The sequence below is a fragment of the Rhizobium sp. WYCCWR10014 genome (assembly GCF_001657485.1).
Lineage (GTDB): Bacteria > Pseudomonadota > Alphaproteobacteria > Rhizobiales > Rhizobiaceae > Rhizobium.
Genome location: NZ_LXFU01000038.1, coordinates 1 through 57671 on the forward strand (window position 1 = coordinate 1; position 57671 = coordinate 57671).

Sequence of the window (57671 nt, forward strand, 5' to 3'; positions counted from 1 at the left end):
AACAGAAAGCTTAAAAGCCAGGCTGTGATTGGACATGCAAAACCCCCGAAGGTGGATGTCCAACTTTCGGGGGTCAGTTCATGGTCGCGGGCTTTTTTTCACGAAACAAACGACCATGAAACGTGTAGCACTCGCCATTGCGGCCGTCGCTGTCGGGCTTATTACAGAAAGCGCATCTGCCCAGACAACTGAGGATCCGGCGGATCAACGCCTGCAAGAACACGGGCCTCCTCGCTCTTCGGGATGGCCGTGAAGACCGTCATTCTTGTTGAGGCCTACATCGCCCGGAAGGAAAAGACCGGAAAGCCGGACAGGTTCGTATGCTTGCTCGGCGGCAAGGGGAAGGTCCTGCCGACGTTCTTCACCGCCCAGCAGCGCGTCAGCGAGCCCACTCTATATGGAGGGAAGCCAGAAAGATCCGGAAGGGTGCGTGTCCTCGTTCGCGGCATATGGTGCGGGCGATGTGGCGACGTGCTTGACCGGGAGCACCAATTCACGTCGAAAAGCCACAATCGCCGTCTCTAGTACTTCTTCGCGGAAAACGCGACGTTCTCGTCGTTCGCGAAATTCCTCGTGAAGCGGCTCGAGCCAACTTCATGGGAAATCAATGATACTTCCGCAAGGTACAGTCGTCGCCGTGACCGACGGTGAGAAACTAGACCTCTATCGCAACACCGGGACTGGCTCCGAACTCAGCCTAACCGCGCTGCCTGACGTTGCCATAGAGGACGAAGCCAAAGGCTCGGGGGGTCGCCACGGAAGCACCTCGGCGAACCCGGATGAAAGCCAGATGGCGGAAGACGGATTTTCCGCTGGTGTCGCTCAATACCTCAACAAGCAGGTGCTGGAGGGCGGGATTGTCAATCTCGTCGTCATTTCGGCGCCGCGTTCACTGGGCGAACTGCGAAAGCATTATCACAAGTTCCTTTCCGCCAAAGTGCTTCTGGAAATCCCCAAGGATCTGACGGGCCACTCTGTTCAGGATGTCGAGAAAGCCGTGCAGTCCGCTTGAAACCGTTTGTCGTCGGCACATTCGCTACACAATACCGGACTTCAGAAAGAATTGAATGATCGGTAGAGGCAGGGTGAATGGATTTGAATATCGTCATTCTGACCATCCTCGGTGTTGTCGTCCTTCTTACGGCCCGGTTGCCGGTGATGATGAGAAGGCTCCCATTGTCGCCCAATCGCGTGCCTGGCCGTCGGCACTTTGATGGGTGCTGGGTTGACCTGCCGCGCAATGCTTGGCGCGGCAGGGGCATTGAATTGCTGGAGCGCGTCTGATTGAAAGCCGACCACATCGACCGCTATCCGCACGCCAATCATTCACGGTGTGCAGGAAATATTCTCCCTGTCTCGACCAGCAGCGCTGCTAGCGGCCACCTTCCTCACGGGGATGAGCGATTAGCCTCGATATGTGCCGTGTTATCCGCTTAAGCGGCGATTTGCGATTTCCCAATACTCTCCCGAACATCCTTGGCCGGAGATGAACCGAACAACCGACCATATTCGCGTGTGAACTGCGAGATGCTCTCGTAGCCGACCGCATAGGCGGCATTGCTGATCGCTGCGCCCTCGGAGATCATCATCCGCCGGGCCTCGATCAGGCGGAGCTGCTTCTGGAATTGCAAAGGCGCAAGAGAGGTCACCGTGCGGAAGTGCTGGTGGAACGACGAGATGCTCATCCCGGCGACTTCAGCCAGACGTTCCACCGGGAGCGTCTCAGCGTATTCGGCTCTGATGACAGCCACGGCCCGTGCGATACGGTTGGCATGGCTGTCGGCAAAGCCAAGCGCACGAATGCCCGCTCCGTGACGGCCGCTCAGCAGCCAGTAGTGCATTTCCCGCACCAACTGGTCTTGGAGGATCGGGATCGACTGCGGTCGATCAAGGAGACGCATAAGCCGAAGTGCCGCGTCAGCGACTTCCGCCTCGGTCGGATCGACGCGAACGGGAAGGCCCGTCTCGGTCTGCGCAACACCGATCTCCAGAACCAGCGATTGCGTAACCGCTGGATCGATGTCGAGCACCAGCGAATAATAGGGCACGCCGGCATTCGCGCGGGTGATCTGACTGACGTTCGGAACATCGGCCGCAATGAGAAGGGAGTCGCCAGCGCCGAAATCGAAGGTCGTGCTGCCCATGGTCACGCGCTTGCTGCCCTGCAGGACAAGCGCCACGAGCGGCTTCGAGATCGCATACTGCATTTCGCTCGGAGCCGTCGCGCGCATGGCAAACAAGCCCGGAATCGGTGTCTGCGCGACGCCGAACCTGTCGGCGTTTGCATCAGCATAGCGGCGGACGCATTCAAGAAGGGTGCTGCTCATAGCGTGTCATCCGATGCTCGGGATCGATGTGCATAATAAAACGCGAACCGGGTTCCCATGCAAGCCGGTCTGGATAATTAGGCAAGACTACAGGAGTTTCCGGCAACACGGCACCGACGTGATGAGAGATGAATTGGTCAGTCAGGTGGAGCCGATGTGGCGTCCGCTGTTTAACCGAGGAGACCGTCATGACCAATATTGCAAATAGCCGTATCCTGATCCTGGCCACCGATGGCTTTGAGGATGCCGAACTCTACAGCCCTCGTTCGGCACTGCTCGATGCTGGCGCCACGGTCACGCTTGCATCTCCAAACCGTGAGCCGATCCGGGGCTGCATCTACAATGCGGAAACCGGCAACTCTGATCTTTCTGAGGAGACGATAACGCCTGACCGGGTGATCGCCGATGTCGAGGCGGATCAGTTCGACGCACTCGTGCTGCCGGGCGGTGTGGTCAATCCCGACAAACTGCGGCTCGATCCGAAAGCCATTTCCTTGGTCAGGGACTTCGTCGCCGCAGGCAAGCCTGTCGCATCCATCTGCCATGGCCCCTGGCTGCTGGTGGAAGCCGATGTCCTGCGCGGCCGCCGAACCACGGCTTGGTACTCGATCCGCACCGACCTGAAGAATGCGGGCGCTACCGTAGTCGACGAGGAGGTCGTTGTGGACGGCAACATCATCACCAGCCGCATGCCCTCCGATATCCCTGCCTTCAACCGGGCGATTGTCGCTGCCCTTCAGAACTGAGCGCAGGGGCACGTCATCCGGGCCGGTAGTTACAAAAGGAGATCGCCATGAGCAGCAAATTCCAGCTCCTGATCAACGGCAAGAGCCGCGAAGGTTCAGAAGGTGTCGCAGTTGACGTCATCAATCCGGCGACGGGCGAGAGCATCGGCAAGGTGGCTTATGGGGCGCCGGCCGATATTGCAGAGGCAATAGAAACTGCCCGCGGCGGGCTCCAATCCTGGCAGGCAGTGCCGCCATGGGAGCGCGGACGTATCCTGAAAGATGCCGCCCGGATCATCCGGCGCGATGCCGGCCGTATCGCCGAGATGCTGACGCTGGAACAAGGCAAGATCCTCGCTCAGGCGCGCGACGAGGTTTATCGCGCAGCCGACTTTATCGAATGGGGCGGGGAACAGGCCCGCCGGATCGCCGGTAGGATTGTTCCGGGCCGACAGGCGGGCCAGCGCATCGAGGTTCAGCCGCATCCGATCGGGGTTGTCGCGGCACTCACGCCCTGGAATTTTCCGATGGCGCTTGCTGCGAAGAAGTTTGCCGGTGCGCTCGCCGCCGGATGCGCCATCATCTGCAAGCCGTCCCAGGAGACACCGGGCTGCGTGTTGGCTCTGGGCGAGGCTCTGCTGGACGCCGGCGTCCACCCGGCAGCCCTCGCCGTTGTGTTCGGCGACGCCAATCAGCTGTCAACACGGCTGATTGAGTCGCCCGTCATCTCCAAGATCACCTTCACAGGCTCGATCCCGATCGGCAAACGCCTTGCCGCAGCGGCAGGCCGGCATATGAAGCCGGTGACAATGGAGCTCGGTGGTCATGCGCCTGTTGTTGTCTGCAGCGATGTGGATCCGGAGGCGACGGCGGAACTGCTGGCCCGCGCCAAGTTCACCAATACAGGCCAGATCTGCCTCTGCCCCTCCCGCTTTTTTGTCGAGGAAAGCATTGCCGAAAGATTCACTGCCCGCTTTGCGGAAGTCGCGGCAAATCTGAAAGTAGGAGACGGCATGGATCCCGCCACCGAGGTTGGTCCTCTCGCCAACGAGCGCCGTTTGGAGGCTATCGCTCGCCTGGTTGACGACGCTCGGGACCGGGGTGCGCGAATCCTTGCCGGCGGCGATCGTATCGGAAATCGTGGCTACTTCTACGCACCCACGGTTCTGACGAACGTCTCTGACGAGGCGGCCCTCCTTCAGGAAGAGCCCTTCGGCCCGGTTGCGCCAATCCTGCCGTTCAGGGACGAGGCGGCAATGCTTGAAGCTGCGAACGGCCTTGAGTTTGGCCTGTCTGCCTACGTGTTCACCCATGACGGCAAGCGTCAGCGCCGTCTGGTGGATGCGCTTCAATACGGCGCGGTGTCGGTAAACAGCAGTCTTACGCACTTGCCCGAGGCTCCGCTTGGGGGCTGGAAGGACAGCGGTATTGGCACCGAGGGCGGTATCGAGATCCTCGAGCCCTACACGATCACCAAGCACGTGAACACCGTCTAGCGCGGACCATCGGAAACGAGGGTCGATACCGATTCCTCCGAAAGGAGCCGAACCATGGCTCTCGTCGACCATCCCGCTTCTCCTACGGCACCAACCGGAGACCGCCATGAGCAGTCTTTCCCTCATCGACTCCCCTGTGTTCGGCGGCAGCTTTGTCGATGCAGACATGCGTGCGCTGTTCGATAGCGACGCCTTCGTCAGCCGCTGCGTCGAAACCGAAGTTGCCCTTGCAAAGGCACAGGCCCGCCTCGGCATAGTCCCGAAAGCTGCGGCTCAGACGATCGCTGTTGCGGCTCGGACGATCCGTTTCGACCAGTCCCGCCTCATGCGCGAGACCGAGCTTGTCGGCTATCCGATCTTGCCGATCGTCGAACAACTCGCCGACGCTTGCGGCGAGGCGGGGCGCTACCTCCACTGGGGCGCGACGACCCAGGATATCATGGACACGGCAACCGTCCTCCATATCCGCGCGGCGCTTGTCCTGATCGAGCGGCGGCTTGTGGACACCATGGATGCATTACGCAGCCTTGCAGCTGAGCATCGGGATACGCCTATGGCCGGACGCACCCATTTGCAACATGCACTGCCGATCACATTCGGCTACAAGGCAGCCGTCTGGCTAAGCGCGCTTGAACGGCATCACGAACGTCTGGCGCAGTTGCGCCCGCGCGTCCTCGTCGTGCAGTTCTCCGGCGCGTCGGGAACGCTTGCCTCGCTTGGCGACGAGGGCCTTGCGGTCCAGGCAGAGCTGGCAAAAATCCTTGGTCTCGCAGCGCCAACGATAACCTGGCATTCGTCGCGTGACGGCATGGCGGAGGCAGTGCAGCTGTTGGCGCTTGTCTGCGGCAGCCTTGCCAAGATCGCCTTCGACGTCTCGGTCATGATGACCACGGAGCTGGGCGAGGTGTCGGAGCCCTATACGCGTCATCGCGGCGCCTCCAGTACCATGCCGCAGAAGCGAAATCCGATCTCCTGCGAGTTGATCATTGCCGCTGCCAAGATGGTCAGACAGCATGCGGGCCTGATGCTCGACGCGATGGTTCATGACTTCGAGCGCGCCACCGGGGCATGGCACGTCGAATGGGCGGCGATCCCGGAAAGCTTCGGGCTGACCTCCGGTGCGCTCGTCCAGGCCAGCTTCATGCTTTCGGGACTTGTCGTCCATCCGGACAGGATGCTGAAAAACCTTGGGATATCCAGAGGTCTGATCGTTGCCGAGGCGGTCATGATGGCGCTCGCTCCTTTCACCGGTCGCCAGACGGCCCATGATCTCGTTTATGCCGCCTGCCGCCACGCGGTGGAAACGGACAGGTCGCTCTTCGATGTGCTGGTGGAGGTACAGGACGTGGTGGTCCCGCTTGGACGCGAGCGTCTCCGGTCACTCACCGATCCCGCCAATTACCTGGGTTCTGCATCGCGGATGGTCGATCAGATCCTCAAGACCCGATCCCGAGGCGTCTTGGAGAATTAGGCAAGCCTTGCCGAGGATCCGGCAACAGCACGATCACGACAAATGCCATAAAGTCTTTGTCACCAACCCATCCCCCAGATCACAGGAGATCAGACATGAACACAGTTTCCATCGTCACCGGCGGCAGCCGCGGGCTCGGCCGCAACACCGCAATCAGCATTGCCCGTCACGGCGGCGATGTCATCCTGACCTACCGAAACGGCGCTGAACAGGCAAAGTCAGTCGTGGCCGAGATCGAGGCTCTTGGTCGCAAGGCGGTGGCCCTGCAGCTCGACGTGACGGATGTTTCCTCGTTCGAGGCATTTGCCGGTGCTGTCGGGCAGGCCTTGTCGGCAACGTGGAACCAAAATACGTTCGACCATCTGGTGAACAATGCGGGCCAGGGCGAAATGGCGAGCTTCGCTGAAACAACCGAAGCGCAGTTCGATGCACTCTTCAACACCCATGTGAAGGGTGTGTTCTTCCTGACGCAGACTCTCCTGCCGCTGCTTAGCGACGGCGGTCGCATCGTCAATTTCTCATCGGGCCTGACGCGCGTCTCGGCTGCTGGCTTCTCGGCATACTCCGCCGCCAAGGGCGCCGTCGAGATCCTGACCCTCTATATGGCGAAGGAGCTGGCAGGGCGCGGCATTACCGCCAATACGGTGGCGCCGGGCGCCATCGAGACCGACTTCCTCGGCGGTGCGGTGCGCGACATGCCGGACCTCAACCAGCATTTCGCCGCAATGACCGCTCTGGGGCGGGTCGGTGTTCCCGACGATATCGGGCCGATGGTCGCCAGCCTTCTCGGTCCAGATAACCGCTGGATCACCGCGCAGCGCATCGAAGTCTCCGGCGGGCAGGTGATCTGACCGCGATAGGGCAGGTCGTCGTTTAAACAGCGCCCTCCTCGTGTATTGATCGGGCCTATCCTAGCGAAGGCAGATCACGGACAAGCGGCGCCCGATCACTCGACCCAAACTTGGACGGGCGCTCACAGATTTGGACACTCGGCGAGCAGTCAGAGCACCTTTTGCGTTAGCGCGTTCGGCGAGACAGAAGCTTTTCTGAAATCAGTTTCAGGCCGAATACAGTGAGGGCGGTATCGACCGCTCTTTCAATACAATGGCCGGCGCGATCGTATGCGGCACGAGCCGGCGGGGTAGAGAAGAGCAGGATAACGAGTCCATGCCAATCGATCTCAAGTAGGAAGCCACCCAGCAGCACCGCAAGTTTTGTCCAGAGCGGTGCTTCTACGGGCATGGTGACGGCGTAAAGACTCAAGAAGAAAGTGATGACTTTCGGCTTCGTTCCACCAACCGCTTAGCCTTGGCCTCCAGCCAGGTCTTCACCCTCGTCTCGCTCCTGCCAGAGGTCATCCACATCAGTGGCGGGTCGACAATCCTTGCTATTGGCCCTGCTTGGGGTTCGCCTTTGAGCGGCCAGCTTTGTACGAAGCGATGTTCGTCCTTCCGAGTGGTCTGCGGTTTGCAAAGTCCGATACACCTCAGTCCTTGCGCGATACCTTCGGGGCCATGATGGCGGTCGTCGAGCCGTTTTGCGCCAACGCTGAAGTCGCGACCGAAGCGTTCTGGGCTAGCCTTCATGGCTTGGCGGAACTTGAGCGCTATGGTCGGATCAGGGCGGCGTTCCGCAAAGAGCGATTGACTCATATCATTGATATGATTGCGCGTAGGAGTTGATATTCGAATACGAGAGACGTTTCAGCACACGCATCCCGACTTAAGGTCATTTGCGGGGTTTGCTGCGCTTGACCATTGCTCCGCTCTGCTTTGATCCTTAGCTTCTATATCGAAGATCACCACTGAACCTGAACCTTCTGGCCACGGTCCGCCTTGATCGTCTCCTGATCCCGCAGATGATCGCACGGGGTAGCGGCGCGGTGGTGCACGTCACTTCCATTCAGTCCGTCCTTCCCCTGCCAGAGGCGACCACCGCCTACGCCTCCGCCAAGGCCGCGCTTAAGACTCACAGCAAGACCATCTCCAAGGAGCTTGGGCCGAAAGGCGTACGGGTCAATGTCGTTTCCCCCGGCTGGATCATGACAGAGTCATCCCAGGACTTGCTGAAGCGTCTGCAGCAGGCCGCCAATGGCGGTACGATCGAGGAGGCGCGGCAAGTCGTTCTTGACAGCCTGGGCGGTATCCCGATTGGGCGTCCAGCCGAGCCACATGAGGTTGCCGACCTCTTCGCCTACCTGGCCTCGGATCGCGCTGCCGCGATACACGGCGCCGAGTTCGTCATCGACGGCGGCACTGTTCCGACGGTCTGATATCACGGCACCATTTTGATCAGGCGGGCGCTTGCCACCCGCCGATCTGGGAATAAATGGCATTGCGAAGATGGCGGACGTCGCTGTTCAGGGTGGCCAATGCCTGCGGCGTCTGGGTCGAGGCTGCAAGCAAGGTATCGCTGAGACAGCCTGCCTTGTGCTGCAGGGCACGTCCTTTGTCAGTCAACCCGATAACTACCTGCCGCTCGTTGCTCAGGTTTCTGGTCCTGCGCAGCAGGCCAGATGTCTCGAGCCGCTTTAGCAACGGCGTCAGCGTGCTGGATTCCAAGGCAAGGGCGTTGGCGATGGCGCCGACCGTTTGTCCGTCGCTACTCCATAACACGTTGAGCACGAGATACTGCGGGTAGGTCAGACCCAACTCGTCGAGAAGAGGCTTGTAGGCGCGCTGGATAGCGATGCCGGCCGTATAGATTGCGTAGCACAACTGGTCGTGCAGGGGAGGTGGATCGTTATGGCGTTCGGTCATTCTGAGCTCCTGTCGAACTTCATATAGCCTATGCAATAACAAAATTAAATATCGCGATAAGAATTATCTTGACGTAAAATCGGAACTTTGACATTTTATAAATATCGCGATAACAGTTATCGCAATTTCACGAGAGGCGGCCATGACAGGCAAGACCACGACCACAGTTTCTGCCATTGCAGCTGCCGCAGCATTGTCTGCCTCAATTGCGACAAGTGCCGCTGATCTCATTCCTCAGAACCAGTCCGTCAGAAACGTCGTACTCGTTCATGGCGCTTTCGCAGACGGCTCAGGCTGGAAGGGTGTATACGACATCCTCACGAGGCGCGGCTATCGCGTCACCATTGTCCAAAATCCTCTGACTTCTCTTGCCGACGACGTTGCCGCCACCAAACGTGCGCTGGAGCGGCAGGACGGTCCTGTCATTCTGGTCGGGCATTCGTGGGGCGGCACTGTCATCACGGAAGCTGGTGTGGATGCAAAGGTCGCAGGGCTTGTTTATGTCTCCGCTCTCTCCCCCGATGCAGGCGAGACGACAGCTCAGCAATACGAAGGATTTGCTCCCGCATCCGAATTCGTCATCGAGACCACCAAGGATGGTTTTGGTTATGTCAGCCCGGAAAAGTTCAAGGCCGGTTTCGCTCACGATGTCAGTGACACCGATGTTGCGTTCATGAGGGACGCGCAGGTGCCGATCAACATGTCGGCGTTCGGCACGAAACTTGAAAACGCTGCCTGGCGCACCAAGCCGAGCTGGGCAGTCATCGCGACTGAAGACAAGGCATTCGACCAGGCAATGCTGATCCACATGGCAGAGCGCATCAAAGCGAAGGTCACCAAAGTGTCGGCAAGCCACGCCCTGTTCATGACGCAGCCAAAAGTCGTCGCAGACACGATCGATGAGGCCGCGAGGGCCGTATCGGCGAAGAATTAGTGGCAAAGGCTGGACTTATTGAGACCGACCAGCCTCAGCAGCCTGGGGACGCGGTGCAGGCCCAGTCCGACGGCGCCGCAATATTTGCAGGCTTGTCACGATGATGAAAACGTCGCTGCAAAATCACCGCAGACGCCGCGGTCGCGTTCCAGCCGTGAGACCGAACGCCGGCTTCTTATGGAAGAGCCTTGCGAACGGTTATGCGATTGAGCTGCTTTACCCATCGCGACCGGCGCGCGTCATCCGGAGAAATTACCTGAAGGGGGCCGTCCGAAACCGTCAGCGGTTCACCGTCCAGCTCGTCGGCAACAATGAATCGTCCGGTGTCAAACTCCGGCAGCGAAAAGACTGCGCCAAAGCCATCCGCTCCCAACGCCACAATGAATTTGTCGATATCCTTGCCTCTCAACTGAGCCTTTATTGGAACGTTAGCTAACGCCAGAATCCTCCCGAGTTCCACGCCGGAATATTTATAGATTGTCCCATCCTGACCCTTCACTTCGAGGTCGACATGCGGAAGGTTCTTGAACTGGGCGTCGGTGATTTCCATGGGAGGCTTAACTTCACCGTCGAGTACCAGTGTGCCGGCCATTCCTGTTGTGGAGGTGAAACACCACAGTATTCCCGCAATCAAACGAAGTTGCATTCCTGTCATGTCACCCTCTACTCACTCGCTGCGAACCACGTCAGCCTCACCCAGCATTGCGACTGCCACGACGCGAACATCGCTCGAGCCATCGCACATTCGGTCGGCGAGATACGCGGTTTAAAATTGGCTTCGGGCACACCGGCATCGATGGGTACCGTCACGCGGCAAGTGCTGTCTCAGCCAAATTGACCCAATAGGCTATCCCGTAAGGAATGGCATCGTCATTGAAATCATAGGCGGGATTATGGAGGCCTGCTGTCTCCCCGTTCCCAATAATGATGATGGATCCTGGTCGCGCCTCAAGCATAAAGGCAAAGTCTTCTGCCGCCATACGTGGCTCGAGATCGCTATTTACGGCCTCCGCACCGACGATCGATCGCGCAACGGTTGCCGCAAGATCAGTTTGCGCATCGTGATTGAACGTGACCGGGTAGCCCCGACTGTGGGAGACATCCACGCTCGCACCATAAGCTACCGCGATCGAACCAATAAGATCGCCCAATCGCCGCTCCGTAAAGTCGCGTAAGTCAGGCCGCAGCGTTCGTATGGTCCCGGCCAGCCTGACTGTGCTTGGAATGACGTTATGCGTATCTCCGCCGTGGATGGAGGCAACAGTGATAACCACGGCCTGCAAGGGGTCCGTTTCACGGGACACAACAGACTGAAGTGCGATGACAATATGCGAGGCCGCGACGACGGGATCCACTGAAAGATGGGGCTGCCCGGCATGGCTCCCGCGCCCTTTCACGGTTATCTCGAAGGTGTCGGCCGAGGCCAGGATAGCGCCTTTCCTGATCGCGAATTGCCCGATCGGTATATGTGGCTCATTATGCATGCCGTAGACTTGCTCGATCTTGAACTTGTCCATCAATCCGTCATTGATCATTGCAAGCGCGCCCGCTCCTCCCTCCTCGGCTGGCTGGAAGATAACTGCCACAGTGCCCTTGAAGTTACGAGTTTCCGAAAGGTATCGCGCCGCACCCAGCAGCATCGCCATGTGGCCATCATGTCCACACGAGTGAGCTCTTCCGGCGATCTTCGAAGCCCAGGCTTTGCCGCTGGTTTCGAGAATAGGAAGCGCATCCATATCCGCACGCAACCCTATCACAGGCCCGCCGCCCAGCTTGCCGCCGATGAGCCCGACCACCCCCGATTTACCGATGCCGGTCTCGACCGTATCGCATCCGAAGGCTGTAAGCTTCTCTGCAATGAAGCTCGCAGTCTCGTTAACATCATAAAGAAGCTCCGGATTCTGGTGAAGATGGCGTCTCCACTGTACGATATCGGATTGCATAAAGGTCTTCAGAACGATCGGCATTTGATGATCCAATGATTATAAGGTTGGGCTGAGGAGGTCACGGGTGGCCTTCCCACCGTTCGCCAGCGACGTTGAGGTGGGGCAAAGGTTGCTTCGGAATGAGGTTGACGTCGCGACGCAACGAGTTCAGCTATCTCGCTTCTCCGCTCGGTTGTTCAAACCGCCAATCCAAAAGCATTGCGTCATAGTGGTAGCGTTTGCGTCGACGCGGCACGGTCCTGCTCGCGATATTTCTGTCTCCTTTAAAACGGCGCACCTCCCTGGAGCGTTCGTCTGCGGGATCAGTCCATGAAGCACACCTGTCGCCGCCTGCTGGGCTGTTCGATATGCGGATACGGTGCCTCAACGATGTCAAAACAATACGTTTTCCGTTGCTGATGTAATCCGTCTGGAAGTTTGGTTGACTGATCGGGGAAGTTAGCAGCGCGCCGCGGTCGTATTGGCGCCGCTGAGGCTCTTGCCAACAAGGAGAGGATGTCAGCGCCTTGAGCCGCTGGTGCGGTTGGGCAATTTCGGGCGGTCCGATGGCGCCGGTCGCTAACGGCCGGCGATATCAAAGGTAGACTGGAGTGGAGCCTGCGACTGGTTTCGATGCGGCCGAACCTCTTCCTCATTGTTAGGCCGTTGGTATGGTCGGTGGATTACAGTGCACGACGGGCGGATTACATCGCTCAAGGAACCGTTTTGTCACCGACGCGGCGGACCGGAGGGGCTGATCCGATGTTGTTTCCGCCGCGTTCGATCGCGACGGGGGCGAACCTTCTAAGCATTTCTGCCGGCCGAGAAATCAGCGCATCATCGTCTTGCTAATTCTCATTTCAAAGCTGTTACAATAATCGCCGGAAACGGCACTCTGGTCGGCTTTACCTCCATTCGCCATGCCGATCACCACAATCTTGCGATCAGAACCCGGGCGATCTAGAGCCGCGTACCTGATGTGGTGCCGCGGCAGGCCAATATCCTTTAGTAAATGATCGGGCAAGGTTAGAAGGTCGGACCGAATTCGATCGTTCTCGCGCAGAAGCCTTTGTCGTCCGATATATGCACGCACATGCGCGGTTATGGTGCGCAGCAAGCCTGCTCTTTTGATGGAACCAATGCCCCATATGTTGCTCCTGGCGTGGGGTGACGTCATTTCAGTATTCCCAGGTTGATGCCGATTAATTGGCCGGCTCGCTGCCGGCGGTGGTCGCATAATCGTCGCGAACCGCACCGCGGCAATTTCAGAAACAGGGGCAAGTGTTTCAGTCGAAACGAGCCTCCTTTTCTCACTTGCGCGAAGATAAATCAGTTAGAGTTCGTGCGTCGTTGAATGTGGATCTGGTAAAAGGATGTAGGTGCCCATCAGAGTAGCAAGGCCCCTCGCGGGTGGACAACTGTCAATTTGCAAGGCGGGCTAACTCGGGATCGGAGTGAACCCCTGGAGTTGAACCAGCGGGCAGCTTCAAATTACGCGGTTGCTAGAAAAATAGGTCTCAAATTTCGCTCTCAGAGCGGCGGAGTGGAGCCGCTTGGCACTGTGTCTTCGATGTGGGCAACCGCGTCAGCGACACCGGAAAATGTCTCGTAGCCGTAGGGGTAAATATCGTCGGCTTTCAGTGTCGTTATTAAGCTCTCCGCCAGTGCGTAATATTTCTGCCTGGCTGCCTTTCTGGGAAGCTGCTTGCGACATTCAGGCACCGGCAGGCGGCCGCCCCCCAGTTCTCCATCTCGATTCCGTCGATCACGACAAAGGTACTGTCTTGCAGCTTGCCGAGGATCCCGAAGAGCAGATCGCTGACGCTGTTGATCAAGGCGGCTTCTGTTCCGGCGTGGTGCTAGCCGCACCCACAGCCGTGCCTTCGCGCGTCACTTTGCGATTCACATAAGGCATTGACTCTCCTTGAAGGACGAGCGCTGTCTAGCCGGGCTCCGTACGTTTCCCTTATCGCTTCAATGTCGCGGCTGGCGTGTTGGGCGCCATCGACATTCAGCGTCTCGCCCACGACGAAGCCGTCATGCTCCAGACAAAGCACGGCACAGTCATACGGATCCCGACGCGCCGTCTGGCATCTAGCGTGGCCAGCTGACGCAGAAGCTGCTTGGAGTGCGAATGAAGAGGTGGCCGCCAAAAACTGGAAAATCTTCAAGTCGAAGATTCGGCAGCCGCGCCGCGAATACGGCGAGCACTTCTTCGAGCTCGGCCCGGGCGAGGTGATCGGCAACGCACCGATGCGCACCGGCGCCGAACGCAAGATGAAGCCTCGGCAGGTCGTCGCGATGAATATCGAATGTGTTCGGGCGCTTGAATACCCTTTCATCACGAAGCGCCGACATTGTGGACAGGATGACGAGGCAGTTGGCGGGCAAGGTCGGTTCCTGAAGCTCAACCGGCTCGGCCGTGGCGCGCACCAAGCCCGCGATACCCGGTTCATATCGCATGGTCTCGCTTACTGCGCTCGGGATGAGGCTCGCATCGCCACAGACCGAATTCCACTGACTGCGATGCTGCAGCAGAAGTGAGATCTGCGCCGCGAGCGAAGCACGGACAGATTCAGTACCGCCCAGGATCAGCTGGATTATCTGGACGACGGTCTCGATTGGAGCCAGACCTTCCGCCTCTGCTTGGGCCTTCACGGCGGAAAGAAAGTCCGGCGTTTCGCTCTTGGTCTTTTCACGCAACTTCCATTCGAGATAATCACGCACATATTCGGCCGCGGCCGAGGACACGGCTATGTCAGCATCCGTCGAAGCCGGAGCGAAAAATCGTCCCAGTTCCTCAACCCGGCTTACGAAACGTTCCTGTTCATTCACTTCCACACCCAGGAGACCGGCGAGCGCCAGTATCGGGATCGGGTTTGCGAACTGACTGACGAATTCTGCGCTTCCATTCTCATATACGGCATCGATCAGCTTTTCCGTCGCCGCGCGTACTTGGCTTCGCAGATCGCTGGCCAATACGGTCGCTAAACCGCGAGATATGATCGATCGGCGAGCCTGGTGCTGGGCGCCATTGGCAGTGAGCATACCAAGCCCGAAAATATCATGAAGTACGCCCGTCACCACGCCACGCGATGCCGGCAATGCCGTCCCCGTGGCGACGACGCGTGGATCAGAACTCAGTTTCACCACATCATCGTGACGGAGAACGAATTTGCCGCCCCCTTCGTAATCGACGCAAGGGCCTGCTGCGCGCCAGCGCTCTAAGGCAGCGTGGGGATTGGCGTTCAATTCGGCTATTGTAAGCATGACATCTCCATTCCTCTAAGCCGGCGATCATGGCCGCCATAACAATGAGCTTATTGTGAAAATATCATATCTATCAAATGTATCATTTTAAAGCCCATATGAAAGCTGATGCGTTTCAGATGTAACGCCGATCGGATCTCCCGACGGTTCCGCGATGTCATTAGTTCATCGAGGAGCCACGCCTGGCTCCAATGGAGAACCAGTGCCCCTGAAAGGCCCGGGGACTGCGTTGAAAAGCCCGGACCTTCAATCGGTCGAGCAGAGCCGTCGGCGCGTTATCCAACGTGAAGATTTTGACCGCCCCCGTCGCAACCACTCCGCGCGCGGAAATACTGCGTGGCACAGACGTTTTAGCCGGCGCGGCCCTTCCTCTTAGCAGAGATACATAGACAATGACCGGCACGGAACGACGGGCTTGAGGAGATGAAAGGGCGTGCCGGTTTGCTCCTCATCGGGCTACGAGCTCAAACGACCTCACCCTAGTCCGGCTCACCAGGTCTTCGATCAGGTGCATTCAAGCGCTATCGTCGAGCGAAATCCACGTCCCATCCGCCGCTGGCTTTGATTTGCAGGTGGCGAAGTTGTCGTTCTTGCGAACGTGACTTGATGGTTTGCGCGGCTGCATCAGCAAGCGCCGTCAGCGCATTACGATCATCTGGGCCGAATTCACGCGCCACGCGATCAATGATGCAGATGGACCCGAGAGCAAATCCATTTTCATCACGAACGGGGGCGCCGGCATAGAAACGAAAGCAGTGTGGCGCACCGAGGGTCGGATTATCCTTGAAGCGTGGATCGCTTGGAAGATCATTCAAAACCGTCAGTTCATTTGCCGCGAGAGTGTAGTTACAGAAGGACCACTCACGAGGCGTCAGTTCACCGTCATATCCAGCCCTGGCCTTAAACCATTGCTCTGTCGACGTAAGCAACGTGAACATCGCGATTGGCGCGTGAAATATCCGTATCGCCATGTCAATCAACGCATCGAAGGCCGCTTCGCGAGGCGAATAGAGCAAACCTGACGCATTCACAGCCTTCAGGCGGTCGCCTTCATTTGCGGGGAGGGGATAGGTCAAGTTCGTGACTGCAACGGACGGCCGATGTTGCAAATGCTCGAGGATCGCCGCAATAGCGAGGTCGACGGGCTGATCGATGCTCATCGCAAAGGGCTGCCTCTTGTTCGCGCTGGAAACCGCGGCGCCGACCTTGGTCCGCAACACCGTCAATGCCGACGAAAGCAGAGGGTCCTCGCAGAGCTTTTTTGCCAATCGTACACGCTCATCACCCTCGTCGTTCTCTATAACGATCAGGTCGGGCAGGGACTCGCCGATAGCCACGGCTGCAGCTAGCGGATCTTCGAGGACCTTGACCATATATCCATGTCCAGACAAGGAGCGCCAGGCATTGGCATTTTCCGGACGCGCTAGCACAACCGCGACGGCACGCACATTGGTATCGGATCGTCTCGAGGCGAGCATCTCAACGATCGCAGCCCGAGGGATGCGTCGATGGCCCCCAGGCGTCTTCCACGAGGGAATCTCGCCGCTTTCGACCCATAACTGGGCGGTCCGTACTGAAACGCCCAGTAATTTCGCCGTTTGGGCAGTCGTGAGGATCTCATCCAACGCTAAATTCTCCACTTTTGGAGCAAGGGGTACACCTGCGGACAGCCTTTAGCAATTGATAAATTTGATAGTTGTAATGTATTTAGAACATCAATACGTTCTTCACTTTCCCCGCTGGCCAAGCAGGAAATGATGCCCGTCAGGAAGACGTCTGGACGCCGGAACTATTCGTCCTCCGCTCCGCCCGCCTCAAGCGCGCACTCAAAGAGGGAAGTCACCTTGCACACCGACTTGCAGAGAAGAAACCAAAGCCATCCCATCGGAGCGTTGAGCGAAGTCTAGTATCCTGCGAGTTGGCCTCCGGCCATCGAGGGACGAAGGCCGAACCAGCGCCTGTCGACACGATCTCATGGTCAGCACTAGATACGCTGCAATGTCCTACGAACCCGGCTTGCTGCCGATCTATATACCAAGCGATCAAGATTAGAAGAACGCAACCAAACCGCATATTGCTAGCAACGCAGTGATGCTGCTGCCTCTCGCGTGGCTTGCTCGGCAGGTCGACTTTGAGGCCAATCTATCGCCGGCCGATGCGAACTCCAACGATCAGCTCGCAAGGTCGAGCCGACGTTCGGCTGCTCGCTCTTGCCTCATGGCGACTCCCCGGGCGGATAGCGGGCCTGATCCCTGCCGGCGAAGCAGCAATTTGCGGCGGCAACGCCTTGCGACCGGTGGGGTTTCTGCGCCTCTCGAGTCGGACACGGGTACGATCGTGTTGACCGTAGCTAATTCCCAATACGATTGGTCAACGTTCCTATGCCGTTGATCTCGAGTTGAACCTCATCGCCTCGAGCGGGAAAACGCCCCATCTCGAGACCACAGCAGCCCGCAAGGGTGCCGGTGGATAAGAGGTCTCCGGGATAGACAGTCTCTCCCATCGCGGCGTATGAGACGACCTCGCCAAGGCCGTGCTGGGCGTTTTCGGTGTTACCTTCGCACCAGATGTCGCCGTTGACGCGCACCTTGCCCGTCAATTGGTTGAATCGCGGCAGTATCTCGTCAGCGGTCACGACGATGGCCCCGATTGCGCCGGCAAAGGTTTTTGCCTTGACCACGCCGCCGAATGTACCGCGCCGCGTATCGTCCCACTGCACGTCACGCGCGCTCCAATCGTTGACGATACAAAAGCCGCCTATCGCCGAAAGGCCCTCGCTGGGTGTGCAATTGCGCACTTGCTTAGCGATGACTAGCCCGATCTCGAGTTCAAAATCCACGACATCCGAAAATGACGGCCATGGAAGTTCTTCCCCATCTTCCATGAGTGAACGGTGGTTGCCCATACAATATTGTGGGAAGCGGTAGTAATTGGGCCTGGGCCGCATGGGTGCTATGGGTTTTCCGGTGAGCCGCTCATAGCCCGCCGCTACGGATTTCAGCAGGGGGGATCCAAAACGTGAGACCATCCCCTTTGCTGCCGTCGTCATATGTCTCTCCCAGAGAGCGAACGATCGGAGCGATCCAGGCTTGAACGGCAAGCCGCGGGGGGCATCGCTGCGCTCGCCGAGGCATTTGGCAAGCGCGTCAGGTTCCAACGATAGAAGCGCCAACAGATCGTCTGAGTGCGGGTGATCTATTAGGCGCCAAATGCAAACATGTTCATCGAAGCCGACTGCCCGACCGCCATTCAAACCAAGTTTCATTCTAGCGTCCTTCCTATGCAGTGACGGAGGCCAGTCTTCAAGTTGAAGAATAGCCAACCGCTAGCGCCTGGGGAGCTGCGCGCCAAGGGTGGGGTCGTGTTGCTCGGGGCCGATGACGCAAGGTGGGTTCCGTCACGAAAGCGGTGTGATCGGCGTCTGATCACCCGGCCCATGGATGCCAGGCGACATATGTTTGTCCCGATCAGCTGATAGCCGGGCAGGAGAAGAACTTCGTGATGCTTGCCCTGCCAAATTGTCTTGCCCGCCTTCGTGATCGTCGGGCACGGCGCACGCCGGGTCAGTTGTGCTCGGCGCGCTCGACATCACGAAGGAATTCGGCGACATACTGGTTAAAAACAGCGCTAACTTGCAGGAATGGCGCATGCCCGGCAAAATCGATCCGAAAGCATCTATCCCGCCATAAGTTGGCGTACGGAACGCGATCGATATAGTCGAGGTTGACAATTTGATCCGCAGCGCCATTGACAACCGCGGTTAGCGTTTTGGTCGAACCCACCACCTCGCGCTGGTTGCTCTTTTCTGCGACGCGCGCCTGGGAGAATAGCGTGGTTCGAAAATCTCCGTCAGTTCTCGCTGCCGCTTGCACGAGCTCAGGCGTTGCCGAGCTGCCGAACACCCGGTCCGCAAACTGGACTGCCTGGTCTAGGGAAAAAGACGATGACGCCGCAAGTCCCTTCAGGAGGCTTCCGCGGAAACCCTCCGAGATGTCCTCGCCCACGGGCGGGGTACCTGTGATGAAGAGGCCACGGAAATTCGGTTGGCGCGATGCCATCTCAATCGCAACGTGACCGCCGAGTGACCATCCCAGCAAAACAGGATTTCGAACGTCGAGCGCTTCGAGCACCTCCAGGGCGGCGTCGGCGAGACCGGGCAAGGGGTAGGTTCTTTCCTTTTCGCGCGCATCTTCTGATTGACCGTGCCCTGGCAGGTCGAAACAAATCAAACGGTGGGCTTCGCCGAGCCCTGAGTGCAATTGTCGTTCGAATACGGCGCGGCAGGATGAATTTCCGTGAATCAGGACGACGTCCAAGCCCTTTCCTGCCGTCATCTCGGTCGCGATTGCGCAATGGGACGTCTCTACTTTCCGATTAATCGTTTCGACCATTAAAATGACGCTCTCTGTGGTGTTGCTGAAGCGTCCCGGAATAGGTTGCTTCCGGCTAGTGGCCCTTTTCGCCAACGCGAAACGGGTCATATTTCAGCCTCTGTTTCTATAAGCCTTCGAACATGACTGAACGGCGCCATCTCTCGCCTGTCCCGCCATCACGCGTTCCGATTTAGAGCGAGCCAAGCTCAGACATATGTCGGAAATTCCCGACTTTGTTACAGCTGTAGCCAAAAGCCGAAGAGTTCCAGGGCCTGCTCCCCGGCTGGTCTCGGAAGCGAGCGGCTTCAAACGCTCGAGGTGCTTCACTGGCGACTTTGATCCAGCAAAGTCCGATTCCCGCGCCAACGACGATGAAACTATTTCATCTGCAACCCGCGGGCCTCCCGCTGAAATGGAGCCGCGCAAAACGCCCGCTAGCAATGGGGTGCACAGTCGATGATGCGCCCCTTGCGGCGGATCGACGCAAACTATCGCCCTATACACACGCAAGCATTGGAGGAGAATTATTGGCAAACCTTGTCGCAGCGCTCGCCTCAACCCATCACCCGTTTTACCTTAAGGCGACAACCGCCCCTCCCGGGGAACAAATGCCGCAAGCACAGATATGGAAGGAGAAGATCGAGGCATATCGCGAGACCCTCACGAAAGCGGAGCCCGATCTTCTGGTGATGGTCGGTTCCGATCATTTCCACCAGCTCTTCCTAGACAACTACCCGCAGTTTCTGATCGGCAAGGCAGCCGCATACGACGCGACATTCTATAACGAGGTGCGCGAGTTCGGCCTGCCCAAATATCTGTTGCAAGGTGACGAGAGAATGTCGGGCTTCATGCATCAGTCACTTCTCGATCAGGACTTTGATGTCGCCCTCTCGAATGAACTCAAAATCGACCACTCGATCATCTGCCCGATCATTACGCTTCGGCCAACCAACGATCTGCCTGTTGTACCGATCTACACCAACATATTCGCCCCGCCTTTGCCGTCACCTAAGCGTTTCTATGACCTGGGGCGCGCCATCCGCAAAGCTGTCATGGACTACCCAGCGGACATTCGTGTCGCCGTGATCGGGACAGGGCATCTATCCTTGGAGTTGGGTGGCCCGCGACAGTTCATGGAGACCGGCCCAGATCCCGCCTTCGATCGTCAAGCGATCGATTGGGTACGGCGTGGGGATATCGACTCGATCCTCGCGAACGTCACCCATGCCTCACTTCAAGGACATGGAAACGCGACCCACGGCTTCCTGAATTTCATCCTGATGCTTGGCGTTGCCGGTCGGCAGGTCGCTGATCATGCAGATAGCCTGGACCTCTTTCACACCATGGAGGCTTATTTCACGTGGTCCCTCGAAGGGAGCGCACGATGAGCAAATACTACGTCAACAAATTCCTCTTCATGGTTGATCGCGACCCGCAGCTGCTTCGCCGCTATGCTGATGATCCAGCCTCCCTTGTGGCTGCCTGGGAACAGGCACTTGGCCCTGCCCTTTTAGGGAACGAGACAGAGGCCTCCAGCGTGCACAGCCTTACTGAACATGAGAGGGATGCGCTGGTACGCCACGATTACGTTGCGCTTTTCGAAATGGGAGCGCATTTCTTCCTCAACCTGACGATATTCATCGGCATTTATGATGAGCCGTACCGAGCCAAATCGGGTCCGCTTTCATTCCAGCGGACATTTGCATCGGATTTAAAGGACTGGGCGGGTCGCGAGTATCCGTCAGTCGCGACCTAGCGTCAGCAATAAGGCACCTGTCGGATCCTTCAAGGTTGCCCCGTCTTCACACATCAAATCGGCCGATCTGCGACCCACGTTTCGTTCACTACGGAGCGTGGGTTCAGGAGGGGACAGAAGGAGGGGGCAGTTCCTCGTCGACTGGGACGTGTCCATCAACCTAGATGCGAAAAGCCGGTGCCTGCAATCCTGCGGGCGGTCCACTGAACTTTTCGCTTCGCCTGGTTGGATCATCCACGATTTGCGCGGGATGCACAGGCCGCTGGAATGCAGCGCCTCCTGTCGCTAGCAAAGAAATGTGGGGTGGAACGGCCGATGCGACATCTCGATATTCAGCGCCTCGGCCGTTTCGCTGCATGGAATGCGAGAAGCACCCGGTCCGCTTCCGGTGGCCAGCAGTGCCGCTGCAGCCAAGGCCGGCGCGCTCGTCGATCGATAGAGCCCGCCGATATCAATGTACTCGTCTGGCCCATGGCGGCGCTGTTGTGGGAGGCTAATGTGTTTGATGACAACTGTAGCTGTTTTCGGGAAGACAATCATGCGCCTGGTATGCCGCCAAATCAATCTTCTGATCGCAAGCAACAGGAGTTCCAATGAGCAAATTCGAATATGCCACGGCTGAAAACAGGCGCATCTGCATCGCTGGTGCTGGCGCCATCGGTCTCACTCTCGCTGCGCGCCTTGCAACTGCCGGCTTCGACGTTTCCGTCGTTGCCAGAGGTGAGAGCCTCGAGGCCATAAAGCAGAACGGCATACGCCTGCTTGGTTTGGAGGGTGATCATAGCGTCAAAGTGAGGGTCGGCGCCGCAAATGAACTTGGCGTTCAACATATCCTGTTTCTCTGTCCGAAATCGCACGACTTGGGAGGCTTGGCAACGACCTTACTGCCGATGATCACGGCCGAGACCGTGATCGTTCCGGTCATCAATGGAGTACCCTGGTGGATGTTTGAGGGTATCGGCGGCGGCTGGGATGGACGAGCGATCGAGTCTGTCGATCCTGGCGGCCAGATCAAATCGATGTTGCCTCCGGCGCAGATCATCGGAACGACCGCAATGATTACGGCGGAGCGGCTTCGCCCGGGCCTGGCGCGGACTCGAAATCCTCTTCACATGACTTTGGGTGAGCTGGATGATCGACATACGAGACGCCTTGCCGAGGTCGAAGGGATCTTGAACAAGTCAGGCATAGTGACGCGGATAGCGCCTCGAATAAGAGACGCCGTCTGGACAAAAGTGGCCAGAAACATGATCTCGAACCCGGTCACCGCCATTACCGGCGCCACCCTCGGTCAAAATTTCGGGAGCCCCTATCTGGCCGACGTGAGCTATCAGATGCTGATGGAAATCATCCCGGTCATCGAGGCTTATGGCTCGAAACTGGAGCTCGACCCGCCGACGATTATCTCATCCGGCCGCAACTTGGGCGACGTGAGAACCTCAATGTTGCAGGACCTTGAGAAGGGGCACCGACTGGAGCTTGCATCCATCTGCGACGCGGTTCTTGAGCTTGCCAGACTTCGTAACATTCAAATGCCCGTGACGGCGGCGATCACGGCTTTGGCTCATTTCTTGGAAAGCGATGAGCGTATTGCGGCGGCATGAGGCGGGTGATCATCCGTCATGGAACTGCCAACGTTGTCGGCAGCACTTTCTCCTTCGGCACGTGCGATGCTTTGGCGTGCCGATGGCGTTGACCAGCCATGCCTTCGCCACGGACGTACGTTCAAAAACGCGAGAGCTCAGGGCCTGTCTCGGCGAAGCGGCCAGTGCCCGCCTGCTAGCGGAAACGCCTAGGGGAACACGAGCATGAGAGACTCCGAAAGCCGCTTGCCAACGGTCAGCTCATTGATAGAGCGAACCAGGGACTGTCGGTCAATGCGGAAGTGTCGGTAAAGATCGGCGATCGTTCCCGTCTGCCCGAAATGCTCGACGCCGTGCGAAACGGTCCGATGGCCAGCCACGCCGCCGAGCCATGAGAGGGTGGCAGGATGCCCGTCGATGACGGTGACGATCACGCAGTCGCGGGGCAAAGAATTTAGAAGCGTTTCGACATGGCCTTGGGCCCTTGGGTTGCCGCGCGCCCGCTCCCGCTGCGCCGCGGTCCATCCGGCGTTGAGGCGGTCGGCCGAGGTTACGGCAAGCACGCCGACGTCGCGCCTTACCTCGGCGATGATGCCGGCCGCGGCAATCGCCTCGTCGGCGACCGCACCCTGATAGGCAATTACGACCGAACAGTTGGGGCCGGGTTTGCGCAACCAATAGGCGCCATCGATGGCGCCTTGTCGAAAGTCGTCGTCGACCCGTGTCAGCGGCTGTTCGAGCGGTTTGGTTGTCAGTCGCAGGTAGACCGAGCCGCCCGTCTCGTCGCGCAACCAGGTTCGCTCGTCACTGTGGCCCTCGCCATCCCGCTGGAGGTAATCAAAAGCCCACTCCACGATCACGGCAAGTTCGTCGGCAAAGCCGGGCTCAAACGCCGCCAGGCCATCCTGACTCATGCCGATCAGAGGGGTCCCGATGGATTGGTGGGCACCACCTTCGGGCGCCAGCGTCACCCCAGAGGGCGTGCCGATGATAATGAAGCGTGAATCCTGATAACAGGCATAGTTGAGCGCGTCGAGCCCGCGGCAGACAAAGGAATCGTAGACCGTGCCGATGGGTATAAGGCGCTTGCCGAACAGGGAATGGCTAAGGCCGGCGGCACCAAGCAACAGAAATAGGTTCATCTCCGCGATGCCAAGTTCGACATGCTGCCCCTTCGGCGTGAACTCCCATTTTGCGGTCGAGGGAATGCTGTGCTCGATAAAGGCGTCCGCCATCGCGGCACGGGCAAAAAGCTTGCGTCGGTTCACCCACGGCCCGAGGCTCGTTGTGCCAGTGACGTCGGGCGACGTCGTCAATATGCGGTCGGCCAGTTTGCTTGCGCCCTTGGCGAGATCATCCATAATCTTTCCGAAAGCTGCCTGCGTCGAGATCTCGCGGGCTGTGTCGATCGCAATTGCGGGCACATCAAGACGCGCATCATCGTAGCGTCGTGCACCCTTCGAGAAGAAGGCAACGTCGGCAAGAAACGACTTCAACCCGGCGACATCCGCTATTCCCGCGAACGGCTCCCATTCCTGCCCGGCAGTGATGCCCAAGGCCGTCTGCCAGTCGGCAAACTGCTTGCTGTTCATCAGACCGCCATGGTTGTCTTTGTGCCCGGCAATCGGCGTTGCCCAGCCCTTAATCGTGTAGGCGAGGAAACAGGTCGGGCGATCATGGTCGGTCGCAGCGAAGGCATCCGCCATCGTCGCCACGCAGTTGCCGCCGAGATTTTCCATCAGTTCTGCAAGCTCTGCGTCGCTGCGGTGATCGAGGAGGGAGGCGATGTCCCCGTGTTCGCCGAGGTCGTCGAACAGGCGCTTACGCCAGACTGCGCCACCCATGAAGGTGAGCGCCGCGTAGTCCTGGTTGGGGCAACGGTCGATCCAATCGCGCAGCTGGGTTCCGCCCGGTTCTTTGAAGGCCGCGCGCTGCAGGGCGCCATATTTTACACGGACGACCTCCCAACCGAAAGTATCAAAGATCTTTTCGATGCGCGCGAACAGTCCCTCACGAACGATCCCATCGAGGGATTGGCGATTGTAGTCGATGATCCACCAGCAGTTGCGCAGGCCATTCTTCCAGCCTTCCTGCAGGGTCTCGTAAATGTTGCCCTCGTCCAGTTCGGCATCGCCCATCAATGCGACCATACGGCCGAGCGCCAGGTCGCCGCCCCATTCCTTTGCCTTGATGAAATCCTGTACGATGGAGGCTAGGGCTGTGATGCCGACGCCCAGCCCGACCGAGCCCGTTGAGAAATCGACGTCATCGATGTCCTTGGTCCGGCTCGGATAGCTCTGGGCGCCGCCGAACCCACGGAAGTTCTCCATTTTCTCCCGCGTTTGGCTGCCCATGAGATAGTGCATCGCATGGAAGACTGGCGAGGCGTGCGGCTTGACGGCTACTCGATCCTCGGGCTTGAGCGCCGAGAAATACAACGCCGTTATGATCGACACCATCGAGGCAGAGCTTGCCTGGTGGCCGCCGATCTTGATGCCATCCACCTTCGACCGTACGTGGTTGGCGTTATGGATCATCCAGTGAGACAGCCACAACAGTCGTTGTTCAATGGTCTTTAGGTGCAGGCGTTGGGAATCGATCATCGGTGCGTCCACAGCTAGCTTGAAGGGAAACAGGCTTTCGATGGGCTCAGCCCTCTCTATAATAGTAGCTGTAGCCGTTGAGCGCCGGTGCGCCTCCGAGATGTGCGTAGAGCACCCTTGAACCTTCCGGGAAGAAGCCCTTGCGGGTGAGGTCGATCATTCCCTGCATCGACTTACCCTCATAGACCGGATCGGTAATCATCGCCTCTGTACGAGCGGCAAGGCGAATGGCTTCGTTGGTCTCGTCCGACGGGACGCCATAGGCCGGATAGGCGTAGTCCGGGTTGATCACGATCTCGTCTTCTCGAACCTTGCGGCCAAGCCCGACGAGCTCAGCTGTATTGTCGATAATCGACCGCACCTGCGCCCTTGTCTGCTCGAGCGTGCCGGAAGCGTCGATGCCGATCACGCGGTCGGCGCGGTTGTGCGCGGCGAAGCCGACGATCATGCCTGCCTGGGTTGAACCCGTGACGACGCAGACGACGATGTAGTCGAACTTGAAGCCCAGCGCTTTTTCTTGCTCCGCCACCTCCTCCGCAAAGCCAATATAGCCGAGTCCACCATATTTATGGACCGATGCTCCGGCAGGGATTGGATAGGGCTTGCCGCCTGCGTCCTTGACGGACTGGATCGCATCCTCCCAGCTCTTGCGGATACCGATGTCAAAGCCATCGTCGACCAGGCGCGAATCCGCGCCCATCAGGCGGGTCATCAGGATGTTCCCGACGCGATCATAGACGGCATCATAATGGGGAACCCATCTTTCCTGAATGACCACGCATTTCATGCCGATCTTGGCAGCGGTCGCGGCAACCATGCGCGTGTGGTTCGATTGCACGCCGCCGATCGAGACCAGGGTATCGGCACCCGAGGCGACCGCGTCGGGGATGATATATTCCAGCTTTCGCAGCTTGTTGCCACCCATGGCCAGCCCAGAATTGCAGTCATCGCGCTTTGCATAGATCTGAACGCTGCCACCTAAGGCTTCCGTCAAGCGGGGCAGATGCTCGATCGGTGTCGGGCCGAATGTGAGTGGGTAGCGTTCGAACTTTTCAAGAAGGGACATTGGGGGCTCCGGAGAAACTGTGGCGACGACGGAATCAGAGTAGTGCCTTTGAGATGAAAGGTGCTTCCAAACTAAACAAAAATCTAATGCCGGTTGCCGTAGAAATTCCAACACCGTGATTCAATTGTTTCAAGATACCTGTTACGTTTGGGAGCTTCTTCCAAATGCGGCTACCTGCCTCAAATCTGCGTCTCGCTTGCAGCGCGTGAACAATGCAAAGTTCGACTCGCGCCGAGCCAGGGGCCACCGGCAACCAGCTTCCGACAGAATGCTCGTAGGCCTGCGCGACTGGAGCTGCGCCGGTTGCCGAGAGCGCATGTGTTACAAGAGACTGGAGGTAGGGCCAACGGGCATGTAGGCATGGTTCATGTCGGGCCGATGCAACCTGGCGCTTCGGCGCCGGCGCAATCGGCTTGGCTTGAGCAGTCGTTTCTGTTGCAGTTGAAACGACAATCGCGATGGCCGACATTCTGGTCGAAGGGTTTTGCGCCTTTTATGCTCCGAGGATCTTGGAGCGAAACATGCGGACCTTCAGGCAAAAGAGTTTCTTGATTAAATTATTCCTCGGCATGCGTGCCTTGGCGTTGATCAGCTTCGCAATCGCCGTGCTTGCCGTATTGGCAAATGGCAGCGCCCAGGCACGGGAAAACGAACTGGCAAATATCTACGAGAGCAAAATCGTCGAGTTTTGGAACAAGCATGGCCAGCGTCGAGACTTTGCCGGCAGGCATGGCGTGCGTATCGCCGCAATGGCTTTTTCCCATTCCGTCGGGAAAAATGGAATTGTGATTTCCAGCGGTTACGGTGAGAGCTTTTTCAAGTACCGCGAGGTTGTCTACGATTTGTGGAAGGAAGGGTATCAAGTATATATCCTCGATCACCGCGGCCAAGGCTTTTCGGAAAGGTTGATCAGGCCGAACAAGGCGCAGAAACTCGACCCGCAAGCCGTCAAGCGCGTGCACGACCTCGGCTATGTTGAGAATTTCGATCATTTTGTCGACGATCTCAAGACGTTCGTGGAAAAAGAGGCCAAGCCCGCCAATGAGCGGCTCTTCCTTCTCGCACACTCTATGGGTGGCGCGATCGCGTCATTGTATCTCGAGAAATTCAGCGCCGATTTTGCTGCTGCGGCATTGTCTTCGCCCATGCATCAGCCCAATCTGAGCCCAATTCCCAACAAGGCGTGCTGGCTGCTCAAACTCGGCCCCAGTAAGTCTTACGTTTGGGGCCGCGGACCCTATGCTTCGAGAGGGTTCAACGCGGATCGCGATTTAACGAGCAGCCGCATACGCTACGACATCCTCAAGCGCGGGGAGCTAGATCGGCATCCGCAAGCGCAGCTCGGCGGGCCGAGCTTCAACTGGGCATACGAAGGCTGCATGGCAGCAAACCGCAGCATCCGGGATGCGAGCCGGATCAGCGTCGATGTTTTGCTGTTTCAAGCGGGCGATGACAGGGTCGTCAAAGCTTATGGGCAGCAAAAGTTCTGCGATACGATGAATGCCGCGCGATCGGGCTCTTGCTCCTTGCGAATAATGAAAGGCGCAAGGCATGAACTGTTGATTGAGCAGGATGTCCACCGCCGCCTGGTGCTCGAGGAGATGCTGTCATTTTTCAAGCGAAAGCACGGGGTCGCCCAGAGGACACATTGAGGCGCTTTGCTTAGCTGATCGAAGCCTTGTCCTACGATCGCATAACACTCGATTTCATCGATCCCGGGCTTGGCTGGACGCCACCAGTTTCTGGCAAGGCTCCGAGATTGACGCTGATCGCGACGCAAGCGCGCGAGCTAGGTACGTGCGGCAACCGAGCGCTTGAGTCGGTAGTCCAATAGTGCCTCCGCGCGCAAACCCGGCAAAGCCGAGCCGGATCCGCTCGATCTCGCACTTGGCGACCTTTGAGGCGGCACTCTTGTCTTTGCATACGATGAGGATGATGGTCTGTTCTCGTCGCAAAACCCAATGGCCAAAAATCGTCGCAGGAGTTGCATGAATTGGCGCGTCTTCGCAGCCCGTCTGTGCCGGTTGCCGGCGCATTTTGCAGCACCAGTTTGCGTTGGGGCGGCAAGCAAATGGCCTTCTACCTTGGGAGCGTCGATTTGGGGCTTCCGATCATTGTCGCTTCAGAGATTTAGCCGGTTCTGCAAGTGGCATCGACGAACGTCATGGTTCCAGATGAAATCAGAAGTGTCGTTTTGGAAACGCGCCGGCAACACCAAGTCATCAAGACGCAAATGCCTTCAGCGCAAGGCCGGCATCGCGTCATGCGGAGGCGGAACTAACCTATCCTTTGAAGGAGGGCTCTTTTATTGAATGGCAACATGAGTGAAATCGAGCACGAGGACGTCGTATGGCGCCATCAATCGCGCCACCGTCCGAGGCATTTCTGCGAGGCTGCAAATAGGCCCTCATTGGAGGCATAGGCCAAATGCTCCGTCGGCGGCACCACGCAGAGTGGCATTGGCAGCAGCAGCGATTGCAAACGCAACGATGAAGGTCGTCGACCAAGCGATCGCCGGCCGTGCTGATCCCGCACGGCGACCGGGCAACGGCGCTCATGAGGCGATCCTACAGTATTGTCTATGGGTGACACTCGCTGAAGACGCGAGGCGCCTGAGGAGACCGACCTACGGCTGCCACTACCACCCGTCTGCATCATTGTTCGGGGGAAGGGCTTCTTGGGACCGTTCCATTCGAGGTTGGCCACACTGACCCTTCGTCTGATTTTTTTGGACAAGCCGCGACAATGGCAAGGGACGGTAAGCCCCGGGAGGAACCACTTCGATCATCCTACGGCCAAGACCGCCGGACGCTGGTGATGGCCCAATGGTTTATCGCGCTTGGCTTGCTGCGCTCTATCGCGACTGATCGGTCCGTTGTGATGAACCACACAGCGGATCGCAGGTGCGCGCTCCAGATCGTCAAATTTAAGAAAATGATAAATCTGATACTTGTGATATATTCGAAACCGGACTATGTGTCACAAACCCGCTACAGAGCATAGGAATCTGAAAATGAACACTCTCGTAGAATTTGCGTTCACGGTCGCCCACGGCGGCGGCAGGGTTGCCCTGGTTCATGATTGCCTAACGCCTGCAACAGAGCTTGCCCTCTCTCGGCCGCGTCGGCGCGATCACTTGCTCGGCGCAGCTATTACAGATGACGTGGCAGGATGGCATGGAGTGGTTCTTTGAAACACGTCCTTGTGATTGACGACGACTCGAGCATGCGAAATCTGTTAATTGACTATCTCTCGCATCATGCGTTTCGGGTTACCGGAATTAGCGGCAGTCAAGAGCTTCCCCGTATTCTCAGTACGGATCCGGTCGATCTGGTCATTGTCGATCTTAATCTCGGTCAGGAAGATGGCTTGGACATCGTGCGGAAGCTGGCCAGTTCATCGGATTCGCCGATCATCATCATAAGCGGAGACCGGCTCGACGAGGCAGATAAGGTCGTCGGCCTGGAACTCGGGGCTGCGGATTACATCACCAAGCCGTTTGGAACCCGCGAATTGCTAGCCCGCGTTCGCTCTTCGTTACGTGAGCGTCCCGTTCTCGATAACAAGAAGGACCGTAAAATTTACAGCTTTGGCGAATGGGTGCTGAACGTCAAGCTGCGCAGGTTGACCTACGGCGAAGATCAGGAGGTGAAGCTCACCGCAGGAGAATTCAACCTTCTGGCTGCCTTCTTACGCGCCCCTCGCCAGGTTCTGTCGCGCGAACAGCTCTTATCGGCGAGCAGAGTTCATGATGAAGAGGTTTTCGATCGCAGTATCGACGTTCTCATACTCCGTCTGAGGCGCAAGCTCGAGAGGGATCCGTCAAAGCCGACCTTGATCAAGACTGAGCGAGGCGCCGGTTACCTTTTCGACGCGGATGTCGAGGTGACTTATAAGGGTGGTCGCAAGGCATGAGCGGGCAGGGACGCCGTAGGCTCTTCAAGAAGGATACCCACCGGACGGTGCTGCTGGCCCTTCTCGTCGTCAGCGGTGGCGGCCTCACCGCTGCCGGCGACGTCATTGTTGGGGGAATGAAAGGGGAAGCGCTGCTGCCACTGCCTGACGCCCCTCAACTCGATCCCGGCCGCGTGGAGCTCGGGCGACGCCTCTTTCACGACAAGCTCTTGTCCAAACGGCGAGAGGTTTCCTGCAGTTCGTGTCACGACCTTGCGACAGGCGGCACGATTCATGCCGCAAGAACAGTCGGCTATGAGGGGAAAATGCATGCGTTCAACGCGCCGACCATATTCAACGTCGGAAACAACTATCGGCTTGGATGGCGCGGAAAGTTTACATCTCTTGTAAGCCAAAATGATGCAATCATTCACGACTCCAACCTGCTGGCGATGGACTGGCCCACCTTGCTGTCGAGACTAAACAGCGACCGCTCCTACGCCGATGCGTTTTCGCGGAGATATGGTGGCGCGGCGGAGCGCGAAAACGTCTTGGATGCGCTTGTGAGCTATCAGAAGTCTCTTGCAACGCCCGACGCACCCTTTGACCGTTTCCTGAAAGGAGATAAGAAGGCGATCACTCCGTTACAAAAGCACGGGCTGAAACTCTTCACCGAATACGGCTGTGTCTCGTGCCACCAAGGCTCGAATATTGGCGGCAACATGTTCCAGATTTTCGGAGTATTCGGCGAGCCAGGTGCCGAGACCTTTCCGACGCCTGAGGATCTCGACGCACGTCTGGACCAGGCTGATCGAAATGTCGATGTTTTCCGAGTGCCCAGTTTGCGCAACGTGGCGCTGACGGCCCCCTATTTCCACGACGGGCGCACCGCAACACTTCGGGATGCGATCGCTATCATGGGCAGAAGCCAGCTCGGGCGCCGACTGACGGAGAGTGACGTCGATGCGCTCGAGGCATTCCTCAACAGTTTGACCGGGGTTTACAGTGGGAAAGAGCTCGCGCAGCCTAACACTGAAGAGTCTCGTTGAAACTCTGCCGATCGCTCTGCTGACGCTATCGGCAATTGTCCTTGCCGTGGTCGCAGCGGGGCGTGATCCGGGGCGGGACGTTCACGAGGCGGTGATGACGAACCTGCGAGCCGTCGACGTCAATCACGCCTCGCTTCAGCGCGACGTCCTGCGAGCGAGAGCGGGACTGTTGTCGTCGTACGATCCGCTCGTATCCTCCATCGTCAACATGAGGCAAACGACAACGGAGTTGAAAAGACTGTTCAGCAGGCCGCAGTTCGCCGACGATTTCAGGTTACATCAGCTCCTTGGGCAACTGAGGGACGTTATCAACCTTGACGAGAAGCTCGTCGAGGAGTTCAAGACCCGTAATGCACTCTTGCAGAATTCCATCGGAGTATTCGGCCAGACACTCTCCGAGCTCCACGACTCCCGAAATGAGGCCGTCAAGATGGCTCTCACTAGAACGGGTGATCTTGGTAACCTGATGATGCGGTTTTCGACCCGGCCGGACGATCAGCTGCAGGAGGCTATTCTCACGCGTCTGAAGCAACTGCCGGAGTTCGACACTGCAGCGCCTGTTCTACAAGGCTTGGGAACAGTAATCATTCACGCACGAATGATCTTGGCCATCTTACCAAAGGTTGACGACAAGATTGCAGCCATTCAGGCCTCTGGGACACCGCTGCGCGCAGAGGAGCTTCAATCCGAATACCTGGACGTTGCTGCCGACGCGACGTCTCGTGCGGCTTTCAGCAGGATACTGCTGGGTATCACGGCGATCATTCTCTGTATCTATATCTGTGTGCTGGTGTATCGCTTGCGTGCCCAGACCATACGCCTCAAGAGACGTCTCCACTACGAACAAGTCATTGCCGAGCTCAAGGCCGATATGGTCGAGAGCGACTGTGGCAGCTTCGCAGCCCTCATGACCGACGCCTTGAGTATTATCTCTGGCTTATTTGCAGCCCAAAGATGTGCTTTAGCGATTTGCGATCTGGAACGGGGAGAAATCAAGGACAACTACTGCCTCGGCGACGACGAAGAGCAGAGGGCTTTGCTGCTGGAGCTTGCCCAGGACCTCCTCCGCCAAAAGGGCACCCCTGCACTTCGCAATCTGGAGGGCTTCGAGCGTCGCGTTTCCGCGAAGTCTCGCTGCTTCATCCGCTCACGCGGAGCCGCGACCTCGTGTCTCATTGTAGGGGCAGGTCTGTCGGAGCGCGATGTGGCCGCGCTTGTTTTGAGCTTCGATGATCTGCAGCCAAGGATGCCTGGGGACGAGGTTCGCTTGCTTCAAGCAACACTTCAAACGCTCATCGAGTTCGTTGACGCAAACCGCAGTCGCCAGGAGAAAGAAGGACTGGAGCACCGCCTCGAGCATGCGCAGCGGTTGGAGGCCATCGGCACGCTGGCTGGTGGCATCGCACACGAGTTCAACAATGTTCTGGGCGCGATTCAAGGATATGGCGAGATGGCGGTTCAGCTTCTTCGCAGGCCGTCAACCACACGACACTATGTGCAGGAAATTCTAAAGAGCGGGGCGAGGGCGAAGCATATCGTCGACCAGATACTGACGTTCAGCCGAAAACGCGAAAGGACGACAAAGCCATTTGACGTGACCGACGCGGTTGCCGACATCCTGCCGCTCCTTCGGGTCACCCTCGGCAGCCATGTGATTATCGAGTCCCACCTCGATCAACGTCCTGCGGTCATCGAAGGCAATCCTGTGGATGTGCATCAGCTTGCAATGAACCTTTGCAAGAACGCAAGCCAAGCGTCATCGAGAGGCCAGAGAGTGATCGTCAGTGTCGAGATCATTGAAACCACGAGGAAGCAGTTCTTGTCGCATGGTGAGCTCGGGCCCGGGCGACACGTCTGTCTTGTTGTTAGCGACGAAGGACCCGGAATTCCCGATCACGTCCTTCCCCATATATTCGAGCCATTTTTCACGACGAATGCAAAAACGGGTGGCTCGGGCCTCGGCCTTTCGGCCGTGCATGGCATCGTTTCCTCGTTGGGTGGGAGCATCGACGTGAAAAGCGAAATCGGAGCGGGTTCAGCTTTCCGGCTCTTTCTGCCCGCGAGCGATCTCGAGCCGCTGCCTGTAAAAGGGTTCTTTGACGAAAATGCGGTTCCCATCGGCAAGGGGGAACGGGTTGTCATTGTCGTGCAAGACAGGATGCTCTTGGAATTGTACGAGGAGAAGGTTGCTGCGCTCGGGTATGAGCCGGTAGGATGTGCGGGTATCGACTGCCTGATTGATCAATTGCAGGCGGGCCTATGTGCCGACATTGTGCTTGTTGATAGACAGCTTCTCATGCGTCATGCTGACGTCTCGAGCCTGCTGGACAAGGTGGGGAGTGAGAAGCTCTTGGTGTTAAGCGACCGCGCGCTGGATCCCGATTCTGCGCCTCCCGTTCTGGCGGCCCGGATGTTGCGCACGCCCTTCAGCTCGGCGACATTGGCAACCGCAATTTTCGACGTTCTGAGGCATTGCTCAAGCGTTCATGCTCAGGATGATCCAGGCGATGCCGCTCAATAGCTGCCGGGCCCGCTCTGGACATGTCAATCTCGTTCGCGGAAGCCGTCGCAGTGGCGCCTTAACCATTTGATGTGAAATCGCGGTCCACACACGACTGCAAGATATTGCATCATGGCTTGTTGCGTTAGCGCTGTTTGCCTCGCACCGTATTGCCGTATCGAGTAATACCGCTGTGATAGAGATGGCAACAATGCGCCAATTTCGGACGTCCTTGAAGCGTTTAAGTCGGTCTGCTCCCGAGCAAGGCGAAGATAGCGGCTGATCTCTGATCCGCCGCAAGCGGTCATTCCCAGCAGAACAAGTTGCGTGTAAATCAGATATCGAATCCTATCGCGGGATAGGCAGCATTTCGACTAGCGGACCGTAGTGGAGGGCCCGATTGCAGGCGGACGACCTTCCCAACTACCGCTTCACTGCGAAGATCCCGAGGTATCGCGATACCCCGCAAAAGGTCGAGATGGCCTACGTCATCGAGGACCGGGGCCTCTCGGTGACGCGAGGGCGGTCCGTCAGCCTCGTCCCGTGGACGTCGCTTCGATTCCTGCACCTCCACGTCACGAGTGGGGTCGGCACCACTGGCTTTCCAGTCTACAGCGCGCGTCTACGGACGCTCTTCGTGTCAAGGGAAATCTCCTCGCTCGATTGGTTCGGAGAAACGGGCGTCGATCGGTCCGCCGACTACGTTCGCTTTATGGAAGAACTGATTCCGTTTGCGGCTGCACGGAACCCACCGCTCCGCTTGCGATACGGCGGCGATCCCATGTTGGAAACGGCGATTCCGATGGTGCTGACCCTCTTCGTTGCCCCGCTCGTCCTCATCCTATTCATAGTCGTGAAGTTGCCGCTCGGTGTTCTTGCAATCGCGTGGAAGAAGCCCCTTGCGAAGCTCGCGCCGTGGCTTTTCACCACAGGGTTCGGCGTGGCGTTGAACGCGCTCCCCTGGTCCAGCGGGAAACCGTTCGAGGCGCACGATCTGCCCGCGGCCGAACTTCCGATGAGATATCGGGAAAGTGCCGTCTACAAGAGCCATGTCGATCTTGACCAACGGTGACGCACTAGCCCTCCATCGTTACTCTCGGCAACCTGGCGCATCGCGATCAGGCCGGCACACGCAACGTCGCCTTTTGCCCGTTCAGACCCTGAAGCTGACCGGCCGCTAACCACCCCATCGCAGACAAGAATGAACCACTCCCGAATGCCCGCTTTGGGGCCGACAGCGGACTTCAGCCGTGTGTTCGCTCCGGGTACTTCCACGGCATCAGCTCGTCGATCCGGCTCTGCTTATGGCCATTGACGAGGCGGGTGAGCGTGGCGGACAGCTTCAGGCGATCCGCCTTGCGCGAGCGGAATACGAAGACCGTCCCTGCAAATGGGTCCTTGTGCAGCTCGTTTTTGACCAGCGCTGCCAGGCGATCGTGGCCCTTGCGGAAGTCGACCGGTTTGGTCGCCACCATGATCTGAACCCGGTTCGATGGAAGGATCATGCCGGAACCGCGCAGGCACGCGCGACAGCGGCGATGCGGGCGGCAGACGCGCCCTCTTCCAGGCGGATCGTGACCGAACCGACGATGATCTCGGGGCGGCTAGTTTTGATCAGCGGCTCCAAAACGGGTGCATCGACGACTACCGCTGCGAACTCCACGGCATTCTCGGGTGCAGGCAGAACAAGCTTGCCCTGCCCGCGCCATCGTCCGCCAAGTCGAAAGGCGGTTCGCCCACAACCCAAAGCGTTCAGCGACCTCATTCACCTTCGCACCGGGCCGAAGGCTCTCAGACACGATCTGCGCTTTGACCTCATCAGGCCAATGCCGATGAACCTCACGTCCAGACCTCCTGGTTGTGAGAAACTCCAATGTACTCTCCATGGAGAAACTCCCGTTGCACGTCCATGGAAAGGCGATCACAGATCAGGGCGGCGAGGACAATGTGGGATCGGAACACCGGTTACCTTGTTGCGCATCTTGGCCCCGTTCCAGCTGTGACGCATCGCAAAGGGACAACCTTCCTGGATGCGTATTTGGAGGCCATAAGCATATCCGATCGTCTCCCGTTGCTCGATGCGATCGGACACCAGGAGTGCAGCTGACTGTGGTCATGGGACGTCGGTCGACAGGCGCAAAACCTGCCCGCCAGGATCGACATTCCTTGATCTACCGATGGTCAGGATGCTTCCCTGTCGCCAGGGCAGGGACGAGGCGGCCAACGCGCTTTAGAACCAGCATCGGAACAACGTGGTCAGTGCGACGACGGACTCTCCCGCGGTCATTCCAGTCCAACGGATGGAGCAGCGTCGCTGTACTGCCATGCCTACAATGATCGAGTCGCCGAAGTTACTGCCGGCGCAAGAACCTGCCTTTCTTGACGACAAAGTTGGACGTCCAACAAAAGCGCAAAAGAGCGCCTTCGGAGAACACGCTGTCGCTGTGACCCATTTGGAGCCGGATCGAGCGCTGGCAAGCATACTGGATCCGGCCCCGACCACAGGAGGGGGAGCCTTACGGCCCTGAGGCACATACTTATTGTCTGCGCGTTGTTTCAGGGCTGTTACCGAGCCCGGCTTCTTCGTGACACCAGAAACAATCCTGCTGTTGCTCGGTTCGCAGTTCCCGTGTGGATTAGTCTTTCCGGGCAGCAAAGACATGTTGACAGGCGACACGATGTATGCGCGATAAAGATTATTGCGATAATTATTATTGCCTATAACATGGAGAGGCGCATGTTTGAAAAGTCGAAGAGTTTTATCACCGCGGTAGCTCGATTGCCGCCGCGTCACAGGCCAATTCCGCTTCGCAGCCGACGGGACGAAAATCACGGAGCCATGCCCTTTCAACACACAGGCAAAGGCGGTCGCCATCGCCATCCGTGACGCCGCTCAAGACGTCAAGATGACACCCAAGTGAATAGGGACTGACAACCGCGTGGTCGGTGCCCGACTCCTTCACTGCGCATCCGCGACGAAGTTCAGATGCTTGGATTTCAAACGAAATCAAGAACACCCTGGCCGTAACGGCCAACGAACACGCCCGTGGAACTACGACGGACGAACGATTCCTTGTTGCCGAGGGCGCCAAACATCAAACCATAAGGTGATGCATGACATATTCCGACGAAGGTAAAATCAGGCAAACCGTGCTGGAAAACCAGAAGACGTTGCGACAACAACTGCGCACGAATTTCGATTTCATCGTATGCGGTGCCGGCTCGAGTGGCTCCGTCGTGGCCGGTCGATTGGCCGAGGACAAGAATGTCCAGGTTCTTCTCCTTGAGGCCGGCGGAGACGACGCGGAGCCGTCTATTTTGGACCCGGGGCAGTGGCCGCTGAACTTGGGTTCTTCGCGCGACTGGGCGTTTATGGGCGAGCCTTCTTCTCATCTCAACGGCCGCCGACTTCCCCTCAACATGGGCAAGGTCCTTGGCGGCGGATCCAGCATCAACGTGATGGTCTGGGCGCGCGGGCACAAGAGTGACTGGGATTATTTTGCCCAGGAGTCCGGCGATACCGCCTGGGGTTACGAATCGGTTCTCAGATACTACCGAAGGATCGAGGATTGGCAGGGCAATGCCGACCCCGTCCGCCGGGGAGCGGGCGGACCGGTTTTCGTCGCACAGCCAGTGGCGCCCCAGCCGCTCGCGCATGCAACGCTGGAAGCTGCCCGTATGGTGGGAATTCCGACCTTCGAAAGCGCCAACGGCGAGATGATGGAAGCAGGCGAGGGGGCCGCAATCGCCGAGCTGCGGATTCACGGCAACAAGAGACAATCGGTATTTCGCTCCTACACATACCCCCATATGCATCAGCCCAATCTTACGGTGTTGACGGGTGCGCATGTCACCCGCGTTATCCTTGCTGGATCGAAGGCGGTTGCCGTAGAGGCCATCGTGGATGACCAACTAATTCGCTTCCGGGCGGGTCGAGAAATCGTTCTTTCACTGGGTGCGGTTCACACGCCGAAAGTGCTGATGCAGTCGGGGATCGGACCCGAGGCCGAACTCCGTCGACATGGCATCCCGGTCCTCCAAGACCTGCCTGGCGTCGGCGAAAACCATCAGGATCACATCGCATTTGGCTGCACCTGGGAGTACTCGAAGCCGCAACAGGTTGGCGGTAGTGGATGCGAGGCAGTGCTCTACGCCAGAAGTGATTCTCGCTTGTCGGCCCCTGATATCATCCAATGCCAGCTTGAGTTTGCCGTTCCGCCGCCGCCGGAAGTCGGGCTCGAAGCTCCTGAGCACGGGTGGTCAATGTTTGCCGGTCTCGCTCAACCCAAAAGTCGTGGCAGGGTACAGCTGTCGGGACCTGACCACCGCGACCCTGTCGTGATTGCTCCCAATTCGCTGAGCGATCCCGGCGATCTCGAAACGGCTTTTCGTACGGTCGAGCTCTGCCGAGAACTTGGCAATAGCCAACGTTTTGGCGCATTGGTGAAGCGGGAGGTGATCCCAATGGCGCGCGATCGCGCTGGCATGGAAAGTTACATCCGCAATTCCGCTGTGACCTACTGGCATCAGTCGTGCACCGCAAAGATGGGCCTGGATTCCATGTCTGTTGTCGATTCTCGCCTGCGGGTCTACGGAATAGACAACCTGCGCATAGCCGACTCATCAATCATGCCGAAGATCCCTGTCGGAAACACGATGGCTCCGTGCGTCGTGATCGGCGAGCGCGCCGCCGATCTCCTGAAAGCTGCGCATGGGACGAATGCCTAACCGACGGGGGATATGCCGGAATCTCATTCATTTAAGAGTTTGGCGACTGAGGCGGTGGGTCCGATTTGGAAGAGACATGATCGGGCCACTTTACCGCATGCGAGAAGCCTCCCGCTCTGGAGGCGCCGGCGGACGGATAACATGGGACGGGACCAGGCGGACGGCAACGTCGAATTCCATACCGGCCATACGCAACGCGAACTAGAAAGGTAGTTTTCGATGAAGGTAATCATTGCCGGCGCCGGCATTGCCGGCTTAGCTGCAGCAAAGGCACTAGAAATCAAAGGCCATCAATGTGAAATCTACGAACAGTCCCTTGGACCGAGGCTCGGTGGAGCAGGTATCTTCTTGTTGGGGAATGCAACCCGGGCATTGGATCAGTTAGGGGTTCTGGAGCCGCTGGAGGTCAATGGTCGGCGTATCAAGCAACAGTGCATCTTCTCCTCCGACGGAAAGCTGATCCACGCACTCTCGGCAGAAGATTTCTGGTCGAACTGCGGCCCTTGTCTCGCCATGCCGCGGTCTCGCCTGATCCAGGCCCTGCTGTCCTCGCTGAAACACACCAGAGTGAACTACGGGAGGGCAATCCTGGCCGCTCACCGGACGTCCGCTGGCATGAGCGCGCTATTGGCTGACGGCAGCTCAGATGAATGTGACTTGGTTGTCGCGGCGGACGGCGTGAATTCATGGCTTCGTAGAGCCGCCAGCGGCTGCAGACCTCGAGCGTTGGGCATATCATGCTGGAGAACCGTGACCGACAACACGCCGAACATATCAGCCTGGACGGCTATGCTCGGACGCGGGCGAACCCTCCTGGCAATTCCAGTTACCGCATCCGAGGTATATTTATACGCAGACTGCCGCACGTCCGAGGTCAACCGCAACACTCTGCAGGACCTCAAGGAGATGTTCGGAGACTTTAGGGCTCCGCTGGGCCAGTTGATTGCCCGGCTTGACACCTCCGCCGAGATTCACTTCAGCGAGCTTGAAGAGGTCCCCGATTTTAGCACTTTCGACGAAGGTCTAGTCTTCATAGGCGATGCCGCACATGCCTGTTCACCCAGCATGGCGCAAGGAGCTGGCATGGCACTTGAAGACGCCCTGGTCCTGGCCGAAGTTGTTTCAAACGGCTCATCCACGGACGTGATGAGGCGACGATACCTTCAACACCGGCGACAACGCGTGACATGGGTGCGCCAGCAAGCACGCGCTCGCGACATGTTACGAGGTCTTTCGCCCATCGTCAGGAATTTCACGCTCAAACATCTCGGTGATACGCTCTACAAGCGCTCCTATGGGGCATTGAGATCTCCGCTCTTGGACGGTGGAATCTGAAAAGCGCGGCTGATGATGGCTGGTTTTAAGGTGGTCGGCCCGTCTCCTGTGCAATGGCAGAAGTCGGGAGCGACCACACGTTGATGGCATTTACCATATGATCATATGTCGACGGCGGCTTATCTCTCAGACCGCGCTGGCGGGAGGCGATCGTCAGCAGATGGGGCGGGAGCGCTCGAGAACTCTACCGTAAGAACGGCGCGATGTTCCAGGACTCGATTGTCGCCAAGCTCTCGGAGAGCCAGAAGGAGGGCGGACATGTCCGCCGATCTGAATCCGGATCTGATGAGTCTGCCAAAGAGCATCAAGATCGGTTTCGCGCTCTTCCGCCAAACGGATCGGTGAACTGTATCGGATCGAGGCCGAGTTGCGCTGCCTTCATCCTGAGGCTCGCAACGCCGGGTGACAGCAACGTCTGCCCCGCTAATCGCCAACATGCAGGCATCGCTCATCCATCACTGTGCGCGTATCGCGACCAGTCCCCACTCGGCGAGGCCTTGACCTACATTGCAAAATACTGGGAGGGACTGAAGCTCTTCCTGACCGACGGCCGTATCGAGATCTACAATAACAGAGTCGAGCGCACCATTCGGCCGGAGAATGCCCTCTTTGCGGGGCACGATGCTGGAACCGAGAACGGGGCGACCAGCGCCCTGCAAGCTAAACCATGTCGAGCCGCGCGCCGATTTTACCGCCACGCTCACTGCCATCATCAACGGCCACAAGCAAAGCCAGATTGAGGGTCTCTTGCCGTGGAATTATGCCTCACAGTGATATCTGCCAGGCCGATGAGAGTCCCCTGCGGGAATGGTCCATGGGCTTCGAAGACTGCCGCCGTGAGTGTGGACGGCAGCTTCGCCAATAGCGGCAGCGCAGACACGATGCTGGGCGGTTGTGACTCGTTCTGCATTTCTATCGGGCCCGAAGTGGCTCTCTTCGGACTGATGATAGCCCTGCTTTTCAATCAATGTCGGGCCGAATGCGCGTATGCTGCTTTCAGAAAGGTTTTGGATGACCGACAGAGTTGCGGCGCTCAGGTTGTCGGTCGAGGAGACATGACGGAATAGATGTTTTCAAAAGGCGGCGGGCCAACAATCGTGGAGCCCCCACTTTTGGCCGATTCTGCGATAGCGGCCAGATCGCCACCATCCATTGAACCGATGAGCCTGAACGCTTCTTCCATATGACCGGGGGAGAAAATGATTAGCATTCGGACTCGGCTGTCGGAGATATTGCACCAGGCATGGGGAGTCCCCCTCTTTACCGTTGCAGAATCCCCGGTCGACAGAGTCGAGCTCTCGTCACCATTGGTGAGATGAACGTTGCCTTCTAGAACGATGAAGTGTTCCTCCTCATTGGCATGCGTGTGCACCGGTACACCGTTACGTGAATCGGCAGTCACCTCGATCATCGTGTAAAGGCCTCCCGTCTCCTTGACGGAGGTACGGATCGTAAATCTCTCTCCGGGGGTTACCTCCCACCATTCATTGAGATCAGTGCTGCTTTTCGACAGCGTACTTACCAAAGTTTTCATGCGTATTGCCCTTCGATTATTGCATGCCTGTGCGTCAGGCTAATTTTATTTGAAGGCTCCGCGTTGTATGTTGGTTACAGTACTCGTCCCTCAGGTTTCCATTGTAACCTCTGTCCAAACAAGATTAGAGCGAGGAAGCCAGAAAGTGGCAGAACGTCGCCTACGATGTGTTTCGTCTTTAAGAAGGCGAACGGCAATCGAAATGCTGCTGAAACGTCCTCTCCGACAATAATCAGAAGACACCTATGCGAGGACACGCATAAGGCCTGACCAATGAAGGGCGGCGTCACGAAGTCGATCGGCGGGTGAGTATCATGAGAAAGGCGCCATCGCGCCTTGCTGCGAGGCGGTTCCGGCACCAGGACGCAACGGTGACCCTACACACGAGATGACAAGGAGGTCAGAAGCAAGTTCACAGGCAATTGCCCCGCAACGCGATGAAGGTCACGAACAGCGTTTCAAAGCTGGGCAGGGATATCACGACGACGAGGCGTTGTGGCGAAAAGGCATCGTTGCGGCACTCCTGTTCTGCATCATAGCGGTGCTCTACTTTGCACTATTTTCCGTCATGCAGGTTGCTCAGATGCCCGTCTACGAGCATCCGTAGCTGGCACCCCATCCTCTCGAGCCGCATGCTGCGTCGAGCGGAGCTTCACCCCGATTCGGTCCGCCATCAAGGCTCCTCCACCTCTGTTTTTAACCATGACAGACGACCTACGACAGCGTTCTCTGTAACGGACTCGACCGCCGGGATTTCACTCGCTTGCTACAAGTGCAGCGGTTTTTCGACCCCCACACATTTGATGGCGCAGATGGTCGATAGCGGAAACTCATCACCAGCACGCTTTTGCCCGTGTGGATCATTGTTGAATCAACATCGGGGATAACGATGCGAATTATTCAACCAACACCCTTGTCGGAATTGAAGCGACTTGTTGCAGCGTTCCGCCGTCGGCGAAAGATTCAGAAGGCGATCGCCGAACTCAAGGAACTGGAAGACTTCATGCTCCTTGATATAGGATCTGGCGAAGCGACATTGAACGGTCCGTGAGCAATGGCAGCTGCGACGATATCACTCGTTTGGAGTGACTTTGCGATGTCTGTGCCGGCAATGCGATGCCGACCAGGTCGGGGCCAGGACAGGGGGCGGGGCGCCTCAGCTTTCACGTTTGCAAGCTTTCCTTTGTGCCGACAAGGCGACGGGCGACTATTCATTGTTGAGAAATAGCGACGCGGCGAAAGACAAGTGACTTCCAGACTAGGCATTTGACAGTTGGGGGTCTCCCGCGCGCATTCAACGCTCGGGAGATTTCATTGGGTTCGCTGGGATCCCGATCGTTGCCGGGTCGAAGACCGAACTTGTGGGACGCTCTCCATAAGTCCCTCTCTGATTGCGTCGGCCAGCGCTCTCGAGCTCCAAGGCTCTCGGAGTAAAGTGAAGCGCAAAGCAGAGGCGGCATTCAAAATCTCTGCGTTTCCGCCGTGTAGTATCAAGACGACAGGCGAGCCGCGGGCCATTTTCTCGATATCGCGCGCCGAGTGGCTTGGTGGGATTGACCGCACGTCAATCATGATCATGTCGGGGATCTGAGTGGATAACCATTCCTCCATCATGCCGATATCCGAGAACCCGACGGGCTCGTAGCCAAGCGCCGCAATCTTCTCTTCATGCATCGCCAGATCACGGCAATGAGGCTCCACGAGAGCAATAAGCTGGCCATCCCCTAGCATCACGTGCGGAGCAACGAAAAATTGACTGGTGGGCGTTGGCGGAAGTGCCGAATGGGGAAAATAGACTTCAAAGGACGTACCCATTCCAGGACTGCTCGTGACGTTGATCCGTCCGTCCATCGCAGTGACCAGACCGTGGACAGCCGCCAAGCCGAGCCCGGTGCCGCCAATGGCCGCCTTCGTGGTGAAAAATGGTTCAAAGATATGAGGTAGCGTTTCCGGAGAAATACCGCTTCCATTATCCGCGATACAGACACGAACATATTTGCCAGACTGGAGGAGTCCTAGAAAAAGAGATCTTACACTTTCGACAAGGACGACATCGACATTGATGTCCACTCTTACGTGGCCGCTTGAGGCCTCCCACGCATTTTTACAGAGATTCATAGCCACTTGCTGGAGTTCGACGGGATGACCAAGCATTATGCAGTCGTCGTTGGACGCTAGGGGCGCGTTTACCTCCAGGTTTGGTAGGGATGCCGAGATGAGCGGGAGCGCGTCGCGAATTGCTTCTACCAAGTTGATTGGTCTCCTTTCCTGCTCGCGACTGCGGCTCAAGGTCAGGATCTGGTTCACTATGAACTCCGCTCGTCTCGCAGTTAACATCATTTCCTGAAGGTAGTGTTCCACATTCTGGCCTTCGCCGGCGCGTTGCAGCGCCATCTCACCGTATCCAAGCAGCGCACCGAGGATATTGTTGAATTCATGCGCGATGCCGCCCGCCAAAGTACCGACGGCCTGGACGCGCTCTGCGTGATTGAGGCGCCTTTCGAGATCTTCACGGTTTTTTCGCTTGCAGTGGTCGACCGCAGTTTGAATAAGGCCTGACAGGGATGCGCACAGCAGAAGGATCTCATCTTCACTGAACGCCTGTCGGGGCTTGCGATAGGCCATCTGCAAAATACCGATACGCCCCAGCGGTGTCGTAACTGCTGCTGCAACCTGCGTAGTCACCCTGCCCCTGATGACCCAGTCTTGCATCCTCCCGAGGTCGACGAAGTGGAATGCGGCTTGCTCTCCGTCCGCCTGCTTTGTTCCCACACGTTTCAAGAAGTCAGCTTTGACTTCCGGCTCAGTAGGAGGTGGGGATCGCGCACTGAGAAATTCTTCGACGGTGACGCCGGTGCGCGGCTCGACGATTTCGAGCCTGAGCTCATCCGCTCCGAAATATTGCGCGAATTCCGTCAGAACTCTCGTTGCCACGACACCGAACTCGCCTCTTGTGAGGTTATCATCAAATGCCCGTTCAAACCTGTTCAACAGCGACTGGCTTTCCAGCAATCGATTGATGGACCGGGCCTGGCTTCTGCCCCAGAACGTCAAGATTGACGCATAGGCGCAGAGGAGAGCTGATAGAGTAGCGTATGCGACAGGCGAAAAGGGGGAGACGCTCACAAGGACACCGCAGTATTTGCAATCCGTCATGAGCACATGGCCTGATGCCAACAATGCGAAAAGCAAGGCACCGAAAAGACTAATGAGAATTTTCAATGAATTATCGACTGTCGGTTTTGCGGTCATCGCATTAGGCCAAATTCTCGGCATCTCATATTTGCTCATACGGGGGGGTGGAGATTGAAGGTGTGTATTCGGAAACTTCGAGATGCCATGTTTCACCGATCCCCCAACCGTGCTCTTGCCCTGCGCCGCCTGCCAACGGACCCCACGGCAACCATTTCGACGTTTAAGGTACGCCCGCTGAAGTAATCAGGTGCGCTTTGCCTAGCTAAGGCATTGAAGCCCCGACGCTGCGATTCGTTGCGAGCCTTTTCAACTCGCCTTACCGAATAATCCTTCAATCGAAAGATTGAACCACAACGGCAATGCACCAAGGCTCGAGCTGAACGCGTCGAGCGTCACGCACGGAGGCCAATGCAGAGTTTTGAGCCATCGCGACGGCCGTAAAGGGCTTACGGCGTCACGATCGAATGCGCTGATGAAAGGCGCCTGCCGGACTGTCTCAACGAGGCGCAAGACCGCCCCCCCGTAGCACTGGCCGAGACACAAACATCACGGTTTTGCTGTCAAGCACGGCTACCATAGACGAACTGCATCGCCTGCGCCTCGCGACTGGTCGAGGCTCTTTCAAGTCCAGCGAGCCTCCAATTCGTCGACCTGCCTGATGCCCGCGTGTCCATGAACGTTAAGTTGTTGACCTGCGGGCAGGAGACGATGTCGGGATCCGATCAGCGCACGAAGCGCCTCTTCGAGCTCCAGTTGCGCCAAAGCCTGTCCCAAACACCGGTGCGGGCCATCGCCATAGACAGGATGCCAGCGAGGGCGTTCCCGATACAGATCGAACCGCTTCGGATCGGCGAAAGCTTCGGGATCGCGCAGCGCTGACATGGTCGACAGTAGCAATACACTGCCGCTTGGTATGAAATGCTGATCCAATTCGATGTCGCGAACAACAAGCCTCGGAATAGAGGCTACGGCAGGCTCGACTCGCAATGCCTCCGCGACGGCAGGAACGATCAGATTCTCATCCTTGCGAAGCGCTTCCCACAGATCTGCTCTTTCGAGAAGCAGCCCGGTCTGGATCACGATAGCAGCGCGTGTCGTATCCGTACCGCCAATAACAATGGACACAAGCTGCATGATGGCCTCCATCGCAGACAGATTAGCGTCCTGATCGACGCTCGCGACATATTCGGATATGAAATCGCCTTTCGGCGATCTGCGCCGGTCAGCAATCAGATCTGAGCAATAGGCCTCGAGCTCGCGTGCGGCCACCTCAATACTCGGTATGTCCTCGTCCGTCCAAGAGGTCGTCAATATCTTTGATACACGATAAGCGATCGACGTGAACAAGGGAACATCGGAAGAATCAATGCCAAGTATTCCGGCAAGCGTGATCGACGGTATCGCAGACGCATAATCATCGCGCAGCCTAAGCTTATCGCCATCCAACCTGCGGCTCGCCAAATCTTCTGCGAGCAGGCGTACGTCTCGGCGAATGCCTTCCATCATACGAAACGAAAAGCACTTCGCCAGCGGCTGCCGTCTGCGTCGATGGGTCTCGTCATTAGAAAACAGCATGCTGTTTGAAAGGAGATCCATAATTGGCCCCCCAGAGATCCCGCGCGCCGCCAGCAGCTCAGTCTCCACTTGTTTTGTCCTTGGATCTTTTGCCAGCGCTTGAACATCGGACGCGCGCAAAACAAGGTAAGCGCCATCTTCCCGTCGCACGAACGGCAAGGAAGGGCGATATGTTGCGAAAGTGTCGTGAGGCTGGATATTTAAATCGGCAAAGCTCAAAGTCGGAGGGAGGACGGATGGCATCACGGTAGTTTTGGTCAATGGCTGGTCCTTAGCAGGGAAAGCACCATGTTGCCGTCTGCGCCACATGCGCCGATTTCAATTTGTCCGGAAGCGGTTACAAATGTCACCAGTCGATCGCTGGCTCATGATTAGTCTGAAGCCCCTGGCTAGGTTCCATGGCTAGGCGTTATGAACACATCGAGGAGCCGTTGCGCATCTCCGCCGGCATGTCGCGCCACTCCAACTGCGGCCATTACTAGCGGTCGTGACAAACTGGACGCCACAGGCGGCTACGGCGCATCTCCCATCAGCGTCAAAGGCAGGCGTTGCGTATTCGCAAGAACCTCCCTGATAGACCGCAACCCGACATTGATCACGAGGATAAAACAGCTCGCCCATCCACTGGGCGCGATAGTGTCATGGAAAGCGGTTGGACCGCGCTAGGCGGGTGGGCCGGGGGATTGGTGGATAGGAAGCCGTTCGCGAGCCGATTGCATTGGGCTTCGGCGATCACCAAACCAGATCATAATTTTGCAGAAGTATCGGCCACAGGGCGCGCGTCGCAATGACATAGGCGCACCCGACCACGACGATCGTCGCAGCAAACACCAGGCAACAGGCCAATTCAATCAGAAAAAGGGGCTGTAAAATCCACCTAAAGACGCCATCGTGCGCGTCCTGGGGGATGGCGCGGTCGGCATCTTCAGTCGTAACCAATTCCGGTACGGGGGCTAACAGTATACCGTCGCGGGTGACCAGCCTGATCGACTTCGAAGCCCTGGTTTCTCGTGACATGGTTCGATCGATCAGCTGATCAATGGTGGTCGTTCACACGTCGTGGAGGGCACGCCATGCTGAGACAAGCGCCGCAGGCGACCAGCCTTAACGAAAGCATCCACCAACTGCTTTTCGGCAGCGAACGGATGGCCCTCCCAACCCACATGGCCAAAACCTGCCACAACCACGTTGTCGTTTGGACAGCTGTCGAGCACTTCGCCGATCACGATAATGCCACTGCTCGGCACAACGTAGGGCGCCGGTGCAAACATCGCAAGTGCCCGGTCGATGGCATCATGAATCCGTTGACCAACGATTCGATGGAGCTTGCCGGCGCCAGCGCAAACGTCGCCAAATAGCTGCGTATAGTCGTCGCAGAAGTCATCGAGTTCCGGATGGGAAACAGCAAGCGGCGCGCGCATGGCCGCGACTTTTTCGGGGTCTCGCACGCTCCAGATTTCAGAGGCGTCGACGATTCCTGGATGTGCGCGCCAGTTCCCGGGCCCGAGCATGGCCTTAGCCGGCCGGCCGGTATTGCACACCGCCACCACATCGGTGCGCGTGCCGCCTAGGCCAAAGGAACGGCAATCGTTAAAGCGGATGACGAAGTCCGCAGAGTCGATGATTTCCGCTCCTCCTTCTCCCACCTGGCCATTGCCCACGATCATAATTGTTCTGCTCATTGTTCGAAACCCTGCTGTCAGCCGACAAGCTTTCACCGTTTCGGTTTCAAAAATGTGTCCAGGTTGTCCCTCCCGATTTCATTTGCATTCGAAGGAAGGCCCCGTTTGCAATGGGCTCCTTAAGGACGGCCCATTGCGATCTTCAGCGAGGCTCACGACCCAGCAAGAGGGCGCCGCTTTGAGTTATCGAAAACCAAAGATCTCCTTTCGAACGATGGCCCGGTATAGGCAGTGGCCGCTGGCATTCGTGGCCGTAACGGCTCGCCGCATCGGTTCAGTCGTCGCGCCTCGATTGGCCTGCCCTCTAAGCCGTCGGGTTCAACTGCAGGCCCTTGGCGGCCGATCCGTTTTCGCTACCGGCGTAGGCGGTCAGGGTGAATGCACGAACGCCACGGAAGAGCGATTGAAGTGAAATTCGCCTCGCGGATTACAACGCTAATCATTGACCGCCTGATTGTAATGCTTGCGCGAAGCGCGAAGGTTTAAGGTTTCAAACCGCTCTGGGACACAAACATTTGGAACACGACATGCTCGCAAGTGCTGATTGACGATCCTGAGAGCAATAGATCCTCTCGCTTGCCCATGTTGGCGTTCGTTTTCAAAGATTCCTGCAACCACGACGGCTGGCATGATGTCGATGGCGTCGCGCTCAATTCTGCGAACGGTATTGCTGCCTGACCGAAGGCATCTCCATGCCGTACGCGAACCCGCAAGGAACGTCGTCTTATCATCGGAGGCCTGTCACGCGTGAAGACCAACCGAACGTCGACATCGCGGCATACACACAGAAGCCGGTATCCCAGACTGGTAGTTGTTAATGGCGAATTGCTTCGCGGTGACGCGCTCACCGGCGAGCCGCAGCAGTTGACTCCCAGAAGCAGGAGCGATCAAGCCGATCTTACGGCGTTCTGCGTGAGCGAATTCTTGATGGCCCTGGCCACAGGCCTGGCAGTGGCTATGGCGAGTATTGTTTATGGTCTTATCCATGATTGGCTCGTGGGCTGACTTGGGCCAAGTGACATTCTGGGTGCAAAGAAATCATCACCGATCAAAACTGGCTTCCTCCTGCGGTTTGCCGGCAAGATTGCCCTGGCGGGCTGCCGGCGGAGTTGCAGGCATTCCTTCCAAGAGCCGTCTTGACCCGAAACGGCGCGACCGATCACAGGCCCCGCCATTCGCAACAGTTGAAACAGAGACGCTTGCTTCTGAAACGAGCAAGCAACAGGCCAACGCCATCGTGCAACTGCGGTCGGCGCGGCGTTGAGCGATGCAGGTTATCCTAGGCTCGCGTTGCGCTCTGAACGCTGTGAGCGAGAGCAACAATCGCAGCGGGATGCCGACGGGAGGCTAGCAGCGCTTTGGAGGTCACAAATATGATTCCACCAAGGCGTCCGTCATAGCCCTTGCAAGACTGCCGAACGCAAAACCATCACCCTTGTGACTGCAGGTCCATCAAGTCTTTGGCCGATGAAAGCTGTGGTTGCTTCCAGAAATTAGCAAATATCGGAGAATCATCATGCTCGGGCGTTTCGTTATGACTGCCTCTTTTGTCATTCTATCCAGTACTGCGTCGGTCCATGCCATCGAAATCGGCACGACCGTGGAGACACGGTGCCCGTTTGGCGACTGCGCGGCAGGAATTTCCCTTTCCTATTTGGGCGAATTTATCATGCCGGCCGACTACATGGAAAATGGCACTCCCTTTGGCGGCCTCTCAGGACTTGATTTCGTTGCCGCTACCGGTCGCTATATCGCAATTAGTGACGACCGCTCGGAGAAAGGTCCTGCTCGCTTTTTTGATCTTGATATCGATGTAAGCGCTGCCGGCTTCACCGGCGTGACGGTTGGAAATCGCGTTGTGCTAGAGGATAAGGACGGTCATCCCTTCGCGCCCCGCAATGTCGACCCGGAATCCATTCGGATCGGCAGGGACGGCATCTATTGGGGCAATGAAGGCGACGCGAAGACGCTCGCGCCCCCATTCGTTCGCGTGACCTCTCCTGATGGCGCCTTCGTGCGAGAGCTAAAACTGCCCGACGGGTTCGCACCGACGTCCGACAAGTCGGCCGGTATTCGCGACAACCTCGCTTTTGAGGCTCTGGCCGTCACACCTTCGGGTGACGTCTTTGCCGGACTTGAAGCCGCACTCTATCAGGATGGGCCAAACCCTTCGCTTACGACTGGCAGCTTGTCGCGCATCATCCACTACGACGGCACGACCGGGGAGCCGAAGGCCGAGTACGTTTATCCGGTTTCGCAGATCCCGCAGGTCGCCACGAAGGCCGGCGGCGGCAACGACAATGGCTTGTCGGAGATGATTGCCCTCGATGACCATCGTCTGATTGCCGTTGAGCGCAATTTCGCGCAGGGCTTTGGCAACAACATCAAACTTTTCATGATGGATCTGACGGATGCAACCGACGTTTCCGGCATTGCGTCGCTTCCAAAGAGCGATGAGCGTATCGTGCCAATTCGCAAAAGCCAGATCCTCGATCTGCGCGCCATCGGCCTGACCCCGGATAACATCGAATCCATGGCCATCGGCAAGGCAAAGGACGGCACCGATGTCTTAATCCTCGCGGCGGATAACAATTTCTCGGGCTCGCAAAAAAACCAGTTCTACGCCTTCCAGATTAAGTGGTCACCTCGGTAAACGGCAAGTGGGCGGCGATAGATTCTCGCCCATGCATCGATCTTGCTTGCCTCCCTGATCTCGCCTTTCCGGGGGGGCAAGGTTGGACTGCAGAACCGAATCTCGATCGACTACGGCGATCTGCCTCCGGCAGCTATAGAGCAACGATTGCGGTCCAGGCTGCCTGCTGGAATGGAGCGCACGGTGCTTACTGGCAGCCTTCGACGGCGTTCCTGCGCGTCGATATCGCAGCTTTTTCTTGCCGCCGTGCGTCCCAGGCCCGCTCACCTTCGCATGCAATCTGGTGCGCTGGCGGCCGGTCCATCCCATCTGCTTCATGCCCATCGAGGCGACGACGTCGGCCAAGACCGTCGCCCAAGTCCATCAGCACCCGTCTCTGTTAAATCCGGTCTGCTTGCGTCGTCCGTATTTCAAATGACGTCATTCTTTATTCGATTCACATGCTGAGATAGCCGACGCGCGTGAAACTGATCAGCGCATCCAGCCGGAGCATAGAATAGATAAGTCTGAGAGGATAATTCATGTCAAAGAGATTGTTCGCAATCCTTTCCATCGCTGCATCATGCATGATTGCAGATCTGACCGCTAACGAGGCCGTTGCGGCGCCTGTCTATGACAGAGCGTCGAGCGCAGTCGAAGTGAGTTATCGGGACACGGAAGGAGGCTACTGGCACGGCTATCGTGGTTATCGCGCCAAACGCTTCGGCTATCGCAAGGGGCCTGACGGCTACCGGTATTCGCCAAAAGCCTTCGGGCGGGGTGGTTATTCCAATCAACCAAAGCCGTTGAGGGGCGCTTGCAACCTTGGTTTCAGGCCGACCAACGGACCTCATAACTGCAATTATTAATCGCATTCCCAAACGCGGCCGGAGCGGCAGAGCGCCGAAATCCGGCCGTGGCCTTCAGAAGAAGGTCGGCGTGAGCCCGCTCCTCCATAGCGACACAATCGTCCGCGGACTTAGGGAATCGAATTCCACCTCGGCCGATCGATGAGACCTCCGCTCTGGCCGAGCGAGACCAGGCTGGCGCTGAAGCGCACGTCTTCCTCCGTCAACCAGCGGGTTTGCCGAGAATGGAAGCATGGCGGCGTTTTCGCACCCCAGCAATACCCCAGCCCAGCGCCCAACCGAATATCACGTCGCTCGTCCAATGCTCCCCAACAAGCACTCGCGAGAGGCAGACCGCTATCACGGCCGCGAGGATAGGGATTCTAGCCTTGGGAAAGCTCATGGCCAATGAGCAGCCTATGGCCGCCGCCAAGGTGGCTTGCGCGGAAGGAGCGGAAGCAAACATGTCCTGCGCCGCGAAGGGTTGAAAGTGAAATGGATCCCGGGAGACTTCGCTCGGCCTGGCACGGCCAATAATGCCTTTGAGGAGCGTGGCCGCCGCAACGGCCAAGATGCTGCGCGTAAGAAGGCTCGTTGTCAGCTCGAATGGGCCGACAAGACCAAGCATGCGAAAAATCCTTTCGGCAATGAAAGCACCTATCATGAGGGGAAGGACGACCAGCGGATCAGTCAATGTGGAAATCCAGCCGGCGGCGCTCCTCATCCAACCCAGAAGAGTGGGAACCGTCGTCGCAATTGTCCTGTCGGCGACCACGGCAGTCAGCGCTGCTAGTACCAGAAACCCAAGCGCAGTGGCGACCATCTTGAAGTCAAGGCCTGCTTTAAGCCAGCAGCGGCGATTGGGTTTTCCACTCGCGGGCATTTTGTCAAAGTGCATGTAGGGGCTTCCATTTGATGCTTACGACGACTAGGCCGCGTTGCAATATCGTGGCCGATCTATAGCGCGGCAGGCACACGGGAAATGCCTTGCGCCGGGAAGCCATCACCGATTTTTTGAACTCATTCAAGTTCTTGCGGTGACGGTGGATCTTGTTGGCGAGGTGCCGTCAGGGTCGAAGCTCTTCCCATCTGCTTGCGCCAAGTCGTCATTCTCCGGCCAAAGGACCTTGAGCGGGTTCTGCAAACGGTGGCCTTTATCGATCTCGTCGAAGCTTTGACGCTAGGGGTTAAAGGCGTCTGCCGCACCATTTCGCCAAGCGTCTGATCTGGCGGGACGTGTGTGAATAAAGCGGGTGGCGGAACGCGGCGCCAAGAGGCGCCGCGACTCTCGATTCTAGAACTTGTAATTGAGGCCAACACGGAACAGATGGCCGTCGTTGTTGAATTTGGAATCGTATCCGCCGGCAACGCCTGTGCCCGGAATGGCCTGAACGTTCAGTTTTTCCTCTCCGAGATCATAGTAGAGATATTCAGACTTCAACGAGATCTTGCTTGTAACCGCATATTCAACACCTGCGCCGACGGCGTAGCCGACATTCGTTCCGGTCTTCTCACCAGTGAACTGTCGAACGCCGTTGGGGGCGAACATGTCCACACTCATCGTGCTCCTGCCGTAGGCGAGGCCCGCAGTGCCGTAGAACAAGGCGCGATCGAGCGCATAGCCCAGGCGGCCTCGCACGGTACCGAGATAGTCGAGCTCGGAGCGGAAGACGTTACCTTGAGCAAGTCCTGTATTGATCTGCGGCGTCACGATGTTTCGATCGTCATCGAGGTCGGTGAAAGAAATATCGGCTTCCAGGCCGTAGACGAACGAGCCGGCTTGCCAATTATAGCCGATCTGACCTCCGCCAAGGATGCCGTTCCGGTCCAGGTCCACCGACCCCGGGCGCGCACCGGTTGCGATGTTTGCAATATTCGGCCCGAGTTGTCCTTCGGAGGAAATGTCTCCATCACCGCCAAAGCCATAACCTGCATTGGCGCCGACATAAAAACCGCTCCAGGAGAAGGTGTCAGGCGCTTCGGACGCCGGAGCCGCTTCAAAAGGGTCTGCAGCGATTGCCAGGGAAGAAGCGGCCAAGATGACGGCCAACGTCAGACTTACAGTTTTGTAACGCATTGCAATGATCCAATCTTCTAATCTGAATCGAGGGAAACCGGCTCGCACCTCTGCAGCCGTTGAAAATCAGCCTCGCATGCCATCGGATTGATCGGCATTTCGGCCGCAATTCACTTTCCATCCTCACCTAGCTTGATGAAGACGGTCGATTGTTGAGCGAGGCGCGTGATCTGTTGGTTTCGGGAAGATGCCGAAACAGCTTGATTTGTAACAATGTGCCGCGGCTAGTTGTTACAGCTCGATTGCCGCCGAGCGAAAGCGCTTTCACGCGAGCACTTCACCGAAGTCGCGCCGGTTTGGTACGGACAGCGATGCCACGAGACAGCAGCACATCGCTCGGCAAAGCTACAAATCTGAATGTTAACAGGCCTGGCCTTAGGTCGCTACTCGGATGGCGGCGTACCGAACCGATGCGCATACATGCGGTTCTCTTGCATCATGGGCAAAGATCCAGCGCCGTTACAAATCAAACGGCCCGCGCAGATACAGCAATCGTCAAGCAACGTTCGACCTCGACTGATTTCCCAGTGAGCGCTCAAAAATGAGCAAGCTTGCAATTTATTCGAGGAGAGAGACAGCATGACAAGGCCTTTTTCCGGATCCCTCGCCAAAGACAGGCTGCAGATTTCATCCGACGAACTCGAAGAAGCATTGTTCCACGAACTGCGCCTTCCAGCCGCTGCAGGCAACCACGACGAGAACTCCGCTGATTCAGGAACGAACTGCGTCCCGGAGAGACAATTCCAGGGAGGTCAGCAGAACGGCAGTTCAATAGATTCGCAGCAAAAAGAGGACAGGCAGGGACTGCTGCTCGAATGCGTCGCAGCCGCCTTCCTATTCTGCGTCGTCGTCGTCTTCTACTACAGTTTGCTTTTAGTTATAGAAGAAGCGTTGCCGTTTCCAATTATTCATAAGTTGCAATTCTGACGACAGGTGGGACAAACGGGAGGTAGTATCCTCCGAACTGGGTGATGCGCACTTTCGGCAATGGTGGGCAGGTCGCGCTCGAGAACTGTCGCTTCTCTTTTTACCGCAGCCATGGAATGCTGGCTGGGCAAGGCCTCGTCAGGAACGTGAAGAAGCTGCAGTGTGTTAAAAGACAGGCTCGGCGCTCGAAGACGTGATGGCAGCACGCGACTCGGGTCAGGAGCATCAGAAGGACCACCCGCGCATGGGAGGGTCCTTCTTTGCGCACCTGTTTTGGTGCGGACGTGGCGGGTGAAACGAGTTCACAGTCTTCCACGGGCAGTGCCGAAATTGATTTGCCGAAGGGTAGGGTAAGACAAGGCGGCACCAAGCAATCGGCCGCCCCAGGTCAGTCCGGCAGGTCGCTCCTGTTGCTTCGCCGAACCCACAGCTTGTCGGAACCAAAAGGATTGCGATCGTAGAGAAGCCTGAGACCGGCAAACCGACGAATTGACTTCAATAATTGGTTTTTAAGTTGACCCAGAGCCGGTTGAGAAGCCTTTGCTGATGTGCATTGTAAGGCGAGATTGAAAATAGCTTCGCCATCGTTTTTTCAGGCGGATATACTGCCGGATTGCCGGTAATGATTTCGTCGATCAACTTTTGAGAGGCTAGATTCCCATTAGCGTATTGAACATAGTTTGACGCCTTGGCAATCACATCCGGCCGCATGAGATAATTGATGAAGGCATGGGCTTCATCGACATTCTTCGCATCCCCCGGAATGGCGAGATTGTCAAACCACACATATGCCCCTTCCTTCGGGACAACGAGTTCGATTTTTACCCCGTTCTTCGCTTCAGTCGCGCGAGCCTTGGCCTGAAGGATATCGCCGGACCAGCCGACCGCAAGGCAGATGTCCCCGTTGGCTAGGTCGTTGATATAGGCCGAGGAGTTAAAGGTGCGAACGTAAGGGCGGCTCTTGCGGTACAAATCCGCCGCAGCCTTCAGGTCGGCAACCAGTTTGCTGTCAGGATCCTTTTCAAGGTAGTTCATCGCAAGCGCGATGGTCTCATCAGGTGCATCCAATATGTTGACGCCGCAGTCCTTCAGTTTTGAAAGGTATTCCGGCTTGAATATGATGTCCCAGCTGTCGATGGGCGTGTCTCCAAGCGCAATCCTAATCTTGTCGACATTGTATCCGATGCTGGTGGTACCCCACATATAGTTGACCGCGTACTGATTGCCGGGATCATATTTTGCAAGACGAGCGGTAATCTCCGGCCAGAGGTTAGCGAGATTAGGAAGTTTGCTCTTGTCCAACTTTTGAAGAGCACCGGCAGCAATCTGTCGGGCCAGGAATGGTCCACCAGGGACAACCACGTCGTAGCCTGAACCACCTGCAAGAAGCTTTGTTTCCAGAAGACCATTATCATTGAAAACGTCATAGACCACGGTGATCCCCGTTTCCTGGGTAAATTCATCCAAGATGGCCGGATCAATATAGTCTGACCAGTTGTACACGTGGACAACTCTATCATTTGCCATCGATTGAGGTGCTAAACCGAAGGCGACAATTAAGCTGGCTGCGATATGGGTTGTGACTTTCATGCATACTCCGCTAAAACGTTGATGGAAGGCAGATTCGAATCCCTTGCTAGCAATCCTCAGCCTGTCCGCGGGTCGTTTCTGAATGATGTGAAAGCAGCGCCAAGCAGTTTCATTTGCAGCAAGGCTCGCAGCCGGCTGCGGCTGCTCTAAGACGCGATCGCACAACATCGCTTGCGGCAATGAACGGGAATGCGCGCTGCATTCTGCTGCCAGAAAAGGTTCTGCATGGTGTCGAACGCACGCAGATAGCCCGGGAGCGTCAATACCCTTTGTCAGGTGGACCTTGAATCTCCTTTGATGATGCTCTCGCGCGTGCGAACGGTCGCCATCTTCGGATCCAGTTCAGAACGGACGTCATCGTGCCATGGCGGTTTGGTTCATCGCAGCTTTCGTTCAAGATGCGCTGCTGCTCCGTTAAACTTTCAGGCGTGACATGCCAGGCGAGACCGAAAAGTGCAAAGCCTCGCGCATAGCTATTTTCGGCTGGCAGCGGGCTTGGAGGTTGGTCATCTGACGGCCAGACGAGTTTTAGCTGCGGCGGTCTCTTGTTTGTTGTTGTTCGACGCTGATTTTCGCACATGTGGGAACTCCGAGGTCCCCAACCGTCTCCTAAGGATGTTTCAAGCCGGTCACAAAATTGGCTGAAAGCTTTCAGTTGCAACACGATCAGCACGCCAGGGGTATCTGCGCGATCAAAACCAACCGATAATTTTGGGTCCTAGGGCCATGCCTTCTTTGGTTACAGGCTCAGCGATACGTTCGTCTCGTCCGGGTCGATAACCACACATCGCAAGCTGGCGGGCGGCCTGAAACTCTTTGTCAGGAACGTTTAGACCGCTCGGAACCGGATCATCCCCACTCGAGCAATAGGCGCTTAATCCAGCACCGGAACTTGCAATTTCCACCTTAGTCACGGCAGACGGCGCTTACCTCGGCATGAGTTACATCTGATACGAAATGGCATGATTCTAACATGTCGATCAGAAGAAAAGGGGGGAGGATAAAACGACGATCAAGTAACGATGGACTTAAAATGGACCAGTCCGAGACTCCTTGCGTGCGAGCCTTCTACCATTCGCTCTCCGGAGCGGTGCAGTACGTGGTTTCAGATCCTGCTACCAAGGAATGTGCGATTATCGACCCGGTCTTGGATTTCGATATTGAATCTGGTCGCTTTCACACTGGCAATGTCGAGGTTCTTCTTGACTATATCTGCGCCAACCGGCTTCGGACGCGATGGATCTTGGACACACATCCTCATGCGGACCACGTTAGCGCAAGTGGCTATCTGAGCCAGGTGACCAAGGCTCCAACAGGCATTGGCAAAAGCGTGCTGAAAATGCAGCGTCTCTGGAACGACATCTTCAACATTGGCACTCTTCGAACAGATGGCTCTCAATGGGATCGATTGCTTGATCATGGCGATACGATCAACATCGGCGGACTTGCACTCACGGCGGCTGCCGCGGCAGGCCATTCTTTGGGCTCGGTCAGCTATCTTATTGGCGATGCTGCATTCATCCATGACACGCTGATGATGCCGGATAGCGGTACGGCGCGCTGCGATCTTCCGGGTGGCAACCCCAACGTGCTTTGGCATACGATCCAGGCGATCCTGAGGCTTCCGCAAGACACCAGGCTATTCATTGGACACGACAACCGTCCAAACGGTCGCAAAGCTCGATGGGAAACATCTGTAAGAGCACAAGCAGAAACGAATATCGATCTAGTGGGGAAGGATCTGACGTCGTTTGTGGCCCTGAGGAATCAGAGAGACAAGCAATTGCTGTTGCCGCGCCTCATGCTGGCTGCTCTCC

At 57.3% G+C, this 57671-nt stretch carries 43 protein-coding genes and 4 pseudogenes (1 of these 47 running past the window's edge); 23 read left to right on the forward strand and 24 right to left on the reverse strand.

Going from position 1 to position 57671, the window contains the following annotated elements; translation table 11 throughout:
• Positions 1-607: 607 nt before the first annotated feature.
• Positions 608-1012, forward strand: coding sequence for a host attachment protein (locus A6U98_RS20660; RefSeq protein WP_064652312.1), 405 nt, complete (start codon positions 608-610; stop codon positions 1010-1012).
• 77 nt (positions 1013-1089) lie between these two features.
• Positions 1090-1284 (forward strand): hypothetical protein, encoded by a 195-nt coding sequence (locus A6U98_RS36835; protein WP_156667867.1) that lies wholly within the window; start codon positions 1090-1092, stop codon positions 1282-1284.
• 149 nt (positions 1285-1433) lie between these two features.
• On the opposite strand, the gene A6U98_RS20670 is transcribed toward A6U98_RS36835, so the two are convergent.
• A complete protein-coding gene (locus tag A6U98_RS20670) occupies positions 1434-2327 on the reverse strand; it encodes an AraC family transcriptional regulator (protein ID WP_064652316.1) in 894 nt (297 codons plus the stop codon).
• Between the two features lie 188 nt (positions 2328-2515).
• Between A6U98_RS20670 and A6U98_RS20675 the strand changes: the two genes are divergently transcribed.
• From A6U98_RS20675 to A6U98_RS20700, 6 genes and pseudogenes are all read left to right on the forward strand, one after another.
• On the forward strand, positions 2516-3073 hold the full coding sequence (locus A6U98_RS20675; RefSeq protein WP_064652318.1) for a type 1 glutamine amidotransferase domain-containing protein: 558 nt from the start codon (positions 2516-2518) through the stop codon (positions 3071-3073).
• 47 nt (positions 3074-3120) lie between these two features.
• Positions 3121-4548, forward strand: a complete 1428-nt coding sequence (locus tag A6U98_RS20680; protein WP_064652320.1) for an NAD-dependent succinate-semialdehyde dehydrogenase — start codon at positions 3121-3123, stop codon at positions 4546-4548.
• A 106-nt stretch (positions 4549-4654) separates the two neighbouring features.
• Complete coding sequence (locus A6U98_RS20685; RefSeq protein ID WP_064652322.1) at positions 4655-6019, forward strand: adenylosuccinate lyase family protein; 1365 nt, start codon at positions 4655-4657, stop codon at positions 6017-6019.
• A gap of 95 nt (positions 6020-6114) precedes the next feature.
• Complete coding sequence (locus tag A6U98_RS20690) at positions 6115-6870, forward strand: SDR family oxidoreductase (protein WP_064652324.1); 756 nt, start codon at positions 6115-6117, stop codon at positions 6868-6870.
• Between the two features lie 555 nt (positions 6871-7425).
• Positions 7426-7701, forward strand: a pseudogene (locus A6U98_RS20695) (TetR-like C-terminal domain-containing protein); the annotation flags it as partial.
• Positions 7702-7823: 122 nt separating this feature from the next.
• Positions 7824-8291 (forward strand): annotated as a pseudogene (locus A6U98_RS20700) (oxidoreductase); the annotation flags it as partial.
• Positions 8292-8310: 19 nt separating this feature from the next.
• Here A6U98_RS20700 and A6U98_RS20705 read toward each other — a convergent pair.
• Positions 8311-8778, reverse strand: coding sequence for a MarR family transcriptional regulator (locus A6U98_RS20705; protein ID WP_064652325.1), 468 nt, complete (start codon positions 8776-8778; stop codon positions 8311-8313).
• A gap of 142 nt (positions 8779-8920) precedes the next feature.
• Here A6U98_RS20705 and A6U98_RS20710 point away from each other — a divergent pair, with 142 nt between their 5' ends.
• Positions 8921-9712, forward strand: a complete 792-nt coding sequence (locus A6U98_RS20710; protein ID WP_064652328.1) for an alpha/beta hydrolase — start codon at positions 8921-8923, stop codon at positions 9710-9712.
• A 175-nt stretch (positions 9713-9887) separates the two neighbouring features.
• On the opposite strand, the gene A6U98_RS20715 is transcribed toward A6U98_RS20710, so the two are convergent.
• The 8 genes and pseudogenes from A6U98_RS20715 to A6U98_RS20750 all read right to left on the reverse strand — a co-directional run bounded on the left by A6U98_RS20715 (position 9888) and on the right by A6U98_RS20750 (position 19388).
• Positions 9888-10367, reverse strand: coding sequence for a molybdopterin-dependent oxidoreductase (locus A6U98_RS20715; protein WP_082933946.1), 480 nt, complete (start codon positions 10365-10367; stop codon positions 9888-9890).
• A gap of 151 nt (positions 10368-10518) precedes the next feature.
• Positions 10519-11679 carry a M20 aminoacylase family protein gene (locus A6U98_RS20720; protein ID WP_064652332.1) on the reverse strand — a complete coding sequence of 387 codons (1161 nt, stop codon included), beginning with the start codon at positions 11677-11679 and terminating at the stop codon, positions 10519-10521.
• A 787-nt stretch (positions 11680-12466) separates the two neighbouring features.
• The gene (locus A6U98_RS20725) at positions 12467-12814 is read right to left on the reverse strand and encodes a DUF1127 domain-containing protein (protein WP_064652334.1); all 348 of its coding nucleotides are present in this window, start codon (positions 12812-12814) and stop codon (positions 12467-12469) included.
• 497 nt (positions 12815-13311) lie between these two features.
• Positions 13312-13552, reverse strand: a pseudogene (locus tag A6U98_RS37715) (tautomerase family protein); the annotation flags it as partial.
• A 179-nt stretch (positions 13553-13731) separates the two neighbouring features.
• Complete coding sequence (locus A6U98_RS20735; protein WP_064652336.1) at positions 13732-14907, reverse strand: cytochrome P450; 1176 nt, start codon at positions 14905-14907, stop codon at positions 13732-13734.
• A 521-nt stretch (positions 14908-15428) separates the two neighbouring features.
• The gene (locus A6U98_RS20740; protein WP_064652338.1) at positions 15429-16532 is read right to left on the reverse strand and encodes a helix-turn-helix domain-containing protein; all 1104 of its coding nucleotides are present in this window, start codon (positions 16530-16532) and stop codon (positions 15429-15431) included.
• A gap of 725 nt (positions 16533-17257) precedes the next feature.
• The gene (locus tag A6U98_RS20745; protein ID WP_197496415.1) at positions 17258-17956 is read right to left on the reverse strand and encodes a fumarylacetoacetate hydrolase family protein; all 699 of its coding nucleotides are present in this window, start codon (positions 17954-17956) and stop codon (positions 17258-17260) included.
• A gap of 514 nt (positions 17957-18470) precedes the next feature.
• Entirely contained in the window at positions 18471-19388 is a 918-nt protein-coding gene (locus tag A6U98_RS20750) for an alpha/beta hydrolase (protein WP_082933948.1), read from the reverse strand.
• A 419-nt stretch (positions 19389-19807) separates the two neighbouring features.
• Between A6U98_RS20750 and A6U98_RS20755 the strand changes: the two genes are divergently transcribed.
• Positions 19808-20668 carry an extradiol ring-cleavage dioxygenase gene (locus A6U98_RS20755; RefSeq protein ID WP_064652342.1) on the forward strand — a complete coding sequence of 287 codons (861 nt, stop codon included), beginning with the start codon at positions 19808-19810 and terminating at the stop codon, positions 20666-20668.
• Positions 20665-21036 (forward strand): hypothetical protein, encoded by a 372-nt coding sequence (locus tag A6U98_RS20760; protein WP_064652344.1) that lies wholly within the window; start codon positions 20665-20667, stop codon positions 21034-21036. The genes A6U98_RS20755 and A6U98_RS20760 overlap by 4 nt, the downstream gene beginning before the upstream one ends.
• Before the next feature lie 285 nt (positions 21037-21321).
• Here the strand turns inward: A6U98_RS20760 and A6U98_RS36850 are convergent, their stop codons facing one another.
• The gene (locus A6U98_RS36850) at positions 21322-21618 is read right to left on the reverse strand and encodes a hypothetical protein (protein WP_156667869.1); all 297 of its coding nucleotides are present in this window, start codon (positions 21616-21618) and stop codon (positions 21322-21324) included.
• An 11-nt stretch (positions 21619-21629) separates the two neighbouring features.
• On the opposite strand from A6U98_RS36850, the gene A6U98_RS20765 reads away from it, so the two are divergent.
• Complete coding sequence (locus tag A6U98_RS20765) at positions 21630-22640, forward strand: 2-dehydropantoate 2-reductase (protein ID WP_064652346.1); 1011 nt, start codon at positions 21630-21632, stop codon at positions 22638-22640.
• A gap of 188 nt (positions 22641-22828) precedes the next feature.
• Here the strand turns inward: A6U98_RS20765 and A6U98_RS20770 are convergent, their stop codons facing one another.
• Together A6U98_RS20770 and A6U98_RS20775 are read right to left on the reverse strand one after the other, a co-directional pair.
• Positions 22829-25222 (reverse strand): transketolase, encoded by a 2394-nt coding sequence (locus A6U98_RS20770; protein WP_064652348.1) that lies wholly within the window; start codon positions 25220-25222, stop codon positions 22829-22831.
• Positions 25223-25268: 46 nt separating this feature from the next.
• On the reverse strand, positions 25269-26288 hold the full coding sequence (locus A6U98_RS20775; protein WP_064652350.1) for a 1-aminocyclopropane-1-carboxylate deaminase: 1020 nt from the start codon (positions 26286-26288) through the stop codon (positions 25269-25271).
• 458 nt (positions 26289-26746) lie between these two features.
• Between A6U98_RS20775 and A6U98_RS20780 the strand changes: the two genes are divergently transcribed.
• The 5 genes from A6U98_RS20780 to A6U98_RS20805 all read left to right on the forward strand — a co-directional run bounded on the left by A6U98_RS20780 (position 26747) and on the right by A6U98_RS20805 (position 34803).
• Positions 26747-27940 carry an alpha/beta fold hydrolase gene (locus A6U98_RS20780; protein ID WP_082933949.1) on the forward strand — a complete coding sequence of 398 codons (1194 nt, stop codon included), beginning with the start codon at positions 26747-26749 and terminating at the stop codon, positions 27938-27940.
• A 1537-nt stretch (positions 27941-29477) separates the two neighbouring features.
• Positions 29478-30203, forward strand: coding sequence for a winged helix-turn-helix domain-containing protein (locus A6U98_RS20790; RefSeq protein ID WP_064652354.1), 726 nt, complete (start codon positions 29478-29480; stop codon positions 30201-30203).
• On the forward strand, positions 30200-31231 hold the full coding sequence (locus A6U98_RS20795; protein ID WP_064652356.1) for a cytochrome c peroxidase: 1032 nt from the start codon (positions 30200-30202) through the stop codon (positions 31229-31231). Before A6U98_RS20790 ends, A6U98_RS20795 begins: the two co-directional genes overlap by 4 nt.
• Entirely contained in the window at positions 31188-33752 is a 2565-nt protein-coding gene (locus tag A6U98_RS20800) for a two-component system VirA-like sensor kinase (RefSeq protein ID WP_082933950.1), read from the forward strand. The genes A6U98_RS20795 and A6U98_RS20800 overlap by 44 nt, the downstream gene beginning before the upstream one ends.
• 379 nt (positions 33753-34131) lie before the next feature.
• Positions 34132-34803 carry a hypothetical protein gene (locus A6U98_RS20805; protein ID WP_064652358.1) on the forward strand — a complete coding sequence of 224 codons (672 nt, stop codon included), beginning with the start codon at positions 34132-34134 and terminating at the stop codon, positions 34801-34803.
• Between the two features lie 172 nt (positions 34804-34975).
• Here the strand turns inward: A6U98_RS20805 and tnpB are convergent, their stop codons facing one another.
• The 3 genes from tnpB to A6U98_RS20815 are packed head-to-tail and all read right to left on the reverse strand — an operon-like array spanning position 34976 to position 35617.
• A complete protein-coding gene (gene tnpB, locus A6U98_RS20810; protein WP_156667870.1) occupies positions 34976-35206 on the reverse strand; it encodes an IS66 family insertion sequence element accessory protein TnpB in 231 nt (76 codons plus the stop codon).
• A 26-nt stretch (positions 35207-35232) separates the two neighbouring features.
• Positions 35233-35394, reverse strand: a complete 162-nt coding sequence (locus tag A6U98_RS36855) for a hypothetical protein (protein WP_156667871.1) — start codon at positions 35392-35394, stop codon at positions 35233-35235.
• The gene (locus A6U98_RS20815) at positions 35336-35617 is read right to left on the reverse strand and encodes a transposase (RefSeq protein ID WP_156667872.1); all 282 of its coding nucleotides are present in this window, start codon (positions 35615-35617) and stop codon (positions 35336-35338) included. The genes A6U98_RS36855 and A6U98_RS20815 overlap by 59 nt, the downstream gene beginning before the upstream one ends.
• Positions 35618-36845: 1228 nt before the next feature.
• On the opposite strand from A6U98_RS20815, the gene A6U98_RS20825 reads away from it, so the two are divergent.
• From A6U98_RS20825 to A6U98_RS36035, 3 genes and pseudogenes are all read left to right on the forward strand, one after another.
• The gene (locus A6U98_RS20825) at positions 36846-38459 is read left to right on the forward strand and encodes a GMC family oxidoreductase (protein WP_064652362.1); all 1614 of its coding nucleotides are present in this window, start codon (positions 36846-36848) and stop codon (positions 38457-38459) included.
• Between the two features lie 219 nt (positions 38460-38678).
• Positions 38679-39794: an FAD-dependent monooxygenase gene (locus tag A6U98_RS20830; RefSeq protein ID WP_064652364.1), complete on the forward strand. Its 1116-nt coding sequence runs from the start codon at positions 38679-38681 to the stop codon at positions 39792-39794.
• Positions 39795-40125: 331 nt separating this feature from the next.
• Positions 40126-40568, forward strand: a pseudogene (locus tag A6U98_RS36035) (transposase); the annotation flags it as partial.
• A 259-nt stretch (positions 40569-40827) separates the two neighbouring features.
• On the opposite strand, the gene A6U98_RS20840 reads toward A6U98_RS36035, so the two are convergent.
• From A6U98_RS20840 to A6U98_RS20865, 5 genes are all read right to left on the reverse strand, one after another.
• Positions 40828-41328: a cupin domain-containing protein gene (locus tag A6U98_RS20840; protein ID WP_064652368.1), complete on the reverse strand. Its 501-nt coding sequence runs from the start codon at positions 41326-41328 to the stop codon at positions 40828-40830.
• Positions 41329-42639: 1311 nt separating this feature from the next.
• Positions 42640-44580, reverse strand: a complete 1941-nt coding sequence (locus A6U98_RS20850) for an ATP-binding protein (RefSeq protein WP_064652372.1) — start codon at positions 44578-44580, stop codon at positions 42640-42642.
• Positions 44581-45144: 564 nt separating this feature from the next.
• On the reverse strand, positions 45145-46359 hold the full coding sequence (locus tag A6U98_RS20855; RefSeq protein WP_197496417.1) for a cytochrome P450: 1215 nt from the start codon (positions 46357-46359) through the stop codon (positions 45145-45147).
• Between the two features lie 471 nt (positions 46360-46830).
• The gene (locus A6U98_RS20860) at positions 46831-47115 is read right to left on the reverse strand and encodes a hypothetical protein (RefSeq protein WP_064652374.1); all 285 of its coding nucleotides are present in this window, start codon (positions 47113-47115) and stop codon (positions 46831-46833) included.
• Positions 47116-47126: 11 nt separating this feature from the next.
• Positions 47127-47765, reverse strand: a complete 639-nt coding sequence (locus A6U98_RS20865) for a Urease operon accessory protein (RefSeq protein ID WP_197496418.1) — start codon at positions 47763-47765, stop codon at positions 47127-47129.
• A 1531-nt stretch (positions 47766-49296) separates the two neighbouring features.
• Between A6U98_RS20865 and A6U98_RS20875 the strand changes: the two genes are divergently transcribed.
• Positions 49297-50433: an esterase-like activity of phytase family protein gene (locus tag A6U98_RS20875; RefSeq protein ID WP_064652379.1), complete on the forward strand. Its 1137-nt coding sequence runs from the start codon at positions 49297-49299 to the stop codon at positions 50431-50433.
• Between the two features lie 1050 nt (positions 50434-51483).
• Here the strand turns inward: A6U98_RS20875 and A6U98_RS20880 are convergent.
• Positions 51484-52158, reverse strand: a complete 675-nt coding sequence (locus A6U98_RS20880) for a phosphatase PAP2 family protein (protein ID WP_064652381.1) — start codon at positions 52156-52158, stop codon at positions 51484-51486.
• Positions 52159-52554: 396 nt separating this feature from the next.
• Positions 52555-53337, reverse strand: coding sequence for an outer membrane protein (locus A6U98_RS20885; RefSeq protein ID WP_064652382.1), 783 nt, complete (start codon positions 53335-53337; stop codon positions 52555-52557).
• Positions 53338-53916: 579 nt separating this feature from the next.
• On the opposite strand from A6U98_RS20885, the gene A6U98_RS20890 reads away from it, so the two are divergent.
• A complete protein-coding gene (locus A6U98_RS20890) occupies positions 53917-54264 on the forward strand; it encodes a hypothetical protein (protein WP_064652384.1) in 348 nt (115 codons plus the stop codon).
• A 495-nt stretch (positions 54265-54759) separates the two neighbouring features.
• Here the strand turns inward: A6U98_RS20890 and A6U98_RS20895 are convergent, their stop codons facing one another.
• The gene (locus tag A6U98_RS20895) at positions 54760-55854 is read right to left on the reverse strand and encodes a polyamine ABC transporter substrate-binding protein (protein ID WP_064652385.1); all 1095 of its coding nucleotides are present in this window, start codon (positions 55852-55854) and stop codon (positions 54760-54762) included.
• A 1033-nt stretch (positions 55855-56887) separates the two neighbouring features.
• Between A6U98_RS20895 and A6U98_RS20900 the strand changes: the two genes are divergently transcribed.
• On the forward strand, positions 56888-57671 hold the 5' portion of the coding sequence (locus A6U98_RS20900) for an MBL fold metallo-hydrolase (protein ID WP_064652387.1). 161 nt of this gene lie beyond the right edge of the window; only the first 784 of its 945 coding nucleotides appear in the window; it begins with the start codon at positions 56888-56890; the stop codon falls past the right edge of the window.

Coding starts and splice junctions, on each gene's coding strand:
- tnpB (WP_156667870.1), bottom strand. CDS start 35,206: ATGGTGGCGACCAAACCGGTCGACTTCCGCAAGGGCCACGATCGCCTG.
- A6U98_RS20895 (WP_064652385.1), bottom strand. CDS start 55,854: ATGAAAGTCACAACCCATATCGCAGCCAGCTTAATTGTCGCCTTCGGT.
- A6U98_RS20750 (WP_082933948.1), bottom strand. CDS start 19,388: ATGACCCGTTTCGCGTTGGCGAAAAGGGCCACTAGCCGGAAGCAACCT.
- A6U98_RS20710 (WP_064652328.1), top strand. CDS start 8,921: ATGACAGGCAAGACCACGACCACAGTTTCTGCCATTGCAGCTGCCGCA.
- A6U98_RS20705 (WP_064652325.1), bottom strand. CDS start 8,778: ATGACCGAACGCCATAACGATCCACCTCCCCTGCACGACCAGTTGTGC.
- A6U98_RS20830 (WP_064652364.1), top strand. CDS start 38,679: ATGAAGGTAATCATTGCCGGCGCCGGCATTGCCGGCTTAGCTGCAGCA.
- A6U98_RS20865 (WP_197496418.1), bottom strand. CDS start 47,765: ATGATCGTGGGCAATGGCCAGGTGGGAGAAGGAGGAGCGGAAATCATC.
- A6U98_RS20775 (WP_064652350.1), bottom strand. CDS start 26,288: ATGTCCCTTCTTGAAAAGTTCGAACGCTACCCACTCACATTCGGCCCG.
- A6U98_RS20765 (WP_064652346.1), top strand. CDS start 21,630: ATGAGCAAATTCGAATATGCCACGGCTGAAAACAGGCGCATCTGCATC.
- A6U98_RS20850 (WP_064652372.1), bottom strand. CDS start 44,580: ATGACCGCAAAACCGACAGTCGATAATTCATTGAAAATTCTCATTAGT.
- A6U98_RS20840 (WP_064652368.1), bottom strand. CDS start 41,328: ATGAAAACTTTGGTAAGTACGCTGTCGAAAAGCAGCACTGATCTCAAT.
- A6U98_RS20885 (WP_064652382.1), bottom strand. CDS start 53,337: ATGCGTTACAAAACTGTAAGTCTGACGTTGGCCGTCATCTTGGCCGCT.
- A6U98_RS20815 (WP_156667872.1), bottom strand. CDS start 35,617: ATGGAGAGTACATTGGAGTTTCTCACAACCAGGAGGTCTGGACGTGAG.
- A6U98_RS36835 (WP_156667867.1), top strand. CDS start 1,090: ATGGATTTGAATATCGTCATTCTGACCATCCTCGGTGTTGTCGTCCTT.
- A6U98_RS20890 (WP_064652384.1), top strand. CDS start 53,917: ATGACAAGGCCTTTTTCCGGATCCCTCGCCAAAGACAGGCTGCAGATT.
- A6U98_RS20735 (WP_064652336.1), bottom strand. CDS start 14,907: ATGCTTACAATAGCCGAATTGAACGCCAATCCCCACGCTGCCTTAGAG.
- A6U98_RS20660 (WP_064652312.1), top strand. CDS start 608: ATGATACTTCCGCAAGGTACAGTCGTCGCCGTGACCGACGGTGAGAAA.
- A6U98_RS20875 (WP_064652379.1), top strand. CDS start 49,297: ATGCTCGGGCGTTTCGTTATGACTGCCTCTTTTGTCATTCTATCCAGT.
- A6U98_RS20860 (WP_064652374.1), bottom strand. CDS start 47,115: ATGTCACGAGAAACCAGGGCTTCGAAGTCGATCAGGCTGGTCACCCGC.
- A6U98_RS20880 (WP_064652381.1), bottom strand. CDS start 52,158: ATGCACTTTGACAAAATGCCCGCGAGTGGAAAACCCAATCGCCGCTGC.
- A6U98_RS20720 (WP_064652332.1), bottom strand. CDS start 11,679: ATGCCGATCGTTCTGAAGACCTTTATGCAATCCGATATCGTACAGTGG.
- A6U98_RS20760 (WP_064652344.1), top strand. CDS start 20,665: ATGAGCAAATACTACGTCAACAAATTCCTCTTCATGGTTGATCGCGAC.
- A6U98_RS20825 (WP_064652362.1), top strand. CDS start 36,846: ATGACATATTCCGACGAAGGTAAAATCAGGCAAACCGTGCTGGAAAAC.
- A6U98_RS20715 (WP_082933946.1), bottom strand. CDS start 10,367: ATGACAGGAATGCAACTTCGTTTGATTGCGGGAATACTGTGGTGTTTC.
- A6U98_RS20795 (WP_064652356.1), top strand. CDS start 30,200: ATGAGCGGGCAGGGACGCCGTAGGCTCTTCAAGAAGGATACCCACCGG.
- A6U98_RS20675 (WP_064652318.1), top strand. CDS start 2,516: ATGACCAATATTGCAAATAGCCGTATCCTGATCCTGGCCACCGATGGC.
- A6U98_RS20745 (WP_197496415.1), bottom strand. CDS start 17,956: ATGACGACGGCAGCAAAGGGGATGGTCTCACGTTTTGGATCCCCCCTG.
- A6U98_RS20725 (WP_064652334.1), bottom strand. CDS start 12,814: ATGACGTCACCCCACGCCAGGAGCAACATATGGGGCATTGGTTCCATC.
- A6U98_RS20670 (WP_064652316.1), bottom strand. CDS start 2,327: ATGAGCAGCACCCTTCTTGAATGCGTCCGCCGCTATGCTGATGCAAAC.
- A6U98_RS20685 (WP_064652322.1), top strand. CDS start 4,655: ATGAGCAGTCTTTCCCTCATCGACTCCCCTGTGTTCGGCGGCAGCTTT.
- A6U98_RS20690 (WP_064652324.1), top strand. CDS start 6,115: ATGAACACAGTTTCCATCGTCACCGGCGGCAGCCGCGGGCTCGGCCGC.
- A6U98_RS20780 (WP_082933949.1), top strand. CDS start 26,747: ATGGCCGACATTCTGGTCGAAGGGTTTTGCGCCTTTTATGCTCCGAGG.
- A6U98_RS20770 (WP_064652348.1), bottom strand. CDS start 25,222: ATGATCGATTCCCAACGCCTGCACCTAAAGACCATTGAACAACGACTG.
- A6U98_RS20680 (WP_064652320.1), top strand. CDS start 3,121: ATGAGCAGCAAATTCCAGCTCCTGATCAACGGCAAGAGCCGCGAAGGT.